At 66.7% G+C, this 57,260-nt stretch carries 49 protein-coding genes, 2 pseudogenes and 1 riboswitch (1 of these 52 running past the window's edge); of the genes and pseudogenes, 27 read left to right on the forward strand and 24 right to left on the reverse strand.

Going from position 1 to position 57,260, the window contains the following annotated elements; genetic code table 11:
* Nucleotides 1-263: 263 nt before the first annotated feature.
* Both ABIB25_RS25010 and ABIB25_RS25015 read left to right on the forward strand, forming a co-directional pair.
* Nucleotides 264-1,520 (forward strand): MFS transporter, encoded by a 1,257-nt coding sequence (locus ABIB25_RS25010; RefSeq protein WP_354531251.1) that lies wholly within the window; start codon nt 264-266, stop codon nt 1,518-1,520.
* The gene (locus tag ABIB25_RS25015) at nt 1,517-2,230 is read left to right on the forward strand and encodes a nucleoside/nucleotide kinase family protein (protein ID WP_354531252.1); all 714 of its coding nucleotides are present in this window, start codon (nt 1,517-1,519) and stop codon (nt 2,228-2,230) included. The genes ABIB25_RS25010 and ABIB25_RS25015 overlap by 4 nt, the downstream gene beginning before the upstream one ends.
* A gap of 116 nt (nt 2,231-2,346) precedes the next feature.
* Here the strand turns inward: ABIB25_RS25015 and ABIB25_RS25020 are convergent.
* A pseudogene (locus ABIB25_RS25020) lies at nt 2,347-3,510 on the reverse strand (5-aminoimidazole-4-carboxamide ribonucleotide transformylase).
* 1 nt (nt 3,511) lies between these two features.
* A riboswitch (ZMP/ZTP riboswitch) is annotated at nt 3,512-3,591 on the reverse strand.
* Nucleotides 3,592-3,705: 114 nt separating this feature from the next.
* Between ABIB25_RS25020 and ABIB25_RS25025 the strand changes: the two are divergent.
* From ABIB25_RS25025 to ABIB25_RS25035, 3 genes are all read left to right on the forward strand, one after another.
* Nucleotides 3,706-4,416, forward strand: a complete 711-nt coding sequence (locus tag ABIB25_RS25025) for an ASCH domain-containing protein (RefSeq protein WP_354531253.1) — start codon at nt 3,706-3,708, stop codon at nt 4,414-4,416.
* Between the two features lie 137 nt (nt 4,417-4,553).
* On the forward strand, nt 4,554-5,201 hold the full coding sequence (locus tag ABIB25_RS25030) for a DNA methyltransferase (protein ID WP_354531254.1): 648 nt from the start codon (nt 4,554-4,556) through the stop codon (nt 5,199-5,201).
* Between the two features lie 63 nt (nt 5,202-5,264).
* A complete protein-coding gene (locus ABIB25_RS25035; protein ID WP_354531255.1) occupies nt 5,265-5,888 on the forward strand; it encodes a GNAT family N-acetyltransferase in 624 nt (207 codons plus the stop codon).
* A 91-nt stretch (nt 5,889-5,979) separates the two neighbouring features.
* On the opposite strand, the gene ABIB25_RS25040 is transcribed toward ABIB25_RS25035, so the two are convergent.
* Nucleotides 5,980-6,951, reverse strand: coding sequence for a DUF2332 domain-containing protein (locus ABIB25_RS25040; protein ID WP_354531256.1), 972 nt, complete (start codon nt 6,949-6,951; stop codon nt 5,980-5,982).
* A 107-nt stretch (nt 6,952-7,058) separates the two neighbouring features.
* Between ABIB25_RS25040 and ABIB25_RS25045 the strand changes: the two genes are divergently transcribed.
* Together ABIB25_RS25045 and ABIB25_RS25050 are read left to right on the forward strand one after the other, a co-directional pair.
* Entirely contained in the window at nt 7,059-8,351 is a 1,293-nt protein-coding gene (locus ABIB25_RS25045) for a citrate synthase (protein WP_354531257.1), read from the forward strand.
* A gap of 522 nt (nt 8,352-8,873) precedes the next feature.
* A complete protein-coding gene (locus ABIB25_RS25050; RefSeq protein WP_354531258.1) occupies nt 8,874-9,200 on the forward strand; it encodes a class I SAM-dependent methyltransferase in 327 nt (108 codons plus the stop codon).
* A 451-nt stretch (nt 9,201-9,651) separates the two neighbouring features.
* Here ABIB25_RS25050 and ABIB25_RS25055 read toward each other — a convergent pair whose 3' ends face one another.
* From ABIB25_RS25055 to ABIB25_RS25065, 3 genes are all read right to left on the reverse strand, one after another.
* The gene (locus tag ABIB25_RS25055; protein WP_354531259.1) at nt 9,652-10,164 is read right to left on the reverse strand and encodes a GNAT family N-acetyltransferase; all 513 of its coding nucleotides are present in this window, start codon (nt 10,162-10,164) and stop codon (nt 9,652-9,654) included.
* Nucleotides 10,161-10,907 (reverse strand): class I SAM-dependent methyltransferase, encoded by a 747-nt coding sequence (locus ABIB25_RS25060; protein WP_354531260.1) that lies wholly within the window; start codon nt 10,905-10,907, stop codon nt 10,161-10,163. The genes ABIB25_RS25055 and ABIB25_RS25060 overlap by 4 nt, the downstream gene beginning before the upstream one ends.
* A gap of 530 nt (nt 10,908-11,437) precedes the next feature.
* Nucleotides 11,438-11,884 carry a MarR family winged helix-turn-helix transcriptional regulator gene (locus ABIB25_RS25065; RefSeq protein ID WP_354531261.1) on the reverse strand — a complete coding sequence of 149 codons (447 nt, stop codon included), beginning with the start codon at nt 11,882-11,884 and terminating at the stop codon, nt 11,438-11,440.
* A gap of 230 nt (nt 11,885-12,114) precedes the next feature.
* Between ABIB25_RS25065 and ABIB25_RS25070 the strand changes: the two genes are divergently transcribed.
* The 3 genes from ABIB25_RS25070 to ABIB25_RS25080 all read left to right on the forward strand — a co-directional run bounded on the left by ABIB25_RS25070 (nt 12,115) and on the right by ABIB25_RS25080 (nt 16,112).
* Nucleotides 12,115-13,968, forward strand: coding sequence for an ABC transporter ATP-binding protein (locus ABIB25_RS25070; protein WP_354531312.1), 1,854 nt, complete (start codon nt 12,115-12,117; stop codon nt 13,966-13,968).
* 4 nt (nt 13,969-13,972) lie between these two features.
* The gene (locus ABIB25_RS25075) at nt 13,973-14,512 is read left to right on the forward strand and encodes a P-loop nucleotide/nucleoside kinase family protein (protein WP_354531262.1); all 540 of its coding nucleotides are present in this window, start codon (nt 13,973-13,975) and stop codon (nt 14,510-14,512) included.
* A gap of 169 nt (nt 14,513-14,681) precedes the next feature.
* Nucleotides 14,682-16,112 (forward strand): M14 family zinc carboxypeptidase, encoded by a 1,431-nt coding sequence (locus ABIB25_RS25080; RefSeq protein ID WP_354531263.1) that lies wholly within the window; start codon nt 14,682-14,684, stop codon nt 16,110-16,112.
* 285 nt (nt 16,113-16,397) lie between these two features.
* Here the strand turns inward: ABIB25_RS25080 and ABIB25_RS25085 are convergent, their stop codons facing one another.
* Together ABIB25_RS25085 and ABIB25_RS25090 are read right to left on the reverse strand one after the other, a co-directional pair.
* Entirely contained in the window at nt 16,398-17,189 is a 792-nt protein-coding gene (locus tag ABIB25_RS25085; RefSeq protein ID WP_354531264.1) for a GNAT family N-acetyltransferase, read from the reverse strand.
* A 78-nt stretch (nt 17,190-17,267) separates the two neighbouring features.
* A complete protein-coding gene (locus tag ABIB25_RS25090) occupies nt 17,268-18,866 on the reverse strand; it encodes an amidohydrolase (protein WP_354531265.1) in 1,599 nt (532 codons plus the stop codon).
* A gap of 166 nt (nt 18,867-19,032) precedes the next feature.
* Between ABIB25_RS25090 and ABIB25_RS25095 the strand changes: the two genes are divergently transcribed.
* Nucleotides 19,033-21,270: an MMPL family transporter gene (locus ABIB25_RS25095; RefSeq protein WP_354531266.1), complete on the forward strand. Its 2,238-nt coding sequence runs from the start codon at nt 19,033-19,035 to the stop codon at nt 21,268-21,270.
* Nucleotides 21,271-21,683: 413 nt separating this feature from the next.
* Here ABIB25_RS25095 and ABIB25_RS25100 read toward each other — a convergent pair whose 3' ends face one another.
* Genes ABIB25_RS25100 through ABIB25_RS25110 form a run of 3 tightly spaced genes read right to left on the reverse strand, consistent with a single transcriptional unit; the run spans nt 21,684 to nt 25,281 of the window.
* Entirely contained in the window at nt 21,684-24,029 is a 2,346-nt protein-coding gene (locus tag ABIB25_RS25100; protein WP_354531267.1) for an FtsX-like permease family protein, read from the reverse strand.
* The gene (locus ABIB25_RS25105) at nt 24,029-24,751 is read right to left on the reverse strand and encodes an ABC transporter ATP-binding protein (RefSeq protein ID WP_354531268.1); all 723 of its coding nucleotides are present in this window, start codon (nt 24,749-24,751) and stop codon (nt 24,029-24,031) included. The genes ABIB25_RS25100 and ABIB25_RS25105 overlap by 1 nt, the downstream gene beginning before the upstream one ends.
* Complete coding sequence (locus ABIB25_RS25110) at nt 24,748-25,281, reverse strand: PadR family transcriptional regulator (RefSeq protein ID WP_354531269.1); 534 nt, start codon at nt 25,279-25,281, stop codon at nt 24,748-24,750. Before ABIB25_RS25110 ends, ABIB25_RS25105 begins: the two co-directional genes overlap by 4 nt.
* Before the next feature lie 99 nt (nt 25,282-25,380).
* On the opposite strand from ABIB25_RS25110, the pseudogene ABIB25_RS25115 reads away from it, so the two are divergent.
* A pseudogene (locus tag ABIB25_RS25115) lies at nt 25,381-26,238 on the forward strand (phosphatase PAP2 family protein); the annotation flags it as partial.
* A 44-nt stretch (nt 26,239-26,282) separates the two neighbouring features.
* Here the strand turns inward: ABIB25_RS25115 and ABIB25_RS25120 are convergent.
* Nucleotides 26,283-27,179 carry a Pr6Pr family membrane protein gene (locus ABIB25_RS25120; RefSeq protein ID WP_354531270.1) on the reverse strand — a complete coding sequence of 299 codons (897 nt, stop codon included), beginning with the start codon at nt 27,177-27,179 and terminating at the stop codon, nt 26,283-26,285.
* 42 nt (nt 27,180-27,221) lie between these two features.
* Here ABIB25_RS25120 and ABIB25_RS25125 point away from each other — a divergent pair, with 42 nt between their 5' ends.
* From ABIB25_RS25125 to ABIB25_RS25135, 3 genes are all read left to right on the forward strand, one after another.
* Nucleotides 27,222-27,953 carry an aspartate/glutamate racemase family protein gene (locus ABIB25_RS25125; RefSeq protein WP_354531271.1) on the forward strand — a complete coding sequence of 244 codons (732 nt, stop codon included), beginning with the start codon at nt 27,222-27,224 and terminating at the stop codon, nt 27,951-27,953.
* A 19-nt stretch (nt 27,954-27,972) separates the two neighbouring features.
* Complete coding sequence (locus tag ABIB25_RS25130; RefSeq protein ID WP_354531272.1) at nt 27,973-28,824, forward strand: SDR family NAD(P)-dependent oxidoreductase; 852 nt, start codon at nt 27,973-27,975, stop codon at nt 28,822-28,824.
* A gap of 71 nt (nt 28,825-28,895) precedes the next feature.
* The gene (locus ABIB25_RS25135; protein WP_354531273.1) at nt 28,896-29,717 is read left to right on the forward strand and encodes a MerR family transcriptional regulator; all 822 of its coding nucleotides are present in this window, start codon (nt 28,896-28,898) and stop codon (nt 29,715-29,717) included.
* Between the two features lie 126 nt (nt 29,718-29,843).
* Here the strand turns inward: ABIB25_RS25135 and ABIB25_RS25140 are convergent, their stop codons facing one another.
* Nucleotides 29,844-30,692: an MBL fold metallo-hydrolase gene (locus ABIB25_RS25140; RefSeq protein ID WP_354531274.1), complete on the reverse strand. Its 849-nt coding sequence runs from the start codon at nt 30,690-30,692 to the stop codon at nt 29,844-29,846.
* 53 nt (nt 30,693-30,745) lie between these two features.
* Nucleotides 30,746-31,264, reverse strand: coding sequence for a sulfite exporter TauE/SafE family protein (locus ABIB25_RS25145; RefSeq protein ID WP_354531275.1), 519 nt, complete (start codon nt 31,262-31,264; stop codon nt 30,746-30,748).
* Nucleotides 31,265-31,597: 333 nt separating this feature from the next.
* Between ABIB25_RS25145 and ABIB25_RS25150 the strand changes: the two genes are divergently transcribed.
* Entirely contained in the window at nt 31,598-31,735 is a 138-nt protein-coding gene (locus tag ABIB25_RS25150) for a hypothetical protein (RefSeq protein WP_354531276.1), read from the forward strand.
* A 25-nt stretch (nt 31,736-31,760) separates the two neighbouring features.
* Here ABIB25_RS25150 and ABIB25_RS25155 read toward each other — a convergent pair whose 3' ends face one another.
* The gene (locus ABIB25_RS25155; protein ID WP_354531277.1) at nt 31,761-32,144 is read right to left on the reverse strand and encodes a DUF3224 domain-containing protein; all 384 of its coding nucleotides are present in this window, start codon (nt 32,142-32,144) and stop codon (nt 31,761-31,763) included.
* Between the two features lie 162 nt (nt 32,145-32,306).
* On the opposite strand from ABIB25_RS25155, the gene ABIB25_RS25160 reads away from it, so the two are divergent.
* From ABIB25_RS25160 to ABIB25_RS25180, 5 genes are all read left to right on the forward strand, one after another.
* The gene (locus tag ABIB25_RS25160) at nt 32,307-33,611 is read left to right on the forward strand and encodes an aminotransferase-like domain-containing protein (RefSeq protein WP_354531278.1); all 1,305 of its coding nucleotides are present in this window, start codon (nt 32,307-32,309) and stop codon (nt 33,609-33,611) included.
* A gap of 37 nt (nt 33,612-33,648) precedes the next feature.
* Entirely contained in the window at nt 33,649-34,656 is a 1,008-nt protein-coding gene (locus ABIB25_RS25165) for a D-alanine--D-alanine ligase family protein (protein ID WP_354531279.1), read from the forward strand.
* Nucleotides 34,657-34,755: 99 nt separating this feature from the next.
* Complete coding sequence (locus ABIB25_RS25170; protein ID WP_354531280.1) at nt 34,756-34,887, forward strand: hypothetical protein; 132 nt, start codon at nt 34,756-34,758, stop codon at nt 34,885-34,887.
* Complete coding sequence (locus tag ABIB25_RS25175; RefSeq protein ID WP_354531281.1) at nt 34,884-35,477, forward strand: PRC-barrel domain-containing protein; 594 nt, start codon at nt 34,884-34,886, stop codon at nt 35,475-35,477. Before ABIB25_RS25170 ends, ABIB25_RS25175 begins: the two co-directional genes overlap by 4 nt.
* Nucleotides 35,477-35,908: a PRC-barrel domain-containing protein gene (locus tag ABIB25_RS25180; RefSeq protein ID WP_354531282.1), complete on the forward strand. Its 432-nt coding sequence runs from the start codon at nt 35,477-35,479 to the stop codon at nt 35,906-35,908. Before ABIB25_RS25175 ends, ABIB25_RS25180 begins: the two co-directional genes overlap by 1 nt.
* A 257-nt stretch (nt 35,909-36,165) precedes the next feature.
* Here the strand turns inward: ABIB25_RS25180 and speB are convergent, their stop codons facing one another.
* The 4 genes from speB to ABIB25_RS25200 form a co-directional block, all read right to left on the reverse strand.
* On the reverse strand, nt 36,166-37,344 hold the full coding sequence (speB, locus tag ABIB25_RS25185; protein WP_354531283.1) for an agmatinase: 1,179 nt from the start codon (nt 37,342-37,344) through the stop codon (nt 36,166-36,168).
* 14 nt (nt 37,345-37,358) lie between these two features.
* The gene (locus ABIB25_RS25190; protein ID WP_354531284.1) at nt 37,359-37,928 is read right to left on the reverse strand and encodes a TerD family protein; all 570 of its coding nucleotides are present in this window, start codon (nt 37,926-37,928) and stop codon (nt 37,359-37,361) included.
* 89 nt (nt 37,929-38,017) lie between these two features.
* On the reverse strand, nt 38,018-38,692 hold the full coding sequence (locus ABIB25_RS25195; RefSeq protein WP_354531313.1) for a TerD family protein: 675 nt from the start codon (nt 38,690-38,692) through the stop codon (nt 38,018-38,020).
* A 679-nt stretch (nt 38,693-39,371) separates the two neighbouring features.
* Nucleotides 39,372-39,947 carry a TerD family protein gene (locus ABIB25_RS25200; protein ID WP_354531285.1) on the reverse strand — a complete coding sequence of 192 codons (576 nt, stop codon included), beginning with the start codon at nt 39,945-39,947 and terminating at the stop codon, nt 39,372-39,374.
* Between the two features lie 345 nt (nt 39,948-40,292).
* Between ABIB25_RS25200 and ABIB25_RS25205 the strand changes: the two genes are divergently transcribed.
* Nucleotides 40,293-41,528, forward strand: coding sequence for a hypothetical protein (locus ABIB25_RS25205; RefSeq protein WP_354531286.1), 1,236 nt, complete (start codon nt 40,293-40,295; stop codon nt 41,526-41,528).
* Here the strand turns inward: ABIB25_RS25205 and ABIB25_RS25210 are convergent.
* The gene (locus ABIB25_RS25210) at nt 41,525-42,715 is read right to left on the reverse strand and encodes an ATP-grasp domain-containing protein (RefSeq protein WP_354531287.1); all 1,191 of its coding nucleotides are present in this window, start codon (nt 42,713-42,715) and stop codon (nt 41,525-41,527) included. The genes ABIB25_RS25205 and ABIB25_RS25210 overlap by 4 nt on opposite strands.
* A 408-nt stretch (nt 42,716-43,123) precedes the next feature.
* Between ABIB25_RS25210 and ABIB25_RS25215 the strand changes: the two genes are divergently transcribed.
* From ABIB25_RS25215 to ABIB25_RS25225, 3 genes are read left to right on the forward strand one after another with little or no spacing between them, the layout of a single operon-like run.
* A complete protein-coding gene (locus ABIB25_RS25215; RefSeq protein ID WP_502919901.1) occupies nt 43,124-44,287 on the forward strand; it encodes an HpcH/HpaI aldolase/citrate lyase family protein in 1,164 nt (387 codons plus the stop codon).
* Nucleotides 44,284-47,001: a phosphoribosyltransferase gene (locus tag ABIB25_RS25220; protein WP_354531289.1), complete on the forward strand. Its 2,718-nt coding sequence runs from the start codon at nt 44,284-44,286 to the stop codon at nt 46,999-47,001. Before ABIB25_RS25215 ends, ABIB25_RS25220 begins: the two co-directional genes overlap by 4 nt.
* 7 nt (nt 47,002-47,008) lie before the next feature.
* The gene (locus tag ABIB25_RS25225) at nt 47,009-47,923 is read left to right on the forward strand and encodes an HAD family hydrolase (RefSeq protein WP_354531290.1); all 915 of its coding nucleotides are present in this window, start codon (nt 47,009-47,011) and stop codon (nt 47,921-47,923) included.
* A 290-nt stretch (nt 47,924-48,213) separates the two neighbouring features.
* Here the strand turns inward: ABIB25_RS25225 and ABIB25_RS25230 are convergent, their stop codons facing one another.
* Both ABIB25_RS25230 and ABIB25_RS25235 read right to left on the reverse strand, forming a co-directional pair.
* The gene (locus ABIB25_RS25230) at nt 48,214-49,371 is read right to left on the reverse strand and encodes a ParB/RepB/Spo0J family partition protein (protein WP_354531291.1); all 1,158 of its coding nucleotides are present in this window, start codon (nt 49,369-49,371) and stop codon (nt 48,214-48,216) included.
* Complete coding sequence (locus tag ABIB25_RS25235) at nt 49,368-50,183, reverse strand: ParA family protein (RefSeq protein ID WP_354531314.1); 816 nt, start codon at nt 50,181-50,183, stop codon at nt 49,368-49,370. Before ABIB25_RS25235 ends, ABIB25_RS25230 begins: the two co-directional genes overlap by 4 nt.
* Before the next feature lie 1,384 nt (nt 50,184-51,567).
* Between ABIB25_RS25235 and ABIB25_RS25240 the strand changes: the two genes are divergently transcribed.
* Both ABIB25_RS25240 and ABIB25_RS25245 read left to right on the forward strand, forming a co-directional pair.
* On the forward strand, nt 51,568-51,708 hold the full coding sequence (locus tag ABIB25_RS25240; protein WP_354531292.1) for a hypothetical protein: 141 nt from the start codon (nt 51,568-51,570) through the stop codon (nt 51,706-51,708).
* Nucleotides 51,709-52,618: 910 nt separating this feature from the next.
* The gene (locus tag ABIB25_RS25245; RefSeq protein WP_354531293.1) at nt 52,619-52,753 is read left to right on the forward strand and encodes a hypothetical protein; all 135 of its coding nucleotides are present in this window, start codon (nt 52,619-52,621) and stop codon (nt 52,751-52,753) included.
* Between the two features lie 1,650 nt (nt 52,754-54,403).
* Here ABIB25_RS25245 and rsmG read toward each other — a convergent pair.
* The 3 genes from rsmG to yidC all read right to left on the reverse strand — a co-directional run.
* The gene (gene rsmG, locus ABIB25_RS25250) at nt 54,404-55,108 is read right to left on the reverse strand and encodes a 16S rRNA (guanine(527)-N(7))-methyltransferase RsmG (RefSeq protein WP_354531294.1); all 705 of its coding nucleotides are present in this window, start codon (nt 55,106-55,108) and stop codon (nt 54,404-54,406) included.
* Nucleotides 55,109-55,173: 65 nt separating this feature from the next.
* On the reverse strand, nt 55,174-55,848 hold the full coding sequence (locus ABIB25_RS25255; RefSeq protein WP_354531295.1) for a Jag family protein: 675 nt from the start codon (nt 55,846-55,848) through the stop codon (nt 55,174-55,176).
* A gap of 99 nt (nt 55,849-55,947) precedes the next feature.
* Nucleotides 55,948-57,260, reverse strand: partial view of a membrane protein insertase YidC gene (gene yidC / locus ABIB25_RS25260; RefSeq protein ID WP_354531296.1) — the 3' portion only. The gene runs 19 nt beyond the window's last position; 1,313 of the gene's 1,332 nt are visible here — the last part of the coding sequence; its start codon lies beyond the right edge, outside the window — the gene reads right to left on this strand; the stop codon is at nt 55,948-55,950.

A 57,260-nucleotide genomic window follows, 5' to 3' on the forward strand; every position in this document is an offset into this window, starting at 1 on the left:
GGTCAGGTCGGACCCATCACCAACCACCCCAGGTAGAACCACAGGACTCCGCGCCCAGGTGCGGCGGCGGGTCACCGAATCACCGCAAGACGAACCCTGCCCGGTCACCGATGGCTGACTGGAGACGTCGCGACAGCTCGGGGCCCCGGCTGAACGACCAGCGCTGCTAATGTCGTGTCACTTCGAAAACGTTCGTCTTTGTCAGCGCGGCCGGTGAGTGCGTGATGCCCCCGGCAGCTCCCCGCTGTCCTGGAGACGACCTCATGCCCTTCCGTATTCCCCGTCCAATTTCCCCCACCTTCACCCGCTTGCTCGGCGCCCAAGGGCTTTCCCAGCTGGGTGTCGGATTCCACCTGGCCGCGTTCCCACTGTTGGTGAGCACGTTGACCACCGATCCCCTGGTGGTGGCGACCACGGCACTGGCCTCGGTGGTCCCGGGCATCGTGCTGGCCCTACCCGTCGGGGCCTGGGTCGACCGGGCGCACCGCGGCCGACTGATGGTCGGCAGCGACCTGAGCTGCGCTGCGGTGCTGCTGGCGCTGACCGTCCTGGTGCTCACCAGACACATCCACCTGTGGATGCTGATCAGCGCCGCCGTCCTGCTCGGCTGCGCCGAGTTCGTTTTCGGCGTCAGCACCTACGCCCTGCTACCGAACCTGGTCACCCCCGATGAGTTACCCCGCGCGAACAGCCTGCTCTCCGTGGTGGGTCAAACCGGAGCCGGCATTGTGGGGCCGGCGTTGGGCGCAATCAGCTTCGGGCTGGCCAAATATTTGCCGTTCGCCGTGAATACGGCAACCTACCTGGGCTCAGCAGCCACCATCGCGACGTTCGTCGCCGGCTCCGACACCCGCGCCCAGCCGCCGATCGGACTGCGCCGAACCGGTCGACGCGAACTGCTCGCAGGCCTCACCTACCTCAAAAGTCACCGCCCGATCCGAGCCCTGGTTGTACTGCCCGCCGTTGCCGGCTTCTTCGGCTGGATGCCCGAAGCCACCTTCGTCCTGTTCGTCCGCGACCATCTCGGCATCGACGCCGCGGGATTCGGGGTGCTCTTGGGCGCCACCACCATCGGCGCCGTCGTGGGTGGGCTACTCACCGGCCCTCTGGCGAAAAAGGTGGGCACCGTCCGGACGTTGTGTGTCACCTACATCCTGTACGGCCTGCTGCTGATCCCGGTCGGGGTGGTGCGCAACCCGGTCGTTCTGGGTGTGCTGTTCTTCGTCCAAGGGCTACCTTTGATCGCCTGCAACGCGACGGTCCGTTCACTCCAGCAGCAGATGATTCCCAACGACCTCCTCGGCCGGGTCGGGGCGGTGAATCGGCTCGCCTACAGTGCCATCACACCCCTGGGCCTGGCCGCTGGAGGGTTCATCGCGACGTGGCTTGGCTACCCCGCGGTCTGGATCATCGCCGGCTGCGGTTTCCTGGCCGCATTTGTCTTCAACCTGCCCGCCATCCGCTCCCTGAACACCACCGAAGGTGACTCACGTGGCGCGGCAGTAGCCGGCGATGTGTGAGCCCCCGACACCAGTCAGCGGTCGTTCGCCCCGACTTCTGGGATAATTTCTTGGTGGGCGGAGATCTGGACTCGATCGTCGCGCGTATCGCGGCCGTTGAGGGAACTCGCGGCCGCCCGCTGGTCGCTATCGACGGAATCGGCGCGAGCGGCAAAAGTTTGTTCGCAGCCCAGATCGCCGCGCGCATTCAAGAACGGCCAGTCGTCGTGCTCCACGTAGACAACTTCTTCAACCCATCAGCAATCCGGCATGCCCGCGGCCGACAATCCCCCGACGGGTTTTGGCTCGACGCCTACAACTACGACGCACTGACCCACTGGGCTCTGAGGCCCGTGCAAGAGACGGGTGCCTACTGCGGAGGATCGCTGGATCACGCTCGTGACCGGACCGTCCGACCTCCGCAGTGCGAAGCGCCTGAACGGGCCGTTGTCCTGGTCGAAGGAACATTCCTGCACCGTGATGAGCTGTGGCGATTCTGGGACTACTCGGTGTTCCTGGATGTGCCGTTTGACGTCGCGGCCCAACGGATCGCCGACCGCGACGAACTCAACGGCACCCATTCCGCGGAATCCCTACCCCGCTACATCGGCGCACAGCAGCTCTACTTCCGGGAGGCCAGGCCGAGGGAACGTGCGTCCCTCGTCGTGGACAACGCGGACTTCAACCAGCCGCGAGTCATCGAAACCGCACGATCTGATACCGCACGCTGACGGATCCTCACCGCACCCGAGGTCGAACCGGAGTATTTAACGGGTAGTCCGCAAGACGATCGGCTACCGGCGCAGCGTTCGGTGGCTCCGGGAATGACGCTCCCACCGAGCCTCGGTCAATGGTTGAAAAGTCTCAGTCCGGTCCGGGTCAGCTCGATGCGATGCTCGCGGCAGGCCGCAGAGACGTCGCCGGATCGGGTGGATCCGCCGGGCTCGACGATGTGACGGACGCCGACCGCGGCCGCGTGGCCGATGCTGTCCCGGAACGGGAGGAACCCATCGGAGACCAGCGTGACCTGATCGAGCCGATCAATCCACTCCGCGCGGACCTGCCCATCCAGGTCGGGGTCGACACCGGGGAACAGCACAGCGAACTCGTCCCGCTGAGTCCTGGTCAACTCGCCCTCGGCCATCCTGATCTGCCAGTTCAGGTGCTCCTGCCGGCGCATCCCAGCCGGTTGAGGCAGATCCCGGATGTGCGGCTGACGCCGAAGCCACCACGTCCGGGCCTTCCCCGCGGCCAGCCGCACACAGTCCACCCGGTTCTGCTGGCCCGCACCGATACCGATCGCCGCCCCGTCCTTGACCAGGACCACAGAGTTGGACTGGGTGTGCCGCGCGGTGACCAGACCCAGCAACGCGTCCCGGACCGCATCGGCCGCCAAATCGCTGCCGCCCAACAGGTCCGCGGTAATCGGGACGTCATCACGGCGCTGCTCCAACACCAGACCGTGGCAGTCACGGCGCTCCCACGGCGGCGCCACAAAACCGGGGTCCGCTTCCAGCACCAGGAAAGCGCCCGCCTTCTTGCCGGCCAGAGTTGCGGCGACACCCGGCTCGTACCCCGGTGCGATCACCCCATCGGAAATGACCCTGGCCAGCACGTCGGCCAACTCCCGGTCCACCGGATGCGACAGCGCGATCATGTCGCCGAAGCTGGACTTCGGGTCGGCATCCCGTGCCCGGACCTACGCCGACGTCGCAGCGCCCGCCACCACATCGACACCCCAGATCGCGGCCGCAGCAGCATCGAGGATGCCGGCGGTCGCCGCCCCGGCCGGGGAGACGTGTTTGAACGAGGCGGCCACGACCTCGCCGGTCGCCGCCGCCGCCTCGCGGACGAGCTGCCAGGAAGTCAGCGCATCCAACACCTTGATGTACGACGGGTCGCCCGATACCACCTGAAATGGTTGTGGGCCCTGACCGTCGATAATGCGGGCCGGCTGGTGCGGATTGATGCCATAACGCAAATCCACGAGATCACTCCTCAGCGAAGACACTGAGGAGCACCCAGGCGGACGACACTCCAAGAACAGCGCTCCCCGGTGGTCACCCCACCCTCGCCAGTCGCGCTGTTCAGCCTATCGCTGAGCCGAGCGTCAGATGTTGATGACCGAGCATCGATCCCCACGGGCGCGCTGGGGCCCGTCCGATGGGCAAGGTTCGTTGCGGCCCGCCGATGTCACACTTGTCAGGTGCTTTTCCCACCAGAGCTTCGAGTGCTCGACGCTGCGATCCGGCAGGCGCAGGCGTTGGCCGGCGACCCCGACCACACAGTCGCGGCAGCGGCGATGGACACCACGGGCCGCATCCACACCGCGGTGAACAACTACCACTTCACCGGCGGACCCTGCGCCGAACTGGTGGTCCTGGGAGTCGCGGCGGCGGCGAACGCCGGGCCCCTTACCACCATGGTCGCGGTCGGCGACGGCGGGCGAGGCGTGCTTGCCCCCTGCGGGCGCTGCCGACAGGTGCTGCTGGAGCAGCATCCGGGATGCCATGTCATCGTCCCGACACCCGACTCGCTGGAACTGGTCAACGTTCGTCACCTGCTGCCCTACGCCTATGAGAGCCCTGATTCGAACCCTGGCCGTTTCATCCGGTTCAACCCCCGCTACTACGACAGCATCCGACACGGCCGAAAGACCGCGACCACCCGCCTGGACGACCCGTGCCGGATCGGTCCGGCCTGGCTCGTATTCGAGTTCGACGACCAGTACCGAAGGCTCCCCGGCGTCGTGGAGGTCATCCACACCAAGCGGTTCGAGGAGCTCACCGATGAGGACGCGCGACTTGAAGGCGGTCAGGTCGCTGAGGATCTCAAAACCGACCTGAGAATGCACTACCCGCACATCAGTGACGCCGACACCGTCGACATCGTGCATTTCAAAGTCGAACGCCCCTAAGCCCGGATTCACCGACCCGGGTCCTGCCTCTCCTTGTGCGCAGGCCTCGACAAGGGCTGCACGAACCCCACCCGCTGGACACGTCGGGTGCGCAGCGAAATCTGCCTGGCCCTGGTGTGTTACGAGATGCTGAGCGGGTGGAACCGATCCTGCACCTGGCCGCCGCCGACCTCGTCATCGAACGGCCCGCCGGGAGCGCTGAAGATGTGCACTTCCCGCAGGCGCTCGCCCGGGCGGTCATCGACAGCTACTCACTACCGGGCGAGACGGTGCTGGACCCGTTCGCCGGCTGGGGAACGTCCCTGGTCGTCGCCGAAAAGCTCGGCCGCCGCGCCGTCGGCATCGAACTGGTCCCGGAACGGGTCGCCGCCATCAACCGGCGGGTCAGTGCAGCCGCAGTCATCCACCAGGCCGACGCCCGGGACCTGGACACCCTCCGCCTCGGCCAGATCGATCTCTGTTTCACCTCACCGCCGTACATGACCGCCACCGACCACCCGCAGAACCCTCTCACCGCCTATTCGACGATGGACGGCGACTACGACACCTACCTCGCCGAACTGACCGGCGTGTTCCTGGCCGCGGCGTACCACCTACGGGTAGGCGGGTTCCTGGTGATCAACGCCGCCAACATACGCACCGGTGAGGTGGTCACCCCACTGGCCTGGGACATCACTCACGCCCTGACGCCACATCTGGCTTTTCGAGGTGAGACGTACCTGGCCTGGGACCGGCCGCCGCCGACGTTCAGCGGCGACTACTGCCTGACCTTCCAGAAGTCCTGACCGAGCAGGGCACGTCGGCAAATGCACTGGCGGAGCGGGACGGTGTTCGGCGACGATCGGTCGATGAGCGATTCAGCGGACGCGGACCTGGGTGTCGACACCGAACCGTTCCGGCACAAGCCCGAACTCCACGGCGACGCCGTCATCCTTCACCTGTTCACCGAAAACGACATCGCAGCAATGGGTCCCATCCTGGCCGACCCTGACGTTCTACGTCTCACCGGCTCGGTGCACACCAGCGCCGAAGCCCTGAACGCACCCTCAGAGCTCGACGAGTCCACGCTCGCCTGGTATCGCGGTCTGGCCGCACGCCCCGACCGGCTGGATCTCGCGATCATCGACCGCGCCTCTGGCCGCTGCGTCGGCGAGGTGGTCCTCAACGAACTGGACGCCGCCAACGGCTCCTGCAACTTGCGGATCCTCATCGGACCGCAGGGCCGCGACCGCGGGCTCGGCACCGAAACGGTGCAACTGATCACCGATCACGCCTTCGGCACCACCGGCCTCTGGCGCATCGGCCTGCAGGTCTACTCGTTCAACCCCAGAGCCCGGCGGGTGTACGAGCGGGCGGGATTCCGAGCGGAAGGAACTCTGCGAGGAGCACTGCGGTTCGACGACACCCACCTCGACGCGATCCCGATGTCGCTGCTACGCACCGACTGGAACGAAAAGCTGGGCGGCACATAGGGTATGACCGGCGGACACACCTCACGGCCGGCGCGACTGTCCTCCTCGTGCCTTGTCTTGTCTGCGGCCTCGCTCACCGCTGCACTGACATTCAGCGTTGCTGCAGCCAGTCGATGCGGCCTCCGTGGGGTGCGGTGCGGGCCAACGGCTTCCCGTCCAGAGCGAGCACCAGTTGCCCGGAGTCTGCGCCCTGGTGTGGAAGCTGGTCACGGATCGCGGGGAAGACGCCGAGTCCTTCCTGCGATATCCATCGGATCGGCAACTGTCGCACCAGGTCGGCGAATACGGCTCGCCGCGGGGCGTCGAGATAGGCCAATACCGCGGTGTGGAAGGCGACGACGGTACTACCCGGTGTGGCCCGGCTCACCGCTCCGGGCAGCTCGGCGATGAGGTCACCGGTCATCATCTCGGCCGGCGACCCGGCGGCCAGGTCAAGTGCGGCAGTCAACCGGCTGCGGCGCGGGTCCTCCCCCGGCCAGATCAGCGCCTGGAGCCAGGCGCGATCGTCCGCATCGCTGGGATCAAGGGGATTCAGGTCGATGCCGACCCGCTTGACGATCTGCGGCATCTCGGTGGGCATCGGGAACGGGCCGGTGGTCGTGCTCTGCAGCAGGACCGAGCTCCGCGGACCGAACCGCCTGCCGTCGTAGCTGTAGCTGTATCGGTCTGGGTACAGGCAGAGCCCAGCCGAGGCGCCCACCTCGATCAGGGTAATCGGACCCGGAATGAGGGCCAGCAGCGGCAGAATCGCTGCGCACCTCGCCGGTTCGTTGGTCTGCGTCGCCCGGGCCATCATCGTGGCCGCGACCTGATCCCAGTCGTCGATGATCCAGCTGCGCAGCTGGAGGTAGGTGTCCGCTGCGCCATGCCGGTATTGCACCGCGGCCAGCAGCAGATTGGGTTGCGCCTTGGCGGGGGGCAGGGTGGCCAACAGTTGCAGGACGGCCGGGTCGTCGGCGATCGACCGGGCGAAGATCTCATAGTTCACCGACAGGCCGGCCGCCTCGGCGCTGAAAAGCTGGTGGCGCGCTGCGATGTCGGTGATGGACTGCTCGTCGGCCATGGTCTCTCCTGGAAATCCGCGTGATGTTGTCGTGCAGCGTGCGGTGGCCGCCCTTCCCGCTGCAACGTTGACCCGATCAACGCATCGGGCCAGGGGACAATCAGTCGATGTCCTCGCCCACCGGTCGGCTGACCACCGACGCTGTCGCCGCACGGCTGGGCGTGGACCGCAAAACCGTCTACGCCTACGTCTCGCGTGGACTACTCACCCCGCATCGGCAGGGGCGACACAGCATCTTCGACCCGGCGCAGGTGGCCGGCCTGATGACCCGCGGTGTCAAAAGCCGCCGACCGCAGACCTCCACCGACGTGGTGCACACCCGCATCACCCGCATCGGCCACGATGACCTGTCCTACCGGGGTGTCAGCGCGACGGCCCTGGCCCGGCAGGAAACGTTCGAGTGCACCGCGACGTGGCTGTGGGAGGCAGCGCTGGACCGCGATGAGCATCTTCGCGGCGACACGGAATCCCTGGTGGCCGTCCAGCGATTAACCCGCCTATTGCCGCCGGCAACGTCGCCGCATCAGCGGGCCGCAGTCGGGGTGTCCATCGCCTCCTCGATGCATCCGGGTGGTGTCGATGCCCGGAGCGCGGAGGAGGTACTCACACTTGCCCCGACGATCGTGCGGGCCGTGGCCCTCGCCGCATCAGCGACGTCCAGCCTGCCCGCCGTGGACGGCGTCGGAGAAATGCCGTTGGCGCAGATACTGGGTCGCACCCGGGCAGGATCGCCGGTGGGCCCGGACGGATGCCGGATCATCGACAGCGCGCTGACCCTGTTGGCCGACCACGACCTGGCCGCGGCCACCCTGGGCGTGCGGATCGCGGCCTCGACGATGGCGCCCGTCGGGTCCGCGGTGATGGCCGGGCTGGCGGTGTTCGACGGTCCGCTGCACGGCAGCGCCGGACGTGCCGCCCTGGCGCTGCTGGATGATGCCCGCACCATCGGAGCCGATACAGCCATCCACGGCCGAATCGCAGCGGGCTCCGCGGTGCCCGGGTTCGGTCACTTCCTGTACGACCGTGACCCCCGAGCCCATTTCCTGCTCACCGACCTGCGGGACTGGGGCACCCCGGAGGACGGCACCTCCGAAGTCGTTGCGGCGCTGCTCGAGTCGGCGGCTCTGGCCGGTTTGCCCGCTCCGAATGTCGACCTGGCCCTGGCTGCGCTGACCCGCCTGCTGGACCTACCGGACAACACGCCGCAAGTGCTGCACGCCGTGGCCCGAACGGCCGGCTGGATCGCCCACTACCTCGAAGAAACGCAGGAACGAGGACTGCGGTTTCGGCCAACATCGGTCTACTTAGGCCCGCCCGAAACTCACCCGCGGCCGGAGCCATCCGGCCGCCCACCAGCAGACGCATCGACCAGGGCGCCGGGTGAAGGTGCGCGCGGATAGCGTTCACCGCGTCGTCATGCTCGGCGGCAGGCAGGTCCTCAGTGTCGGGAACGAGCATGCCGGGGCCGCCGGTCAAGGGGCCGCCGGCCCGATGTGGAGCCAGGTTGAAATGCAGGTGCGCGATTCGTTCGCAGAACACGTTGACGTAGATCAGCTCTGCCCCGGTGGACACCTTCAAGGCGCCGGTGACGGTGGCAAGAACCTGACCCAGGGTGGCGGCCTCCTTCCCGTCGAGCTGGGTGATGTCAGGAATGTGGCGCAGCGGTTCCAGGTGCGCGAACCCGGCGATCGGACATCACAGCCAATCTCCACAGTTGGTCTCGCCACACCTCGATCCGCCCCAGGACCTGGTCGGCCTAGGCCGGTCGGCACAACAGGCAGTCGGGCATCCCACGATGATGCCGCAATCGGGGCCTTGACGTGATGGCTCGGTTCGGCCGGTTCGGAGGGTCCAGCGAGCCGCGGTTCGTCTTACCGCGAACAACCCTTTGCTCCAGAGTCGTGGCGCGCCACGCTGGCGGGGTGCAACCCGACTTCGGTGGAACAACAGCGCAGCTCTACGCCAAATACCGGCGCGACCTTCCCGCCCTCCAAGCGGCAGCACTGGCGCAGGAGATCGGACTCCGGCCCGACGATATCGTCATCGATCTCGGCTGCGGCACCGGTCAACTGGCCGTACCGCTCCAGCCGTACTGCGCCGCAGTGATCGGCACCGACCCGGAACCAGCGATGCTCACCGAACTCAGCGCGCGGTCCTGCCCTGCACCAGCCCAGTCAAAAGCTGGATCAGTCGGCTTGGTTGGGACCAGTTCTCGCGCCGAGCAGAAGAGTTCGAAGCGCTTGCGGTGAGCGAACGATGTGTACGTCCGCACCGACGGCGTGCTCGTAGACCGCGCGCAGGACGGCGGGACGCGAACGATAGCGCCAACCGAGCAGCCACCACCAGAAGTCCCATCTCTCCCGTGAGCGCCGCACTGCACGCCAGGCGCAGCGCACCAACGAGAAGTCAAGGATCAGGACGGTGTCAGCTCGGGCGAGCCGAGTAGCCGGTGCGTCGTAGGGCCCAAGGTCCCCATCCATGATCCAGAGAGGTGCCGCCGCCAGCACCTGCTGTCTGCGCACCCAAACGTCCACGGAAAGGGGTACGAGATCCGACTCCCAGAAATGCTTGTCGAGCTCGACCACCGGAAGCCCGGTAATCTTTCCCAGCTCCACTGCGGCGGTCGACCTGCCCGCACCACCGCGACCCAAGACGACGACGCGTTCCACGCTGGTAAGAATCCCCCGAGAGGGATCGAGATCAACCGCTTCCGTGCGCCTGATGGACGATCCCGCTGCGGTGATAACGCGCCAGCCGGGACCGGCGTCGGATCCTGGCTTCGACGGGCAGATGCGGATGGGTCAGACTTCGGGTAGAGCTGCCTGACCCCTGCGGGCGCGGACGTGAAGCCGCAAGACTCGATGTGAACGATGTCAAGTGCGGTTCGAAGTCGACATGCAGGTATTCGCACCCGGCTTCGCGGGCCGCGTCCCGAGCTGAAGCCACCAGCTGCGTTCCGATCCCGCGCCGGCCTGCGGTCGCTGACACCATCGTGTCCTGGAGCCACGCGTGCACGAGGCCGTCCCACACGACGTTGACAAACCCGACGAGCTCGTCACCGTCTCTGGCCACGACCCAGCCAAGGCTGTGGCTTACCACCAGTGCGTTCCAATCCCATTCGTCATTGGTGAAGATCCTGGTCCCAAACGCCTGTGCATGCAGTGCGTTGATCTCGTCGTTGGGGAATGCACCACGCCACAGGTAGGTCGTCATGTCAGTGTCCACGGTTTTCTGGCCTGAAAGACGAGCGCCGGCGACTGGTCTGAAACGGGTTCGCCACGCCATCCCCCGCGCACCTGGATGTCGCCGAAACCGGCTCGTTCGAGGTCTGCGGTGATCGCCTCGGCGGTGCGGAAGAACAGGACGCTGGTGTAGATGGATTCGCGTCCATCCTGGAACACATTGTGCGCATCGAACACCACGCGCCCGCCGTCAGCCTCGGTAACCTCAAGCCACTCGCGGAGGTGGCCGGATGGGATTTCGCGCTCTGTGTAGGTTTCGGACCGGTTCCAATGCGCCCAAGCCCGGGCTGCGGGGTTGCGACTTTCGAAGCTGATGCCTCCGCCGGGTCTCAAGGCTCCGGCCAGTGACCTCAGCACCGACGGATAGGACTCCGGGCTCAGGTGCATCATGGTGTTTCCGCTACTGACCACCAGGTCCACATCACCGGCACCTTCGATCGCGGTGGCGTCACCGTCGATCCAGGTAATGGCTTCTGCCCCGGGTTGACGTCGCGCGTAGCCCAACATGGTCGCGCTGGGATCGACGCCGATGACCACCCGCCCGGGTGTTGCCAGGGCTCGAGTCAGGAGCCCGGTGCCGCACCCGAAGTCGAGGATCTTGGTGGCCCGGACCGTGTTGGCGAGGGTGAGGTAGTACTCGTGGTCGTCGCGGGTCGCATTGTCGCTGTCGTACAGCTCGACCAGCTGCTCATCGCGGTACGAGTCCTCATCCATGCCCGCAGGCTACGAACGCCGCCTGATGAAGGCAACTGTTTTCGGACAACGCATCGGCAGGCGCCCCAACAGCCGAACGGTGACTGGATGTCGATGACACCATGTCGATGACCACACGCCAGGTCCGATCAGCATTCGCCGTACCGCGACAACCGGCGCTCTGCCCGCCGATACCGTCAGTGCGCCCAACGCGGGCGAAATGGTCGGCCGGAGGTGCAGCACGAGCGGCGCGCTCCCCCGCCAGCGGCTGACGCAACTCTGGGAGGGCAGATCCGGCGGGGTCACCACCAGGACCGAGCACCGGACGACCGACGCTGGGAGCCACCACGACCTCGGAGAAGGCAACGTCGGCGCTCCGGTGACCCCCCGGCCCCTCCGTCACGTGACGTTCGGGCTGCTGAGGCCTCCGATGGCCCCGGATCACGTGTCTGACGCTCCACGCTTGCATAGCAGATAATGTTTGATTATTTGCCAAGCAGCCAGAGTTGCTGAGTACCCATCAACGGCCTTCTGGGACGACCGAAACCCGTTCAGGAAGTCTCGGGCGGGGCGACCTTGTCGAGGAGTTCGGCGAGAAGGGCGCGTTCACTGTCGTCCAACTGGGCGAACAGCTGCTCGCCGGCCTCGGCCCTGGCCTGACTCATCTCGCGCTGGACGTCCTTGCCCCGGTCGGTCAGCGTGACCAGGATGGATCGCCGGTTGTCCGGATCGATCGCTCGCAGGACCAGGCCGGTCTGCTCGAGCGCGTCGACCAGACTCGTGGCCGAGCGCGGCACGATGCCCATCCGCGCGGCCAACTCGCCCATCCGCCACGGCGCATCACCCCGGGACACCAGCCTGAGCATCCGCTCCTGCGCCGGCGTGAGCCCCAGGGGCGCAAGTGTTTTCATCGACGAGCGCCGGAGGCGGTGGGCCGACCTCATCAGCCGTTCCACCAGTTCGGCGTTGCTGACACCCGTCGCTGCCTCCTCTGCCACTGCCTGTCCTTCCTCTTTCGTGATTCCTGGATGACATCCAAGTCGAACCGCGGGAACATCCGCGCGACCCACCCCGTTGACCCTGTGATTCACTTATTGTGAGTCTACCTCAGTATGAGCTACACTCACCACATGCAGTGAACCCATAGGCATCAGAACAGAAAGGAGTGCCCGTGAACCCGGCCACTCAGCACACCCCATCCCTCTCGAAAAGCCCTACAAACCAGACCATCTCCCACAGGCCCGGCCGCGGACCGCGTGACGACCGCCCGGCACCGCCCGCCCAACCCGGCGACATCCGTCGAATTTTCAGCCTTTTCGCCCGCTTCCGGGCCCAGCTCGGGCTGGTCGCCCTCCTCATCGTCGCGTCGTCGTTGATCTCGCTGGCCTCGCCCTTCCTGCTGCGCGACATCCTCGACGTCACGCTGCCGAACCGCGACACCCGTGGCACCGTCCTGCTGGCTGCCGGCATGATCGCCGTCGCCATCAGCACCACCGTGCTCGGCGTCGTCCAGTCCCGGCAGTCCACCCTCGTCGGGCAGGGCGTGATGCACGGCCTTCGCACGTCCGTCTACTCCCACCTGCAGAAACTCTCGCTGAGCTTCTACACCCGCACCCGCACCGGCGAGGTGCAGTCCCGCATCGCGGGCGATATCGGGGCCATGCAGGCCACCGTCACCAGCACCGCGACCAGCATCGTCTCCTCCGGCACCACCGTCATCGCGACCTTCGTCGCCATGCTAGCGCTGGACTGGAAGCTGACCCTGGTCTCGCTGGTCCTGGTCCCACTCTTCGTCTGGATCTCCCGCCGCGTCGGCGGCATGCGCCGTCAGATCGCCACCACCCGCCAGGAGCGGATGGCCGACATGTCGTCCATGGTGGCCGAGTCGCTGTCGGTTTCCGGCATCCTGCTGACCAAGACCATGGGCCGCAGTGCCGAACTCTCCCAACGCTTCTCCGATACGTCAGCCGATCTGGCCGATCTCGAGGTCCGCTCGGCGATGACGGGCCGCTGGCGTCAGTCCAGCATCGGCATCATCATCTCGGTGCTGCCGGCCGCCATCTACCTGGCCGCCGCCTTCACCGTCTCCGGAACCACCGGGGTGGTCTCTGTCGGCACGCTCGTCGCGTTCACCACGCTGCAGGGCCAGCTGTTCCGCCCGATGATGCAACTGCTGTCCACCGGCGTCGACCTGCAGACCTCGCTCGCCATGTTCCGACGGGTCTTCGACTACCTCGACCTACCCATCGACATCAAGGAGCCGGAGCAACCGGCCAGGCTCGAGAACGTCAGCGGGGAACTGCGTTTCAACGACGTGACCTTCGCCTACCCGGGCACCGACACCAAAACCCTGCACCACATCGACCTGACGGTTGCCCCCGGCACCCATGTCGCCGTCGTCGGCGCCACCGGGTCGGGCAAGACCACCCTCGGCTACCTCGGAGCCAGGCTCTACGAACCGGACAGCGGCTCGGTCACCCTCGACGGTGTCCCGCTCGGCGAGCTGACCCAGGTCGACCTCGCCGGTGCAATCGGCATCGTCTCGCAGGAGACCTACCTGCTGCACGCCTCGATCGCCGACAACCTCCGTTTCGCCGCTCCGGACGCCACCCAGGACGACCTGGAGGAGGCGGCCAAGGCGGCCCAGATCCACGAGCTGATCGCCGGTCTGCCGGCCGGCTACCAGACCGTCGTCGGTGAACGCGGATACCGCTTCTCCGGTGGCGAGAAGCAGCGGCTGGCCATCGCGCGGATCATCCTGCGCAATCCGCAGGTGCTGATCCTGGACGAGGCCACCAGCGCGCTCGACACCCGCACCGAGGCCTCTGTCACGGCAGCGCTCGCGGAGCTCGCCGAAGGTCGCACCACCCTGACCATCGCCCACCGGCTCTCCACCGTGCGTGACGCGGACGAGATCGTCGTGATGGACCACGGTCTGATCGTCGAACGGGGCACCCATGACGAGCTCCTCGACGCCGACGGCCCCTACGCCCGCCTTGTCGCCCGGGACGCTCGGGATTCCCGAGATGCCCCGGAACGCTCGGCCGGTCGCGGCCTGAGCGACCGGATCGCAGTAGCGTAGGAAGATGCACCCACCACAGGTGATCGTCGCACTCTGCGGACTACCCGGGTCCGGGAAGAGTGCCCTGGCCGAAGATCTCGCGAGAAATTTGGGTGCACCGATTCTCTCGGTCGACCCGATCGAATCGGCGATGGTGCAGGTCGGGCTGCCACGAAGCGAGACCACCGGCATCGCGGCCTACGTGGTGGCCGAGACGCTCGCGGCCGAGCAACTCGCGATCGGGCTGTCCGTCGTCATCGACGCGGTCAACGATTCCCCACTGGCCCGGCAGCAGTGGGTGGGACTGGCCGAGAAGTCCTCCGTCTCAATGATCTTCGTCGAGGTCCGTTGCTCCGATCCCGCCGTCCACCGGGCCAGACTGGCGGGCCGGCAGCGCGACCTGACGGGCATTCCCGAGCCCGATTGGGCCTCGGTGCAGGCCCGCCGCGCCGGCCTGGAGCAGTGGACCGACCCGCGGTTGATCGTGGACTCGATGGACTCGAGGTCACACAACGTCACGCTGGCCCTGCGCCAGATCGGGCAAAGATCGACCGAACGCGACTGATACCCCGGTGGCACCAACGGGGGACGTCTGGCAATCTTCGGTCATGACTGCTCCGTACGCGAGTCACACCCCCGCTGCCGATTTCCGTCAGCGTGCCGGAAGGCACCGTCGTGCAATCTGTCCAGCGGGGGTCAGAGGCGCGGTCGCCGTCGTGCTGGTGGCAGCATTGATGTCCATCGTGTTGCCGTCGTTCTCCGAGGCAGCTTCCACAGCGCCGCAGCAGATCTCGGCCTCGACGGTGGCAGCGCCCGCCGCGATCAACGGTGTACGCAGCACGAAGGTCATCGGCTACAGCCGTCAGCATCGTCCGATCGTGGCCTACGAGATGGGCAACCCGGCGGCGCCGTTCCGGACCGTCGTGATGGGGTCGATGCATGGCTACTACGAGCGGGCCGGCGAACAGGTCACGGCCGCCATGCTGAAACTGCCCATCCCCTCGTCGATCCACCTCTGGGTGATACCGACGATGAACCCTGACGGCGATGCCCTCCACCAACGCGGTAATGCCAGCGGCGTCGACCTCAACCGGAATTTTCCGGTCGGATGGACGTACGTCCCGCCCAGCAGCGACAAGTTCGGCTCGCACTACTCCGGCCCCGCGGCGCTCTCCGAGCCCGAGACCCGCGCCATCTACAGCTTTCTCGGGACGATCAAGCCAAATCGGATGGTCTCGATGCATCAACCGCTCGACGGCGTGGACACCACCGACGGTGGTGCCCGCGACATCAGTTTCCGCAACGCGCTGTCGAGCGGACTCGGCCTGCCCCTCAAGGCCTTCACCTGTCTCTCGACCTGCCGCGGCACGATGACCCGGTGGCTCACCGCCGCCCAGACCGGCGCCGCGATCACCGTGGAGTTCCGCCAGGACGAGTCGTCGTCCTACCTCACCGGACAGGTTCCGCGGGCTATCCTGGCCGCTCTGGCCATCGGGGTGAAACTGCCCCCACTGCCGGTGATGTCGGGGCATTTGGACACCATCCGGGCCACGCCGGGCGCCGTCACGGTGATCGGCTGGGTGCTCGACCCACAGCGGACGTCGACGCCCGGGTCCGCTTCGGTGACGGTCGACGGTGTCTCGAAAGGCATTGTCAGCAGCAATGTGTCGCGGCCCGATGTGAACAGGTCCAAAGGTGTGACCGGTAGTCACGGCTTCTCGTTCTCGGTGAGAGCCACCCCTGGCAACCGGCGGATCTGCGTATACGCCCGTTCGGCCGGCAGTACCTCGGCCACCGCCCTGCTGGGCACCTGCCACGTGGTGACCGTCTGGCCGTTCACCTTCGACGGCAAGGTGGATCGCCTGACCGGTCAGGTGGGCGCCGTCCGGATCGTCGGCTGGGCGCTGGATCCCCTGTACCCGGCGAGGCGTGCGTGGGTGCGGATCTTCGTCGACGGCAGGGCTGCGTCGGACGTCAATACGTCACTGGTCCGGGCAGACGTCAACCGGGCCCGGAGCGCGACGGGCGCCCACGGGTTCGACGTCACGCTGCGCGTCAAGCCGGGGAATCACACCATCACCGCCGTGCCTCTGCAGATCGGTACCTCCACGCTGCCCGCTCGGCTGCGCGCGGTGACCGTGACGGTCGCGGTGCCGGCGAAATAGGGCCCTCCCGCACCACTCCCCGCGCTGCCGCCAGGGAGGCTCGCCGTCAGCGCCGCCCCGCCCTTCGCTGAGTACAACGGGACATCGGCCGCCCTGGTTCGCCAGCCGGGGCGCAACCCGCGGCCACGCCGCACGGACCTGCAGATCGCCGCGACTGCAGTCGGCCACGGCTTGATGTTGCTGACCAGAAACGGGAGAGACCTTGCCGGGCTGCGATCCGCGCCCGAGGTGGTCAACATGCCCAATCGACTTCCACCCGGCCAATACTCGTGACGCCGGTCCGTGTCAGACGAGGGCAGGCTGCGCGACCTTGGGTGCCGGGATGGTGATCACGGTGAAGAGTTTCTCGAGGGCCGACTCGACCTCGGCCTTCCACCCGATGCCGGCAGCGAGCTCGAAACGCAGCCGGGGGTAGCGACGGTGCGGCGCGATGTCGGCGAAGCCAACGGCCCTGGCGAACCCGGCGGGCAGCAGGCAGCGCGGAATCTCCTCGTCCGGACCACGCTGCTTGGCCCTGGTCATGCGGCCGGGCACATCGCTGTCAACGCCGTCCTCCAGCCCGAAGAGTTCGATCGCCCGCACTCCGCGGCTGGTGAGTGTCTTGACCACGCCGTTCATCAGGAAGCGGGCCAGGCCCTGCCCCTGGAACTCCGGCAGGATCCGGGCGGTGGTCAGCAGGACCGCGTCAGGGGAGACCGGGGCGGTCGGGAAGGCCGCCGCACCGGGGACGGCGGTCGGCGGGGCGTAGAGCGCGAAGCCGGCGGGCTGGTCGTCGACGGTGACGATCTGGCCGGCAGAGCCCCAGGTCAGCATGACTCCGGACAGCCAGACCTCCTTCTCGAATCCGGCATGGTCGGCATCGAGACCGATGGCCGCCGAGGACGGCAGTTCCCAGTTCACGCAGGAGCGGCACTGTTCGGGGATCTCGCCGATGCTCGACATCGACAGCGGGACCAGCGCTCTGCTCGTCTGCGGCCCCATCGCGTGTCGTGGTCCCTTCTGTTGCGTTGCCTGTGGCCGGGTCGCCTTGCCGGCCATCTTCAAATCCTCGCCGTGGTCGCGCAGCGCAACCTTCACAGAAGCAGCGCAACCTTCACAGAATAGGGCGGCCGGATGTCGACACCGTGCCCGGCGACCGAGGTGCGGCTTGCTGGGTCAGTGGACACGCCGACCGGCAAGCCACGTGCCGGACACCACTGCGGCCCGGAAATCGGCCGTGTCCGCGGTCCGCAGGTCCGTCCCCAACCAGACCAGATCAGCGACGGAACCGACCGCGAAGGTTCCAGCATCGTCGCGGAAAGCTTGCACCGCAACACCTCTGGTGTAGGCAGTGACGGCCGTCCGCAGGTCGATCCGCTCGGCCGGATACCAGCCAGCGGCCGGCTCTCCGTCCGGGGTCTGGCGGGTGACCGCGGTGGCGATGCCCTCCCGCGGTGATAGATCCGTCACCGGCCAGTCGCTGCCGAAACTGACCAGGCCGCCATCGGCGACCACGGACCTGATCGGGTACTGCAGCGCCGCCCGCGTCGGCCCGATCCGCGGGATGGTGAGCACCTCCTGCAGCGGGTCGGGCTGGGCCCACAACGGTTGGAAGCACGAGATGACGCCGAGTGCGGTGAGACGGCCGAGATCAGCGGGGTCGATCACCTGCAGGTGCGCGATCACCGGACGCAGGTCCTGCGCCCGGATCGTGTCGACGGAGTGCTCGATGGCGTCCAGCGAGTCCCGGATCGCGGCATCCCCGATGGCGTGCAGGTGCACCTGGAAGCCGGCGGCGGAGAACCCCGCTACCGCCTCCACCAACTCTCGACGCGTCCAGTTCGGCAGGCCGTGGCTGTGCGGGCAATCGTCATACGGTTCGAGCATCGATGCAGTCCCGGACTCGATGACACCGTCGACGAAGAACTTGATGGTGTGGGCGGTCAGCGTCGGGTACCCGGCGGCCTGCACCCGCGCCCTGATCCGGGTGAACTCGGCGATCTGCTCGCGCCAACCCGCCTGATCGGCGCGCAGCGCCATGTTGACGGCCACGCGCAGGACTCCGCCATCGGCGGCCGCCAGATAGGCCTCGACCTCGGCCGGCTCCACCCACGCGTCCTGGACCCAGGTGAGACCCGTTGCAGCACAGGCGGTGGTAGCGTCATCGATGGCGGCGAGCTGCATCGTCAGCGACGGACGTGGCATGGCGGCGAAGACGGGATCGGTGGCGCCCCACTCGCGCAGGGTGCCCACGGGCGTCCCGTCGGGGGTGCGGACGATGTCACCGTCCACCGGATCCGGAGTCTGCGCGGTGATGCCCGACCGCTTCAGGGCCTCGGTGTTGCACCACAGCGTGTGATAGTCGGTGCCGCGCAGCACCACCGGTCGATCCGGCAGGATGTCGTCCAGCCACGACGCCTGGAAGACGCCGTCCTCGATCAGCGCCAGATCGAAGCCGCCGCCGTAGACCCACTCCGCGTCCGGATGGTCGGCGGCCCAGCTCATCACCCCATCCAGGATCGCCGCGACGGAGTCGCCGCGCACCGGTGCGAAGCGACCCTCGAGGCCGGCCTGCAGGGGGTGGGCGTGCCCGTCACCGAAGGCCGGGAGCAGGGATCCGCCCTGCAGGTCGACCCTCTCGACGTCGGCCGGTGCCTCGAGATCGTCGTCCACGGCGGCGATCCGGCCATCGACGACCAGCATCTGCCCGGTACGTGGTGCCTCCCAATCGGCCGGGCTCCACAGCACTCCACCTGTGAACAACACGCTCGTCACATCGGCCCTCCGGTTTGCTTCTCCACCATCTGCCAGGACGCTACGCGACGCCCTCCTCCAAGACCGGGGATGTCCCGTAGGTGACATTTCGGGTTCCGCGGGTACTGGTGTGCGTGCACACTGACCACGCACAGAATTCACATCGCTGGTCTCCCAGGGAGTCACCATGACGCAGGTCGACCACACCAAGCCCGCCGAGCCGGCCGATGCGCCGAATCCGCGCCGAAGACTGCCGCGTGGCTTTCCGTTCTTCGCGATCATCGCCGTCGCCGTGCTGGCGTTGCTCGCGGGCGGGGCCGGTGGTTCCTACCAGGGCAAATTGTCCGAGGTGCAGAAGAACGACAACTCGTCCTACCTGCCGGCGTCGGCGGAGTCGACGAAGGTCAGCGCGGAGTCCGGTCAGTTCAACAAGTCCCAGTCGATCCCCGGATTCGTCGTGTTCCACCGCGACTCCGGGCTCACCGCCGTGGACAAGACGGCCATCACCACCGCCTTCGGCAACGTCTCGAAGCTCAAAGGTGTTGACCAGCAGGCAGTTGCCGAGCCGACGTACTCGAAGGACAACACCACCGCGTCGATCTACGCCCCGCTCATTGCGAATCAGAACGGCGTCGCCGTGAACGGCAGCACCCTGTCCGACAGCGAGAACGCAGTCATCGCAGCGGCTTCCGCCGGTCTTCCCGCCGGGCTGGCCGTCCATCCGGCCGGCGCCGGCGGACTGCTGGTGGCCTTCATCGGGGCCTTCGCCGGACTGGACGGGACCCTGCTGCTCGCCGCCGGCGGCATCGTCATCCTGATCCTGCTGCTGGTCTACCGCTCGCCGGTGCTCTGGTTCTTCCCGCTGTTCTCGGCCGTGCTGGCGCTCGGGCTGTCGTCGCTCATCATCTACTACCTCGCCAAGAACGGCGTCCTCACGCTCACCGGCCAGAGCCAGGGAATTCTGTCCGTCCTCGTGCTGGGAGCAGGTACCGACTACGCCCTGCTGCTCATCTCCCGCTATCGCGAGGAACTGCACAACTACGAGCATCGATTCGACGCGATGATCAAGGCCTGGAAAGAATCTGCGCCGGCGATCTTCGCCTCGGGCGCCACCGTGATCATCGGACTCCTGTGCCTGAGCTTCTCCGAACTCAACTCCAACAAGAGCCTCGGGCCGGTCTCGGCGATCGGCATCGGCTGCACCCTGCTGGTGATGATGACGTTCCTCCCGGTGTTCCTGGCCCTGGCCGGACGCTGGGTGTTCTGGCCCCGTCGGCCCACCACCGCCACCCCCGCCGCGGAGCCGGGCACGACCGGGATCTGGGGTCGGGTCGCTCGTTTCATCGGGTCGCACCATCGACGGGCGTGGATCGGGGCGGCGGTCCTGCTACTGCTCTGCCTGCTCGGGTTGAGCGGGTTGAAGACCGACGGACTGACCACCGCGCAGGGCTTCACGAACAAGCCCGACGCCGTCGTCGGTCAGGAGCTCTACGACTCCAAGTTCCCGGCGGGAACGGGTGCGCCCGCGGTCATCGCGGTGAACGCCGCTGCCGCGGACAAGGTGATCGCCGCGGTGGCAACGGTACCCGGGGTCGCCACCACTCGCGGATCCGTCTGCGTGCAGATCGACTACGCCAAGATCGCCGCGTTGGGCGGCGGACAGGGCCGTCCGGGGGCCGCGGCTGCCACGGGATGCCCGCCGGCGCAGTTGCAGATCTCGCCCATCAACGGGCGGACGATCGTCGATGCCACGTTGGCCGATTCCTACGACTCCCCGGCCGCCTACGCGACGATCGCGCGGATCCGGGACGTCGTGCACGCGGTACCCGACGCGAACGCGCTGGTCGGCGGACAGTCCGCAGCCACCCTGGACGTGCGTGACGCCTCGGTGCACGACCGGAACCTGATCATCCCGATCGTCCTGGTGGTGATCTTCCTCGTACTCGCGCTGCTGCTCCGCGCTTTGCTGGCTCCGGTCCTGCTGATCGCGACCGTGGTGTTCTCGTTCTTCGCGACCCTCGGCGTCTGCGGGTGGGCGTTCAACCACGTGTTCGGTTTCGCCGGCGCCGACCAGTCGTTCCCGTTGTTCGCCTTCGTCTTCCTCGTCGCACTCGGGATCGACTACAACATCTTCCTGATGACGAGGGTGCGCGAGGAGACCCTCGAGTTCGGTGCGCGGCAAGGGGTATTGCGGGGGTTGGCGGTGACCGGCGGGGTGATCACCAGCGCCGGGGTGGTGCTCGCCGCGACCTTTACGGTGCTCGGCGTCCTGCCGCTGGTGTTCCTGGCCGAACTCGGTTTCGCCGTCGCGTTCGGCGTGCTGCTGGACACCCTGATCGTCCGCACCGTCCTCGTCCCCGCCCTTGCCCACGACATCGGCCGCAAGATCTGGTGGCCCAGCAAACTCGCCTCCGGCCCCCAGTAGCCCGCGGATCCGTGTGGTGCGCACACGGATCCGTGTGGTGCGCACACGGATCCGTGTGGTGCGCATACGGATCCGTGTGGTGCGCATACAGAACTGCCCTGCGCATATGAATCTGCCATTTGGGGCCCGAAATCGCGGAATTCGGTCGCTCCTGTATGCGCGGTGGTGACGGCGCCGAGTACTTCGCTTCATCGCCGGCCGGCCCGGCTCGGAATGGCCCAACCACGGGGACGGGCCAGGCCGAGGACGGGCCGCGCATACAGGACCACCCATCTTCGGCCCGTAGCGGCTGGAATCAGTCATATCCATATGCGCCGGGCAGTCCTATATGCGCACACCAGGCGCGGCCACACCAGGCGGGGTCCGGCCGCGCACCAGCCCAGCCGGCGCGGGCAGAGGACACCGCGGCAATGTCACTCGGTGCGGAGGGCGGCGGGGCCGGTGGTGGAGCGGAGGCGGGCGGCCGACCCGAGAGCGATCAGCAACGCAATCACAAGCGCCGACGCCGTGCCAACCGCGATCCACCCACCGATCGGAGCCACGAAACCGTCGTGTCGCAGATACTGGACGACCTCGGCCAGCACGGTGCCCACCACCACCGCGACCACCACGCCGACCACCACCGGCATCAGCACGGCATGCAGCACCGAGCGAACCAGCACGCCCAGCGGGACGCCGGACGCCCGGGCTATCGCGAAGGCCCGCCGCCGCTCGCGGATCTGCTCCGACGCCATCAGCCATTGCCCGAGCGCACAGATCAGCAGCGTCAGCGCGCCGGCACCGAGTAGCCCGGCCCGCACCCAGGGAACCGCGGAGTTCGACGCCTGGCTCAGGGTGGACAAGCTGAACAAGGTGTAAGCCCGAGAACCGAGCCAGGACAACGCTTCCTGCGCCCTGCTCACCGACGACCCGGGAAGGTCGACCGACACCTGCACCGACTGGGACGACGCCATCTCGGCCGGGAACTCCCGAGCGGCGGCCTCCGGGGTCAGGAAGAAGTCCGCAGTCGAGAAGAACGGAAAGTTGCTTTCCAGTACGCCCCCAGTGGCCGTCGTCATGCTCCGAGGGGCCGTCGTCACCTGCAGCCCGGCCGGCGGAGTCCAGGACTGCTGCGCGCCGAGGTTGAACTGGATGAGATACGGCGCAGCCGGCAGCGGACCGGCGGCGGCATCGTCGACCCGGAAGACGTCGCCGTCGCGGCAGCCGCTGGCGACCGTCATCAGCCGAATCGCGTCGCAGTTGGCCACTGTGAGATTCGGCCGTTCCCCGGTGGCGCTGCCACCCAGGCCCGTCACCAGGGTCGCCGAACGAACGCCCGGGACACTGTGCAAGGAGGTGTCGACCCGGCTCCACTCGGCCGGAGTCAGCGACAGCAGCCACCCGCTCTGCACGGATGCGGCATTCTGGCGGGCCTGGACAGTGTCGAAGTTGGAGGCCGACAGCATCGTCATCAGCGTGACAAAACCGGCGAGCACCGTCGCGATGGCGGCTGCCGCTCTCGTCGTGGAAGCCCCGTCCTGCACAATTCGCTGCCGCGCCAGCAGGCCGGAAATGCTCCCGCGCGGCCACCAGCGGGCCAGCCTGTCGGTCAGCAGTCCGACCAGCGCGGCCACGCTGAACAGTGTCAGCGCCACCACGACGCACATCTCGACGGTGCGGTCGACGGTGTAGCCGTAGTCGGGGGTGCCACCTTCCCGCCAACCGGCCCACCCCGTGACGACGGCGGTCAGACCAAAGAGTGCCAGCCGCCAGCCGAGCCGCGGTCCGCGCCGTTCCCGCCCCAGCACGCCGAGCGGACCCACCGCGCTCTGCCGAAATCCGAACAGGGCCGCGGCGACCGCCAGCACCGGGACCCCGATCAAGATCACGATTCCCCACACCGCAGTCGGCCGGACGTCGGCGACCTGCATTCCGCGGCCGCCGATCCGCACGACGTCAACCAGCAACCGGGATGCCCCGTAGGCACCGACGGCCAGCGTCACCCCGACGACGGCCGCAATCAGCGCCTCACCCGCCACCAACAGGCGCAATCTGCTGATGGACGCGCCGAGCAACCGAAGCGTGGCGGATCGGCGATCCCGTCGGGCGGCCCCGATCCGACCGGCCATCGCGACGAACAACAACAGCGGCACCATGAGGACGGCGGCCCCGGTGATCAACAACGACCAGACCGACGGCAGAAGGGTGGCATCGCCTGCCGTCCCTCCCCAGCCGCTGATCGTCTGGGACTCGGTCAGTGGACCGCTGCCCTGGTAGAAGTACAGATCGTCGCGTCCGGGGAGGACGCCCGGATCGATGGTGCCGACCACCGTTCCAGTCAGTACCGCCCGGAAGGTGGGATCACTCATCCGCGCCTGCAGTGCTGGTGAGAGCAGCAGTTCACCCGGCGACGGCAGGCGCGAGATACCAGGCGGCACAGCCGTTGTCGCACCGGCGATGTGAACCAGTTCACCCGTGACTACTTGGCCGTCGATGGTCAGCGTGGTGTCGAGGAGCTGGATCGGTCCCGTCTGGCTGTACAGCGGAAGCGAAGGGGCCACCCGGACGTTCCTCGCATGCAACGACGGTTCGATGCTGGCCAGGGCCAGCAGGACGAACGCACACAGGGCGACGCCAAGGGCCATCGCCAGCATGCGGAACACGTTGCGTCGGTCGGCGACCGCCATCGACAACGCCCATCCAAGCGCCACCCCGGGGTGATCGCCCGCGGCTCTCACCGAGGTGGCCGGCACCTGCTCCAACGGTTGTCGGGTCGGCATCACCGGTCCCGTACCGACTCGCTGGTCAGACCGTCCCGAACGATCACCTCGCGGTCGGAATAGGCCGCAACCCGGGACTCGTGCGTGACCAGCACCAACGACGCCCCCGTCTCGCGTACCGCCCTGGTCAGCAGCCCCATCACCTTCTCGCCCTGGAGGGAGTCAAGCGCCCCGGTCGGTTCGTCGGCGAAGATCACCGACGGACCGCCGATCAGGGCCCGCGCCACGGCCACGCGTTGCGCCTGCCCGCCCGACACCTGACCCGGCAACTGGCGACCGACCGCCGCCACGTCGAGTCGCTCCAGCCACTGGTCGGCCACCAGCTCAGCTGCCTTGCGGCTCAACCCATCCAGCCGCAGAGGCATCGAAACGTTTTGCCGGCACGTCAGTTCCGGGATCAACTGCCCGAACTGGAAGACGAACCCAAACTCTTTACGGCGCAGTTCAGATCGCTCCCGATCGGACATGGCGCCCAGTTCCCGCCCGGCGTAGGTGACCGAACCCGAATCAGCGTGCAGGATTCCGGCCACGCAGTGCAGTAGCGTGGACTTGCCTGACCCGGAAGGGCCCATCACCGCGACGATCTCGCCCGCGCGGATGCTGAAGTCGGCTCCACGCAGGGCCGGCGTCGGACCGAACGACTTGACCAACCCGGTCGCGCTCAACAGCGCACCCGTTCGGCTGGTCGCGACGGCGCTGACGTTTCCACGCGCCGCGGTCATCGGTCCGCCAACCCGGGCTGTTCGGCCAGCTCGGCCAGGCGGGAAGCCGTGATGTCCAACCACTTCAAGTCTGCCTCCAGGTGGAAGAGTGCGTGATCGCAGATGAGCTGATCGGCGAGATCGCCGGTCTGCTTCCGCCGGGTGTACTCGCGCATGGCACCCAGGTGCTCGGCGCGCTGGGCATCCAGGATTTCTCCTGCGGATCGATGAGACATCAAGGCCACCAACACTTTCGTGTACAGCGTGTTCTGGAGGTACTCGGCGGGACGCTCTGGCGTCCGGAGCCAATCGTCGAGATCCGTGACTCCGGCGTCGGTGATGTTGTAGCGCTTGCGATCCGGGCCGTCCCCGGCCTCCGACCCCTCGACGGAGACCAGGCCGTTCTTGAGCAGCCGGGCGAGCGTGGCATAGACCTGGCCGTAGGCCAGTGGCCGTTCGGACCGGAAGAGCTCGTCATGCGCGCGCTTGAGGTCATAACCGTGCGTGGAGCCCGTCTCGAGGAGGCCCAGCAACGTGCGAGACACCGACATGCGGCAGACAGTATCAGGTGTCTACACGCGATGTATACCTGTCATGAATAGACCTGAAAGTGCATCGTGCCCACAGCGTCCGTCCCACTCGGGTCGACGATGGTCGCCACCGCTCGGATATCTGCCTGTCGGCTCGTTCACCTGTCTACTCGTTCACCGGTCTACTGGGTGACGAACGAACCAACACCTGACGGCGAAGAAGTTACAGTTCGGGTCGTGCCACATCCGCCGACCGCCGAGCTGAACTGGTGGCAGGCCGGACTGCTCGCCGTGGCGCTGTTCCTCCTGACCTTCGCACTCAACCGGTTCGACGTCGCATGGGTGCGAAAGGTGACGCCGTTCCTGAAGGAAGCCGGCATCGTCGCGCTGCTGTTCGCGCTCTGGCAGCGGGCCGGTCAGCTGTCGCAGACCAGTACGACCCAGGCCTTCGACCGCGGCCGCTGGATCGACGAGGCCGAGCGATTCCTGAACCTACCGTCAGAACGATCGCTGCAGGTCGAACTCGTCGATCATCCGATGCTCGGCCAATGGGCCAACCTCTACTACGCGGTGATGCACCTCAGCACCACCGGCGTCATGCTGTTCTGGCTGTTCTGGCGGCATCGCGACAAGTACCCGCGGGTGCGCACCGCTCTGGCCCTGTTCACCGCGCTGGCGCTGCTGGTCCAGCTGATCGCCGTCGCGCCGCCGCGCCTGATGCCGGAACTCGGCTTCATCGACATCGGAATGCGCTACGGGCAATCCGTGTACGGGACCGGCGGTTTCGGCGCCCAGGAGTTGCTGGCCATGCCGTCGGTGCACATCGGTTGGGCGGTGGTCGTCGCCGGCGCCGTGATCTACGCGAGCCCCAGCCGGTGGCGCTGGCTCATCCTGCTGCACCCGCTCGTCACGCTGTACGTCGTCACCGCGACCGGCAACCACTGGTGGTTCGACAGCATCGCGTCCGTGCTGCTGCTGGTCCTCGTCGTTGGCGCCCAGAACCTGTATTTCGGCCGCATCGGTCAGCGCGACCCTCCGGCGACCGGCGGCGGAGCCAACCGCATCGAGCGGTGGAGGCGGCCGATCCCCATCAGAAGCAGAGCCACCACCCAGATCCCGATCAGCGCTCCGATGACGAACGGGAAGAAGCCCGAATCCGAGGTGTCCAAGATCGAGTAGATCGGCGATCCGTCGGCATTGCCCTTCATCACCGCGAAGACCAGGTACGCCAGCGGCGCGGCCGGGGCCGCGATCACGTGCCACCACTTCACCGTCTCCTGGTTCCGGCCGACAGCGAACCAGTCGACGAGCAGTGCGAGCGGGGTGAAGATGTGCTCGAACTTCGACCAGGACTTGTCGAGCTGACCGGCCATCACCAGGTTGTAGACGCCGAGAGTGACCAGGACCAACAACAGCACCGACATCCTGACGAACGGATCCGGCTCGTCCAGGTGCCGACGTCGCGCCAACGGGATGATCGCCGCCAGCAGGAAGTAGACGCCGGCGATCAAGCTCCCGAGCTGCGACAACTCCTCGAGATGCCAGGAACCGAAGGCATCGTGCGCCAGGAACAGACCGGTGAAGGCGATCGCCGAGACGGCCAGCTTCCAGATCACCGTGAAGGCAACCTGGCCTGACGACGGCTGCGGGCCCGGCTGCGGGCCCGGCTGCGGCATCATCGGAGGCGCATAGCCGGCCCGGGACATGGGCGGCTGCTGCCAGCTGGCCGGCTGCGGCGCCCACCCCGGCACACCGGCCTGCTGCGGCGCCCACCCCGGCACACCGGCCGGCTGCGGCGGACCGGCCGGCCGTTGCGGATAGACGCCCTGCCCATACCCACCCTGCGGACGCCAACCCGGCGCAGTGGCCGGTGGGCCGTAGGGCCTCGGGGGGACAGGTCCGTGCGGGTGATCGGTCATCGGGCCAGTATCGCCGGGCGGCGATACTGCTAGCGTCGATTCGTGGAAATCCAGCGACAGCGGGTGATCGGGCTGCTCGGCGGCATGAGCTGGGAGAGCAGCGCGGAGTACTACCGGCTGGCCAACGAGCTGGTCCGAGAACGTCTGGGCGGGCTGCACTCCGCCAGATGTCTGCTGGCTTCGGTGGATTTCGCGGAGATCGAGCAGCTGCAGGTGGCCGGAAACTGGGACGAGGCCGGACGGACGCTGGCTACCGCGGCCAAGAGCCTCGAGGTGGGCGGCGCGGAGGTGCTGGTCCTGTGCACCAACACCATGCACAAGGTGGCCGATCAGATCCAGGCCGAGATCGGCATCCCGCTCCTGCATCTCGCGGACGCCACCGCAAAAGCGGTGCAGCAGGAAGGAGTCCGGATCGTCGGTCTTCTCGGCACCGCCTTCACCATGGAGCAGGATTTCTACCGGGACCGGCTGGCAGGTCACGGACTCGAGGTGCTGATCCCGCCGCCGGAGGATCGCGCCGAGGTCCACCGCATCATCTACGACGAATTGTGCCTGGGCGTCGTGTCCGCGGAGTCCCGGCAGGTGTACCGCGAGGTGATGGCAAGGTTGGTCACGCAGGGCGCGGACGGAATCATCCTGGGCTGCACGGAGATCGAACTGCTGGTCCAAGACGGCGACACCACCGTGCCGGTGTTCCCGACCACCGCCCTGCACGTCGAGGCAGCCGTCACCTGGTCACTGTCCGATGCCCAGGAGTCCCAGCCCACAGCCTGAAGCCAAAGGAGCGCAAAGGATGTCGTCATACAAGACGGTGCTGATCTCGGGGACGTCGACCGGGATCGGCGCCCAGACCGCAGTGGCCGCGGCCGCGGCCGCGGCCGGGTGGCACGTGGTCGCCACCATGCGCGACACCACACGCTCCGGCGCGCTGGCCGCGGCAGCCGAATCCGCCGGCGTCACCGACCGGGTCGAGATCAGGGCGATGGACATCACCGACCCCGCCTCGGTGGCCGCGTGTGTTGCCGGGATCGTGGCCGACCACCCCAGCCTGGACGCGGTGATCAACAACGCCGGATCCGGCCACGTCGGCACTCTGGAACAGGAGACGATCGCGGAGGTCAGGGCCGTCATGGAGGTGAATTTCTTCGGCACTCTCCATGTGACCCGTGAAGCGTTACCACACCTGCGCGCCAGCGGCGGCCGGGTCATCACCGTCACCAGTGTCGGCGGGGTCATCGGGCAGCCGTTCAACGAGGCGTACTGCGCGGCGAAGTTCGCGGTCGAGGGCTTCATGGAATCGCTCGCCCCGGTGGCTGCGATGCTCGGGGTGGCAGTGGTCGTCGTCGAGCCCGGTGCCGTGGCCAGCGAATTCGTCAGCAACGTCGCCATGGATCAGGCTGCGATGACGGAGGCGGCCGGTCCCTACGGCCCGGCCCTTGGCCGATATCTCGAGCGGACGGCCGGCGCCTTCGCCTCGGCTCAGAGCCCGGCGAGCGCGGCTGCGGTGGTGATCTCCGTCCTGACAGACACGAACCCACCCTTCCGGCTGCAGACCTCCGAGGGCGCACGGGCCCTCGTCGCAAACAAACTTGCCGATCTGGACGGCAGCCGGATCACCGGCCTCACTACCACCTGGGTGTCTTGATCACCGAGAGCACGTCGCGAAAATCGGGACTTGACCCTCACACCGTGTGAGGCCCCACCGTAGGAGGCGTCATGTTCACCATCGGAGATTTCGCCGGCCTCGGCAGGGTGTCGATCCGGATGCTGCGTCACTACGACAGCATCGGGGTTCTCAGTCCGGCCGCTGTCGATCCGGTCAACGGCTACCGGCTCTACCACGCCGACCAGCTGTCCCGTCTCAATCGTGTCGTCGCCCTCAAGGACCTCGGGTTCACCCTCGCGCAGGTGCACTCGATCCTCGCGGACGACCTCGGCCCGATCGAGTTGCGCGGCATGCTGCGGATGCGCCAGGCGCAGGTGCAGTCGCAACTCGAGGCCGACCAGGCCCGACTGACCGGAATCCAGGCGAGACTCCACATCATCGAGAGGGAAGGCACCATGAGCACACAGGAAGTGGTCCTCAAGAAGGTCGAGCCGGTCAGACTCGCCGAGATCGCAGCCACCGCCGACAGTTTCCGGACGAGCGACATCGGGCCGGTGATCCAGGGCCTGTATCCGCAGCTGATGCAACACCTCGCGGCCGATCACGTCGCACCCGCCGGATACGGAGTCGCCTACTACGAGGAATCGCCGGACGACACCGTCATCGTCCACGCCGGTGTGGTGGTGAAGGCCGAGCCCGTCGACGACAGGGCCTACCGCATCGGTGATCTCGTCGGTGCCGATGCTGCTGCGACGACCATCCACCACGGCTCCATGGATACCTGCGAGGTCAGCTACCAGGTCCTGGCGCAGTGGATCGACGCAAACGGATACCGCAGCAACGGCTTTGCCCGCGAGGTGTACCTGGACTATGACCCGAATCGCACTGCGGAGGGGATCACCGAGCTTCAGATCCCGGTCGAGAAGGTCTAATATCGAACACATCCCGCCGCCGGGTGGTCCACCGTCCGGCGGCGGGATTCTCCGTTTTCAGGGCTTGTCCGCGTCCCGGGCCTGTCGTCCAAGGGCCCAGTCATCCGAGCGTTCAGGGCCTGTCGTCTAGTGGTCACGGGCATTGCCAGGCTCGTCCGGGTCGCGGATCTCGTCACGGATCCAGCCGATGTAGCGCGCCGCCGACGCCCTCACCGCCTCGGCCGAGCCCATCGCGATCATGCTGCCGTGGAATGCGCCGTAGATCCGGTCGAACGTGAGAAGGCCAATGGTGGAAGCGATCTGGGTGACCAGACGTTCAGGCAGCGGGATCAGGTTCGGGTAGCTGCGCATGAAGGAGACGCTGGCCCGGTCGGCCGCGACCATCAACGTGTCGCCGACCAACAGCACCCCGGCCGCGGCCGCTCCGGCCGGCCAGTTCAGCACCGCACTGCCGGGGAAGTGTCCGCCGCATCTGATCAACTCGACACCGTCGACGATCTCCTGACGGTCGTCCCAGAGCCGGATGACGTCGTCCGGGCGGCGGATCCAGCGATGATCGGCGCGGTTGACGTACACCGGCACCCCGTCGAAGGCCTTGCTCCAGGTGATCGAGCTGCCCACCAGGTGCGGGTGACTGGCGGTGACCGCCGCCACGCCGCCGAGTGCGGTGGCCTCGTCGATCATCTGCTGATCCAGGTAGCCCGGAGGCTCCCAGAGGACGTTGCCGGCGGGGGTGCGGACCAGCAGGCCGCGCTGGCCGATGCCGAATGACGGCGACACCCGCACCGCGAACAGGTCGGGTTCGAGTTCGGTGAACGACCCGGTGAACCTGCCGGCCATCTCCTTCAGGGACGTCCACTGCTGACCACCGGGCGGCACGTAGTGCCGTTCGTCGGAACAGATCGCACACCGTGCCGGCGGTCGCGCCATGTTCGAATGCTCGATCCCGCAGGCCGAGCAGATCCACACCGTCATGGGCTCACCCTGCTGCCCCTGGCTGGGCAGCGCAACCGCATCCGGAATGGCCGTCAGCCGCGGATCGCTACCACCAGCAACCACGTCGCCAGAGCGAGCCCGGCAAGTGCGATCCAGATCTGCAGCTTGTCGGCAGGTACCCGGCGTGCCACCGATGGTCCGACCGCCCCACCGATCAGGAACCCGATCGCGAGCGGCACCACCGCTGCCCACTGTACGGATCCGAACACGATGAAGCCAGCAGCGACCACCACCTCGCCCGCAAGGAGCAGAACGTTCTTGAAGGCGTTGGCACGAGGCAGGTTCTCCTCGACGGTCAGCATCAGCAGAGCGAGCATCATGATCCCCGAACCCGCGCCGAAATAGCCGTTGTGGGCGGCGACCGCGAACAGTCCGACGGGAAGCGCCCTTCGAGGCTGCTCCTCCCGCCGGGTCCGACGCCGAGCTGAGTTTCTGGACCGCAGGAGGAGGACGGCAGAGCCAAGAGCGACGAGGAAGGGCACCACCCATTCGAAGGCCCTTGTCGGCGTGACCAGCAGTAGTGCTGCCCCGGCCGCCGCGCCGATCGCCACGACGACCGACCACCGCAGGAGACGTTGACCCGCCCCTGAAGTTCCGGCCGGGAGGCCGGAGCCGAGCCCACTCCGATGGCCACGGCGGCCACCGAGTTGGCGATGTTCGCCGGAATCGCGGGTATTCCTACGGCGAGCAGGGCCGGATAGGAGATCAGAGGAGCGATTGCACCCGCCGCCCAGGCCGTTCCGGCCAGGGTTCCCGCGCCAACCAGAACCGCGGCCTGTCCGACCTCGCTGAGCACCCGCCGACCCTATCCACCGGCGGCCCGCATCGACCCCGCTGCTTCGAGCCGACGTAGAAAGATGCCATCGCCGGCGACAGGCGGGACCATGGCAGGTCGGACGGTGATGGCGATCATCTGCCTCGACCTCGTCGACGGTCGCGCCGAGGTGGCGTCCGGATCGGCTCCAGTCACAGTGACGCTGCCGTTCCCGCTCACCATCACGCCGTCGGCGCTGATCAACTGACCCAACGCCAGCGCTCCAGCGCCGATCAGACCTCGTAGTCCAGGATCAGCATCCCGTGCTCGACGAGGCCTTGCCCGGCCAGGTCGACCAGAGCGCCGGTGCCCGAACCGTGCACCACCACGGCGTCCATCAGCGTGGGGAAACTGTCACCCATCGAGGCTCGATGCTCCAGCACGAAGGAGCCCTCCAGCCCATTCATCGTCCCGACGATCCGCTCCTGCGCGACGTAGGAGGCGCCGCGCTCCCCGCGGGTGGTCAACGCGTGGCCGGTGGCGCTTCCGACCAGGTCAGGGCCAGTGTAGGTCTTGGCCAGCAGCACGTGGCCGGCATCCGGGCCGCCCTCGACCGGCTCATCGGAGACGCCGTCCCACTTGTCCATCGTGAACGGCGCCTCGATGTGCTTCGTCATGCCCTCAGCATGTCCGCCCCCGGGCACCGCGGCAACCGCGAGGCAACCCGCCCACCGCCCGCGACGTCAACGGTAGGATCCACCCAACCCGCCCCGGCACTGACCTTCCCATCAGCACGCCCCGACCCAGCCCGGCGGCGGCCCAACGGCGAGGAAAGCCACATGACCGGGAACAGCCTGGACCGACACATGCCCTTGTATGCGCAGCGCACCGCTGGCATGCGAGCTTCGGCAGTCCGGTCGCTGTTCGCCGTGGCAAACCGCCCCGAGGTCGTCTCGCTGGCCGGCGGGATGCCGTACCTGCAGTCGCTCCCGCTGGAGAGCGTGGCCGCCGAGGCGTTGCAGCTGATCGCCGGCGACGGGCTGGTCGCGCTCCAGTACGGATCCGGCCAGGGCATCCTCGAACTGCGCGAGCAGATCTGCCAGGTGATGGCGCTCGAGGGCATCAGCGCCCACCCGGACGACGTCACCGTGACCGTCGGGTCCCAGATGGCGCTCGACCTCGTCACCCGCATCTTCTGCGATCCCGGTGACGTCATCCTGGCCGAGGCACCGTCCTACGTCGGCGCGCTGAGCACCTTCGCCTCCTACCAGGCAAGCGTCGTGCACATCGAGATGGACAGCGACGGTCTCATCCCGTCCGCCGTGTCGGCCGCCATCGAATCGGTGCGGGCGCAGGGACGCCGGATCAAGCTGCTCTATACGATCCCCAACTTCCACAACCCCGCCGGCGTGACGATGTCCGCCGAGCGACGGCTCGAACTGGCGGCCATCTGTCGCGACGCCGGGATCCCGATCCTGGAGGACAACCCCTACGGGCTCCTGGGTTTCGACGACAAGATCCGCCGGGCGATCCGCGCCGACGACCCGGACAACGTCATCTACCTCGGCTCGTTCTCCAAGACCTTCGCGCCGGGTCTGCGGGTCGGCTGGGTGCTGGCGCCGCATGCCGTACGGGAGAAGTTGGTGCTGGCCAACGAGAGTGCCACGCTCAACCCGCCGGTCTTCAACCAGATGCTGGTCTCCCGGTACCTTTCCAACTTCGACTGGCAGAGCCAGGTCAAGACCTACCGGCAGACCTACGCCGAGCGACGCGACGCAATGATCTCGGCGCTCGAGACGCACATGCCGCAGGGCACCACCTGGACGCAGCCGGAGGGCGGTTTCTACGTCTGGGTCACGCTTCCGGAGGGTTTCGACACGCAGGCGATGTTGCCGCGCGCCGTCACCGCCCGGGTCGCGTACGTACCCGGAACCGCCTTCTACGCAGACGGTCTCGGATCCCGCCAGATGCGTCTGTCCTTCTGCTTCCCGACCCCGGAGCGGATCACCGAGGGCATCAGGCGGCTGGCCTCGGTGCTGGACAGCGAACTGGACGTGATGCGCACCTTCGGCGCCACCAGCGCCGCGCTGCCCGCCCGCCGCACGAACCGCGGGCCGTCGTCGCCGTCCCCGGACATCTACTAGCGCCCGGACATCTACGAGAGAGATCGGTGTTTCCCCGATGACTGATCGCCATGTGGTGGTGCTGGCCGGCGGACTGACCCACGAGCGCGAGGTGTCGCTGCGTTCAGGTTCCCGGCTCACCGAGGCCCTGCGCCGGCAGGGTCTGGAGGTGACGGTGCGGGACGCCGATGCCGCGCTGCTGCCCTGGCTGCTCCGCGCCAAGCCCGATGCCGCGATCATCGCCCTCCACGGTGGACGCGGCGAGAACGGGGCCGTGCAAGGGGTTCTCGAACTAGCCGGCGTCCCGTACCTCGGCACGCGTTCGCACGACTGCCGCCTTTCCTGGGACAAGCCGACGGCCAAGACCCTCGTGCAGCGCGCCGGCTTCCTCACTCCGAATTGGATCACGTTGGCGCACAACACTTTCCGTGATCTGGGTGCCGCGGCATTGATCGGCGCACTGGTCGAGCACCTCGGCCTGCCGTTGATGCTCAAGCCGCACCAGGGCGGCTCGGCGCTGGGCGCTACCGTCGTCCGCGACGCGTCCGAGATCCCCGGGGCCCTGGTCCAGGCTTTCGCCTACGGCGAGGTCGTCCTGGTCGAGCAGTTCGTCGAGGGCATCGAACTGGCCATCACTGTGGTGGACCAGGGCGAGCGCAGCGACGGGCGAAGTGTCCAGGGCGATCGCAGCGACGGGGCCAGGGGCCGTGGTGACGGCCCACGGGCGCTGCCTGCCGTCGAGATCGTCCCGGAGAGCGGCGTTTTCGATTACGAGTCCCGCTACACCGCGGGCCTGACGACGTACTACACCCCGGCCCGACTCACCCCCGACGTCGCCCAACGTGCGGCCGAGCTGGCCATCGGTGCCCACAGAGCCCTTGGGCTGCAGGATATCTCCCGCACGGACGCCATCGTCGACGGGGGTGGTTTCGTGCAGTTCCTCGAGGTCAACGTCTCCCCCGGCCTGACCGAGACCTCGATGCTGCCGATGTCCGTCGAGGCGGCCGGCGAAGACCTCGGCAGCGTGTACGCCAACCTGGTGGAACGGGCCATCGCCCGAGGCTGACGGGCCTGTTTGTCACCACGTATCCTGGGTACATGCATCAGTGTTGATCCCCCGAACGCCCAGGGCCAAGCGTGCCCCAGTTGAAAAAAGAGGCAGCTCATGCAGTGGTGGGTGTGGTTGATCATCATCATCGTCATCATCCTGGTGATCCTGGGGGCCTTCATCGCCATCCAGGCAAAGCGGCGCAGCGGTGGAGTCATCATCAGCGATCGCAAGAGAGGCAAGAAATGAGCACCCTGGTCAGGGCCAGCGAGCTGGCCCAGCGGATCGTCGTCACCTACGCCGGCGAGGACGTCGCCCAGATCAAGGACGTCGTCTACGCGGCCAACGGCGGACAGATCGGTGCGTTCACGCTGGCCGGGCGCGGCCTGTTCGCCGGGCCACTCAAGGTCGGACTGCCCTGGGCCGCAGTGGTCGGAATCGGCCAGGACGCCGTCATCATCGAATCCGAAGACGTGCTGGTCCCGCTGGCCGAGTTGTTCGACGCCACCGACGGGCCTGTCAGCTCCGGCAAGGCCGACATCCTCAAGTCCGAGGTCCTCACCGACGCAGGCACCGCGCTCGGCCGGGTTTCTGACGTCATCATCGGCATCGGCGACACCCAGGGCGGCCAGGCGGATGTCGTCGGCTACCAGATCGATCCGGCCGAGACCCTCGGTCGCGGCAAGCTGCCGCTCCTGATCCCTTTGCCCGACACCCTGTCGGCCTCGGGTGAGCATCTGATGGTGCCCGCCGCCGCGGCCAACTACCTCTCGGACAACCTGGCCGGTTTCGGCTCGGCCATCGACGCCTTCCGTTCGCAGCTGGGAGGGGCGTCCTGATGTTGTTCTCCGAAGCAGTCGGTCGCAAGGTAGTCAGCACTGGCAATGCGTCCACGGTCGGCCACATCGGTTCGCTGGTCATCGATCCCGCTGTCGGTAAGGTGGTCGCTCTATCGCTCAAGAAGACTCCGGTCACCGGCACTCTGTTGCCCTGGTCGGATATCACGGCCTTCGGGGTGGACGCCGTGACGGTGGCCGGTGAGCACCTGATCGTCGCCGAGGAGGGTCACTTCGCCGAGCTCAACGGCAAGGCCCACACCATCCTGAAGAAGAGGATCCTCACCACCGCCGGCCTGCAGATCGGCATCGTCCGCGACGTCGACTTCGATCCGGCCGATGGCACCATCCTCGGCATCCTGACCGACGACCAGCCGGTCGACGGGCGCAGCCTGCTGGGAGTGGGGTCCTACGCGGTCGTCGTCAAGGTCTGAGTCACCGCGCGTGCCTCCTGGCGGCCATCTGGGAGCCGAGAGTGACGTGTTGGTCCATGCGGCGATCGGCGATCGTCCACAACGTGCGGATTTGTCCTCCATAGTCGGTGGGTAAATCCGCACGTACTGGCCAGTAGCTCGGTGGGGCGGCCGGGCACCCCGGGAGTTGGCGTGGACCATCTGTGCGCTGCGGTCTGTCCAGCGCCGCTGCGTCGATCTCAGCGCCTCGGCAATTGAGCCCCGGGCGAACCGTTGCATCAGCCGTCGGCCGGGTACCGCAGGCTGGCCGGGTCCGGGCGGTAGCCGGGGCGGGTGACGTCCCCACCAGCCCGCTCCCGTTTCTTGTGTGCCAGCCCCGCGAGGGCCTCGAGCACCACGCGGTGGGCGTTGTTCACCGTGGTGTCGGCGTGGTCGTACGGAGGCGAGACCTCCACGACATCCATTCCCACCAAGGGTGTCTCGAGCGCGATCGAGCGCACGGCACGGAGCAGGTCGGCCGGATTCATCCCTCCGGGTTCCGGCGTTCCCGTCCCGGGGGCGAAACCCGGGTCGAGCACGTCGATGTCGACGGACAGGTAGAGCGCGTCGCAGCCGTCGATCGCACGGGCGATGGCGTCCGCGATCACCGGCCGCACGCCCCGGTCCCAGAGTTCGTGCATGAGATGCCACGTCATCTCGTTCTCCTGCATCCAGTCGAACGTCTCCGGCGGCGGCCAGTAACCCCGCAACCCGACCTGGACGAAGTTCCTGCCGCGCACCGCACCCGACTCGATCAGCCGACGCATCGGCGTGCCGTGCGACGCGAGGTTGCCCTCGATGATGTCCGCGGTGTCGGCGTGCGCGTCGAAGTGCAGCAACCCGAGCTTCCCCCAGCCGTGCCTGCGGGCGACCGCCGTCGCCGACGGCCACGTGATCGAGTGGTCTCCCCCGATGACGATCGGCAGTGCGCCCGCGGCCAGCACACCGGCGACCTTCCGCTCGATGTTCCGCAGCGATGGTCCGGTCTGCCCGTGTGGACAGCAGGCATCGCCGTGATCGACGACGTCGAGCCAGTCGTAGAGCTCGATGCCGAGGTCCAGGTGATAGGTACCGGGGTCATAAGCGGTGGAGCGCAGGTACTTCGGGCCGAACCGGGCACCGGCGCGGAACGTGGTGTTGATGTCGAACGGCGCGCCCACGACCACCACGTCCGGTCGACGCGCAGCCAGCGCCGCGACCGTGCCGACCCAGTCCCGGTTCCCGAAGGTCGGCAGTCCGAGATTGTCGTTGATGTCGGCGGTCTCGGCAGGCCCAGCGGCCGGGGGCTGCAATGACCCGGCAGCCGGATGCACCATGCCCTCGAACGCCCAGTCAGGCAACCCGTAGGGCAGGTCGAGGGCCGGGTGGGTGTGATCGTGACCATCACCGCCCGAGAACAGACCATCACGGGGACTCATGATGTTTCGCCGCTCTAGAGGTACGCGTCGACGGCGGGCATCAGGTCGTGGAAGGTGGTGCCGGCGGCCGGGGCACCGATGGCCGTCATCGCCCATCCGCTGCCGGCCCGACCGACCTTTGCCATCACCAGCGCCGTGTGCGGCCCGGAACCGGCCAGGGTGTAGTTGGCCAACGGCTGGTTGGTGATCGAGTCGATCAAAACAGCCGTGGCGTTCTCGATCTGCGAGAAGCTTTCCCCGGAATAGGAATTCACCACGAACACCAGGCCGGTGACCTCTGCGGGCAGCCGCCCGAGGTCGACGGTGATGGTCTCGCCCGCACCGCCCGTACGGTCGTCTCCGGTGTGCACGATCGACCCGTCGCGGCTACCCAGCTGCTGGAACCACACCTGGTCCAGCAGGTGCTTGCCCGAGCCGAAGATCAGGCAGGACGCATCGAGGTCGATGGCCTTCGTCTTCGAGCCGCCGAAGAAGCCCTTCTTCGATGCGGCCGCCCAGCTCAGCGTCATGTGCACCTTGGACAGGCTTCCACCGTCCGACTTGGTCAGCGAAACACTCTGGCCCTTGCTGAGATTGATTGCCATCAGACACCCTTCATTTCCAGCGACAGCATCGGTCGCTGACGGAACCGTCCGGTCGGACCGGACGGTCCGAATACATCGTCGGAACGGGCCTACTTGCGGCCGGGGGTCCAGTTCATGCCCCAGTTGAAGGCCTTGTCGAGGACGGACTGGCCGCCGTTGATGTACTGCACCTCGCGCTGGACCACGAGATCGTTGCCGTGGTTGATCAATTGGGCAACCGCGCAGATCCGGGCGGCCTGGTCGGAGGCATCGAGCCGGACCTCGATCTGCGGTCCGTTGATCGGGCTGAGTGTCACCACCCCGTCGACTGCGGCCCAGTTCGGCGCACCCTCGTAGATCATCGCGAAGATCAGCACCCGCTTGAACCGTCCCGGCTGCTCGAGGTTGATCGACATGTTCTCGCCGCCGGTGACGGAGCCGGTCCGGTCGTCACCGTCGAGCTTGATCCAGGGCGGCTGGTCGAGCGAGCCGAAGGAGTTACCCAGCGCCTGGACCACACCCTTCGACCCGTCCGAGAGTTCGTACAGGCAGCCGAGATCCAGGTCGACCCCACGGGCTGCGGCAACCTGCGCCGCCATCCGCTTGAAGAATCCGCCGGCTTTCTGACCGGAGGGCGCGGCGGCCGCGCCGCCCTGGGACCAGTTGAGGTTGATGCGGATCGTGCCGGTCCCGCCCCCGGACTTGGTGAGCGACACCTGCGGTGAGGCCGCCGTCAGGGTGACCTTCTGCAGCGAGATCGCGCCCGGCTGACGACCCTGCGAGATCGTCGCGGTCGGCTGGTACGACGGAGCATCCGGGGGCGGGTACTGCCCGGCCGCCGGCGGCGGGTACTGACCCGCGGGGGGCGGGTATCCGGGAGCCGATGGGGCGGCCGGCGGCGGCGGGTACTGACCCGCGGGGGGCGGGTATCCGGGAGCCGGTGGGTAACCGGGTGCAGTCGGCGGCGGGTAACCGCCGCCGACTGGCGGGGGATAACTGGGCGCAGCAGGCGGCTGCAGATCGCCCGGCGGTTGATACACCTGCGCCGGAGGCGGCGGGTACGACGACGGCTGGAGGTCGGCGGGCGGCTGGTAGACCTGTGGCCCGGGAGCAACGAGTGGGGCAACAGGCGCAGTCGCCCGCGGCGGACGCTGGTAGACCGGCGCGGCAGGGGTGGGCGGCACAGCAGCGGCCGGCGGAGCAGCCTGTTCTTCCTGCTCCGGCGGCGTGTACCAGGAGGGCGCGCCAGAGCTCGGATTGGTGGCAGCAGCGGGCGGCGATGCCGCGGCCGGCTGCCGGCGTCGGGTGTAGTCGATCGGCATGATCAGCTCCTGTCAGTTGACGGCCGGCAGGACGGATGGATCAGCGGCCGGTGCCCGGAGCGCCCCGTTCTGCTGGCCGCGAGCCGAGGGGACTCGTCATCCAGCAGGGTGGAGCACCCCGGGTCGGGGATTGGATCTTGGGTCAGATGTTGACGCCGAAGTCGCGGGCGATGCCCGCGAGTCCGCTGGCGTAGCCCTGTCCGATGGCACGGAACTTCCACTCCGCACCATTGCGGTAGAGCTCGCCGAACACCATCGCGGTCTCGGTCGATGCGTCCTCGGTGAGGTCGTACCGGGCGAGTTCCACGCTGTCGGCCTGGTTCACCACGCGGATGAAGGCGTTGCGCACCTGGCCGAATGACTGCTGGCGGGCGTCGCCCTCGTAGATCGACACGGCGAAGACCACCGAGCCGATCTCCGGCGGAACGGCCACCAGGTTGACCTTGACCTGCTCGTCGTCGCCATCCCCACCACCGGTGAGGTTGTCACCGAGGTGCTCGATCGAACCGTCGGGCGAGCGCAGGTTGTTGAAGAACACGAAGTACTGATCGTTCTTGATCTTGTGATCTTCACCGAGCCCCAACGCACTGGCGTCAAGATCAAAATCGACACCCGTGGTGGCGCGGGCATCCCAGCCCAGACCGACTGTGACCGCGGTGAGGTTGGGGGCGGCTTTCGTCAGAGAGACGTTTCCACCCTTGGACAGGCTCACACCCATTGCTGACTCCTCCTACGTTCGCCCAGCAGCACACGATCGGCGCTGCCGGTGATGACTACTGCCCCTCGAACGCGCAATGGGCGGTCCGAAGTTCCCGACATGGCCAGGCAATCCGCTGCCTCGCCAGCACGGAACGCTACACGCGCGCCATCAGCGCGACCTGTCGACCAGTCAAAACTCTCGCCGTTGGCGAACCCGCTGTTCGGCGCCAGTTCATCGGCGGCCTCGACACCATCGACAAGACGTTGCCCTGGCACAGATCTCGAGCCCAGAGGCTTGGCCGGCCGGCACCGTCCCGCGGGCAACCCCGGCGTCACGAACGAGTCTCGCCGTAGGATCGGAGCCATGTCCAGGAGTTGGTCGGGACGCCTCTCGAGGCGACCACAGGATCAGGCCGCGCAAGCTGCGCAGGCCGCACAGGACGGTGCGGTGGCGGCCTTCCTCGATCTCGACCGTAGGCAGTCGTATTTGATGGACGCCATCGACGCCCTTGTCGAGACCAGCGCAGTGGCCACCTCCATGACCCGTGAGTGGGAGCCGGTGAAGCAGGAGAGCTTCGCCGCGTCGGCGAAATATCTGGCGGTCGCCGAGTCCCATTCCCTCCTCGATGCCGCCGACCGGCCGACCGGTGTCGATCCGGCTGCTGCGTCGGCTGCCTTCACCGACGCCCACCGAAAGCTTGCCGACGCCGCTGTGGCCGTCGACAAGTTCTACCGCAAGCACTCGAACGAACTGGAGCAGGCCAAGTCGCTCCGTGCCGCGACACCGAAGATCTCCGCCGAGGCGAAAGCTGCTGCGGTGACCGCCGAGGGCAGGCTCACCGCCGCCGAGAAGGACGGCTTCGCCTACCCGAGCGTGATGGATGCGGCCGGTGAATTGATCGACGCTCTTTCCTCCTTGAAGACGGCCGAGACGGTGGGTTCATCGCTCGAGGTCCGTCATGCGGCCGCCGCCGTGCATGCCGCCGCCGAGACGGTCGACTCGAAGATCGCCACCGCCCGCTCGCTCTCCTCGACCGTCCGCGGGTCCCTGAGCAGCGTGAAGACCAGAATCGAAGCCGTCACCACCCGGCTCGGATCGTTGCCCGCCACCCGGTCGGCGTTGCTCCGGGAGTTCTCGTCCGACTGCTCGAAGGACCTCAGCGGGGCTGACGAGCGAGCCCAGCGGGCGTTGGCCCAGGCCCAGGAGGAATGGGCCGCAGCGCGCAAGGCCATCGAAGCCGGCCAACCCGAACCAGCCGCCCACCACCTCACGACCGCTCGTGCCCGACTCACCGCCGCCGAGCATGACGGCGACTCGATGGGCGACCGCCTCCGGCTGCTGCGGCAGACCAAGGCCGATCCGGCCGCCGCTGCCAAGAGCACCCGGTTCAAGCTGCGCGACGGGCAGCTCCTGGTCGTCGACCGCGGGCTGGTGAAGCAGTGGGGCTCGGTGCTGGACGCCCAGTCCGCACGGATCGAGCGCGCCGCCGGCGAGCTCACCGGCACCCACCCCGACTACTGGTCGTACCTGCAAACCCTGGAGTCGGTTGACGTGTTCGTCAAGAACGTCATCGACCGGGTGCGCGGCGAGGCCCGCTAACCCGTGGCAGCTTCGGCGGCATCCGGAAACCCGAACCGGCCGGTTGCCGGACGCCGATCCCCGATCGTGCTTGACAGTGCTGCCACCAGCGGTTGCATGGTTCCACGAACCGGGAACGGGACCGTGCCCGATTCGTGCAGCGGCACCACCGACTCGTGCAACGGCACCACCGACTCGTGCAGCGGCACCACGGAGGACACGCCGACGTACTCAGCGCCCAAACGGGGACGGAGTGGCCCCGGGTCGTACCCGAGGGCCACCCGGACCGCAGCCCACGGCAGGTTCACATCGGCCAGAGCGGTCTGGTAGAGCCCACCCGACGGGCGTGAATTGATCTCGAGCAGGGCCGGCCTGCCCTCGTACGAACGGAACTGGACGTTCACCAGCCCGTCGAGCTCGAAGTGTTCGACCAACTCGGCGGCCAGCGACGGCAGCACCGGGTCGCCGCCAATGACCCGTTTGCGACCGGACTTGCTCCGCGGCACCGCGACCAGCGTCCGGCCGGCCGAGGCCAGCACGTCGACGCTGGTTTCCGGTCCGTCCAGATACGGCATGACGACCAGCGCCGGGATGTTCGCGGCATTGGCCAACGCCTGCCGGACGACCGACACCGCCGTCATCGGGTTGACCGGGCCGAGCAGTGACTCCAGGCTCGGTGCGCTGCGGGTCAGGAAACGGACGCCGTCCGCACCGACACCCGACGCCGGCTTCAGGATGAGCGGACGATGACTCGTCCACGTGTACTCGAGGTCGGCTACGGCCGCGTCGAATTCGGTCAGTGAATGCACCACGCGCCACGGTGGGACGAGTTCGTTGCCGCCGAGCGAGAGGTAGGTCTCCGCCTTGTCGGCGAGCGTGTCGATGGCCCAGGCCGGCGGACAGATCAGCGAGGTGCCGATGGCGTTGAATTCGTCGGCGCGGTGAGCGATCTGCGACTGCCCTGCCACGGGCAGCAACACGTCGATGTCGTGCAGGGCACAAAGATGCAGCATCTGGTCGACGAAGTCCGGATCGGTGACGAGCGGCTCACGCAAACGATGGTCACAACCACTGAGCATCGGTGACGAGAGGTCGGCGTGGGAGCCGTAGAGCTCAACCGGAATCCCATCGGGGTTGTGCCGCAACATGTTCAACACGTGAAGAGTCGTCGCGTAATTGCGGTTGAGCCAGATCCGGACTGATTCCACCTATGCTCCTGGCGCTGGCGTTGGGGGTGTGGTTCCTCCTAGCTTAACGGTAGATGAACTCTCCGCCAGACCCCTGTTCGGGCGCCCCCCGAGGCGTCATTCTTTGCAGCGGCATGACTCAGGCGTAATTCACCCGTTCGAGCGCGGCGGACTGTTGCAGGGCCGTTCCGCAGTCTTCGGAACCGCGAAAAATCTGCCCAGAGGTAGGGCACACTGTCTGCACAGGACACCGCCTCCGGCGAGGCGGGCACGACGCTGGTACGGCCGCGGAGTCGCAGGCTGATGTGTGGCCCGAAGCCCACGGAGCTCGCCCCGCCGTTGCACGAAACTTATTGTGATGCAATGTTTTTCATCGATTTGCAACCGCAACATGACCGGCTTCGCGCCGACGACGGGAAGGGTGCGTACGTGCGTCACTTCGATCACCTCACCCAGACCGTGCGCGACGAATTGTTCGCCGTGAGCCCCGGGGAGTTCGACAGGTCGAGTCCTCGCACCGTGCTCGCCAACGCACTTGGCGCCACCCTCTACGTCCCGGGAGTCCGCGACGATTTGGTGCGGGCCATCACCCGCCGCGCGGCCGAAGGTGTCCGGTCGGTGGTCATCGACCTGGAGGACGCGGTCGCGGACCGCTATGTCGACCAGGCCCTGGAGAACGTCGTCAAGGCTCTCGTCGATCTCAGCGGAGTTCCCCAGCAGACGATGTTGTTCGTGAGAGTCCGTACGCCCGAACACATCCGACAGATCATCGACGGGATCGGTGAGGTGAATTGCGCCCTCAACGGATTCGTACTACCGAAATTCACCGCCTCGACCGGTGCCAGATTCCTCGGTGAGATCCTGAGCGGATCCGAAAGGGTAGGGACGCGACTTTTTGCCATGCCGGTGATCGAGACTCCCGACGTGCTCTATCGGGAAACACGCGACGACGCGCTGTCCGCGGTGCGCGATCTTCTCGGTCAGTACCGAGACATCGTGCTGGCAGTTCGATTCGGTGCCACCGACCTCTGCGGGCTCTTCGGCATCCGACGTGATCGCGACCTGACGATCTATCACGTCGGCGTCGTCGCGGAATTGATTTCCGAAGTCGTCAATCATCTCGGCCGGGCCGACGGAACGGGATATACGATTACCGGTCCGGTGTGGGAATACTTCGCGGGCCACGAAAGGCTTTTCCGTCCCCAATTACGGTCGACACCCTTCGAGGACCGTGACGCGCGATCGTTCCGTCACGAGCTGGTCTCCAAGGACTTCGACGGTCTGATCAGGGAGATCGTGCTCGACCGCGCGAACGGGCTGACCGGAAAGACCGTCATCCACCCCTCGCACGTGGCTGCGGTGCACGCCCTGTCGGTGGTCCCGCACGAGGAGTTCAGCGACGCTGCGGACATCCTGGAAGTGGGGATATCCGGCGACGCGGGGGTCAGAGCGTCGGGCTACCGGAACAAGATGAACGAGATGCGCCCCCACCGCCGCTGGGCCGAGCGCGTGCAGGACCGCGCCCGGGTCTTCGGCGTGGCCAACCCGGAGGTCTCGCACGTCGACATCCTCACCGCGTTGCTGGACCGATGAGTGTGACGTCGCGGCGGGATCTGGGTGCCTGGGTCACCGAGCAGTTCGGCGTCGCCCTGCAGACGGTCTCGTCGCCCGTCGGTCTGCAGATCAGCGAGCTGGTCGGACTGGCGCTGCGACGCAATCCGCGACGCGCGCACCTGCTGGTGTCCACCGTCCTTGGCAAGCACGTCCCGGTCGATCCGAACCTCGTCATCGCCACCGGCCGGCTCCTCGGTGAGCTGGTCGACCGGACGCTGACCGACGTCGACAGGGGCGAATTGGATGGGCTCGACGGCGGTGGACGGCCCGCCGACGCTCGTGTCACCGTGCCACCGCAGCCGGACTGGGCCGATCTGGCGCAGCAGGCGATCAACGGGGGAGACAGCCTGCCGCTGATCGCCGGCCTCGACGGTGTGCTGATCGGCCGGGCGGTCACCCCGGTGGTCGTGCTCGGCTTCGCCGAGACCGCCACCAGCCTCGGGCATCTGGTCGCCGACCAGCTGCGGGCCAACTGCTACCTGCACTCCACGCGCCGGCCCGTGCCCGGCGTCGAGGTGGCCGGCACCTTCGAGGAAGGCCATTCCCACGCGACCAGTCACCTGCTCCTGCCGGTGCCGAGCTCGCTCCTTGACTCGGACGGAACCCTGGTCCTGGTCGACGACGAGCTGTCCACCGGCCGGACGGCCATGGGCACCATCACCGAGGCACACGGCCGTCGGCCCCGGGCTCGGTACGTGCTGGCCAGCCTGATCGATCTACGCAGCTCCGAGGACGAGGCGCTGATGCAGGCCCTGGCGACCGACCTCGGCTGCCGCATCGACGTGGTTTCCCTGGTCCGGGGGTCCGTCGATCTGCCGGAAGGCCTGATCGATGCGGTGACCCGCCGCCTTGCCGAGCTGGGTGCCAGCTCGGGGCCTGCCCTCGGGCTGCCGTCCGGAGGCCCGTCCGGAGTGTCGACTGTGCCCGGATCCGCCTCTTACGGCGTCAATGGCAACGGCCACTTCGCGCCCGTCGAGCGCGTGATCGTCCCATGGCCCGCCGAAGTGCCCGACGGTGGGCGTCATGGTTTCACCGCCGCCGACCAGGACGCTTTCGAAGCGGCCCTCACCGCAGCATCGGTGACCCTGGCTGCGGTGGTGCGCACCCGGCTCGCCGAGGCCGACGGCGGTCATCAGGTGGTGGTGGTCGGTACCGAGGAGCTGATGTATCTGCCGCTGCGTCTGGCCCAGCACCTGAGCCACGACGCCTCACTCCGGGTCGGCTTCCAGTCGACGACCCGGTCACCCGTGCTATCGGTTGACGATGCCGGATACCCGATCCGACGCCAGATCAGCTTCTCCGACGCCGAGGGCGAGCTGGATGTGCCTCGGTTCCTCTACAACACGCACGCCCGCGCGAACGTCGACGGCGAGATGACGGATCCGGACCTGGTAGTGGTGGTGTCCGACGCCGCCGCCGACACCGCGGAGTTGCGGGGCGCCGGTGGCCCGATCGCGGCTCTTCGCGCCGCCGGCCTGAGAGTCGAGTTGGTCATCCTCGGCCCGGTCGATCCGGTGCAGTTGGCAGCGGCCCGCGCCGCCCTGCCTCACCTGGACCTGCCACTGCCCGAGCCCTTGGTCGGACCGAGCTTCGGCTCCTACGCACCCGCGGAAGTCCGTTGGCTGCTGACGGACCTGTCCGACATCGACCTCGAGGGTGAGGTCGCCGACCGCGAGGCGGCCATCCAGGCCGGTACCGCGCACTACGCGGAATCCTTGCCGGTCGAATTCCAACCGGACGAACGGTACAAGGAATTATTCAATGACGTCCTTTCTCATTCTGCCGAACGGTTGGCCACCGCTGTCGGCCGGGTGACGGAGTTGGTGCTGCGAGAACGGGGACACGATGTCGTCCTGGCCTCGCTCGCGCGGGCGGGTACACCGATCGGGATATTAATGCGCCGGTGGGCCGCATTGCACTACGGAATTGATCTCCCGCACTACGCTCTCTCCATCGTCCGCGGGCACGGGATCGATCCGATTGCCCTCCAATATCTTGCGGCACACCATGACTCGCGCAAGGTTGTCTTCGTCGACGGATGGACCGGAAAGGGTGCCATCACCAAGGAACTGACCGCAGCGCTCGACGACGTCAGGATCAGCGAGGGTCTGAATTTCAACGACGACCTGGCGGTCCTCGCCGACCCAGGCTATTGCGTGCGCACTTTCGGCACTCGAGATGACTTTCTCATTGCCTCGGCCTGCCTTAATTCAACCGTTTCCGGATTGGTTTCCAGGACGGTCCTGAACGACGCGTATCTTGGACCCGGACAATTCCATGGCGCGAAGTTCTACTCGGAACTGGCGAACGGCGATGTCTCGAACGTGCTGCTCGACACGGTCGCCGCGGCGTTCCCCGCGGTGGTCGACGAGGTGATGGCCGGAATCGACGAGTTGGCCCATTCCGATCGCGCGCCCACCTTCGCCGGCTGGGCCGCCATCGAGTCGATTCGTGCCGAGTACAACATCGAGTCGGTCAATTTCGTGAAACCAGGTGTGGGTGAGACCACTCGGGTGCTGCTCCGGCGGGTTCCGTGGCGGATCCTGGTGAGAGAGGCCGATCATCCTGACCACGCACACCTGCGATTGCTCGCCGAGCAGCGTGATGTGCCGGTCGATGTGCGCCCGGACCTGCCCTATTCATGTGTCGGACTGATCCGGCGCATGTCCGAAGCTGAACCAGGAGAAGGCTGACCGCCCAATGACATCTGCTCGAACAGACGGAGCGACCGAGAACGCCGCACCAGGGGGAACGTCAGGTTCGGTCTCCGGCGCGACGATGGTGGCCAGTGACCTGGACCGGACGCTGATCTACTCGCCGTCTGCCCTGCAGTTGCCGATGGAAGACGAGTTGGTGCCCAACCTGGTGTCCGTCGAGGTGCTCGAGGGACGCCCCCACTCATTCATGACCATGGCCGCGAGTCGCCGGCTCGCTGAACTGGCTCGCCAGGTGATATTTGTACCGACCACCACGCGAACCATGGCGCAGTACCTGCGCGTCCGTTTTCCGGGGGTCGCGCCACGCTACGCCATCACCAGCAACGGCGGGAACATTCTGGTCGACGGGGTGCCGGACACCAACTGGCACCGGGCCACGGAGTCGGCAATTGCCGAGTGCGGCGCTACGCTGGCCCAGGTCCGGCACGAGTTGAAGGCCCGGAGCCAGGATGACTGGGCGATCAAGCGCCGGGTCGGTGACGACCTGTTCTGCTACATCGTCGTCGAGCCGTCGAAACTTCCCGATGATTTCGTCGAGTCCTGGACGCAGTGGTGCGAGGACCGCGGGTGGCGAGTGTCGGTTCAGGGACGCAAGATCTATTCCATCCCGCTTCCGCTCACCAAGGAACGGGCAATGCTGGCCGTCGCCCGTCGTGCCGGAGCCGGGCGGGTGTTTGCTGCGGGCGACGGAGCGCTCGACGCCGGTTTCCTCGCAGCCGCCGATGCCGGGATCCGGCCACCGCACGGTGAGCTCGCTGCCGTCAACTGGCATCACCCGACGGTGGAGATCGCTCCCCGTCCCGGTGTGCTCGCCGGCGACGACATGCTGGCCTGGTTCGGTGCACGGGCCGGCTTGGCTGTTCCCTCGGACCGCGTCCTGCTCAGCGCCACGAGCTAGCGGTTCAGCCTTCGTGGTGTGGGTGGCCGGTGAGTCGGGGTGGGTGACCTGTGCCCGACCAGGGCAATTCGTCGTAGCGGGTAGTTGTAGCCTCAAGGCGAGAATCGTTGTGCTGCAGCGTTTTCGGTCGCCTTGTTCAACACGGATGGCCCCGTCGTCACCCGATACGTCACCGTGACAGATCGCCGGTGGGGACCCCGCTACCGTTTTCGGAGATCGGTTTCGAAGATCTTCGCTCCTGGACCCGCGGTGGACTGACGACCGGCCCCTTCGCGGGCGAATGGCATTCGTCAGCCGTCTTCCGAATCTCTCGGGTGTCCGCCATTCCGGCGCTTTTCCAGGGCTGCTGGAGCCATGATTCCGATGATTCTTTCCAGATCTGCGACGGTGGCGAATTCGACGATCACTCGCCCCTTCTGACGGCCCAACTCCACCCGGACCCGCGTGTCGAAGGTGTCCGACAGGCTCGACGCCAGTGCGGTAAGGCTCGGCATCACCAGCTTCTTGGGAGTCGCTCGCTTCGGCTTGGTGGTGCGGCCGGCCATCAGGACGACCGCCTCCTCGGTGCCGCGGACGGACAGGCCCGCGGCGACGACCCGCGTCGCCAACTCCTCCTGCTCCTCTGGAAGTTCGAGAGACAGGAGGGCACGAGCGTGGCCGGCTGACAGCACACCGGCAGCGACCCGTCGCTGTACCGGAACCGGCAGGCGCAGCAGTCGGATCGTGTTGGAGATGACGGGACGGCTCCTCCCGATCCGCTTGGCCAGTTCTTCCTGAGTGACGTCGAATTCCTCGAGCAGCTGCTGGTACGCGGCGGCTTCTTCGAGTGGGTTGAGGTTGGCCCGGTGAATGTTCTCCAACAGTGCGTCGCGAAGCAGGTCCGCATCCTCTGTGCGACGGATGATCGCCGGGATGGTGCTGAGACCGGCTCGTTGCGCCGCGCGCCACCGCCGCTCCCCCATCACCAATTCGTACCCGTCGGCTACCTGACGAACGACGATCGGCTGCAGCAGACCGAACTCGCGGATAGAGTACTCCAGCTCGGCAAGAGCGTCCTCGTCGAAGACCGTCCGCGGGTTCCTCGGGTTCGGCCGGATCCGGTCGATCGGTACCTCCTCGTACCGCGGACCATCGGGATCCGTCGTCGGCTCGGCGGGCACCGGTGCCTGCTGAGCAGCCGGGCCCACCGACAACTCGTCACTGGTGGTGGACGACCGATCCTTCTCGGTGCCGGCCATCGTGGAGTCGGTCGCCGTCGAGGTGCTGGGAGATTCGGCGCTGTCAGCACCAGCAGCGGGCTGCTCCGGCTCCGCGTCGTCTCCCGGTCGCGGTGGGTGATCCACCCGGCCCGATCCCCCGAGGAAAACGTCGGACACCACGTTGGTCTGCGGTCCCGTCGGGATCAAGGCAGCCAGCCCGCGACCTAGTCCACCCTTGGGTTTGCTCATGATGACTCCTTCGCGCCGCGTGCGGCGATTTCTCGTGCGGCATCCAAGTAGCTCATCGCTCCGCGTGAGCCGGGGTCGTACGTCATCACCGACTGACTGAACCCGGGTGCTTCAGAGACCTTCACCGACCGGGGAATCACGGAGGCGAGCACCTTCGGGCCGAAGTGCTTGCGCACCTCGTTGGCGACCTGGTCGGCCAGCTTGGTGCGGCCGTCGTACATCGTCAGCAGAATCGTCGAGACGTCCAGCGTTGGATTCAGATGCTGTTTGACGAGATCGATGTTGCGCAGCAACTGACCCAGCCCTTCCAGCGCGTAGTACTCGCACTGGATCGGGATCAGTACCTCGCGGGTAGCGACCATGGCGTTGACGGTCAGCAAACCGAGCGACGGCGGGCAGTCGATGAAGACGTAATCGAACTCGGCCTCGACTCCGTCGATCGCCTTCTTCAGTCGAGTTTCGCGTTCTGCCATCGTGACGAGTTCGATCTCCGCGCCGGCCAGGTCGATTGTTGCCGGGATGACACCCAAGCGGGGTGCGTCCGGGCACGTCTGGATTGCCTCGGCGGCGGTGTACTCACCGAGCAGTACCTCGTAGATGGAGGGTGTCCCCGCAGTGCGATCAACAGCGAGAGCTGTACTCGCGTTGCCCTGAGGATCGAGATCGATGACCAGCACGTGCAGGCCGGCCAGCGCCAGCGCGACGGCGATGTTGACGGTGGTGGTGGTCTTCCCGACGCCGCCTTTCTGGTTCGCCACGCTGAATACACGGCGTTTACGGGGCCGCGGCATGGTCAGTTCACCGCTGCGCATCTCGACCGCCTGCCTGGCGGCGCGCCCGATGGGGGTGTCGTCGATGTCCTCTGTTTCACGTGAAACATCGGTCTCGAAGCCCACTCGACCTCCTGGGATCGTGTCCGTTCGCGAGTTGCTCGCAACAGATCTGAAGGACGACTCAGGCCGAGCCGATCCGTGATGAGGGTACGGGAGTCAGTATGGAACGACGGACCGACGATCCCAGGGACCTGTCCACATGACCGCACGATGGTCGGCGCGTTGTCCACAGTGGCCGCGTGCGTCTGAGCCCGCGATGCGAACAGGAACGAGCCTCTGCCTGACACGGTGCGTCGGCGTGCAACCAACCCCCGCGATGTGAATCGGAACGAGCCACCGTCCGGCCGGACGCGCCAGGGTGCACCCAAGTGCACAAGTCGACGAGAAGATATCCACCCTCCAGCCTGGCGCCGGTGATCACCGAAATGCACGATGCCAACAATGCGAGCCACCCCCCCCAACCCCGACGCGCGGGCATGCACCCAAACGCAGGGTGTGAATCGGAGCGGGCCACCGCCTGGCCAGACGCGCCAGGGTGCACCCAAGTGCACGATGCGAACAGAAGCAAGCTGCCTCCGGCCTGGGGCGCCGGCGTGACCACCGAAGTGCATGATGTGAACAGAAGCGAGCCACTCTCCGCCCGGACTCGCCGACCAGGACACGGCCGACTAGGCACATCACTGGGGGGCCAACCTCGGGACCGACTCGCGCGCGCGATTCCCTACTGCCGGCTCTTGCCTATCCGCGACGATGAGCCGGTCGGCGACGCGTTTGATTGCGGCCACCGATCGGCGACGGGCCCTCTCTCTGCTGACGTGGAAAACGGGCTGTAGTCCGCTGGAGGCCGAAACCGTTCGGCGCCTTCGTTCGTACCGAACCGTGAAACTCATACGCTCATCGATCAAGGTTTGTGCAGCTGCCTCGTCTCGACTCCTCTGATGGCGCCTCCTCTCGAAGGCTTTTGGCTCCGGAACCGCGGCCCGGGGCTCTCGCATCAAACTCAGCCTCGACGACTAGCCCCGCATTGTGACGGGATATGTGGTGGGTGATGGGACCTTCTCTTGATCGCCCCCCGGAACCCACCCTCCGCCCATGCTTGGCTGTTGCCCACTCGTCGCCAACGCAAACCCAGCCGGTCGTACCACTTGGCCTCCGCCGCAGCAGCGCGTCAGTGGACCACAAGGACCAACCTTCGGGCTCGTTCAACTGGCTCTGGATCACGCCTCCTGGCAAGCCTAACAACAACAGCCTCCGACCCAGATGTTTCACGTGAAACATCTGGCCGGCTACCTTGTCCCCGTGATCGTTGCCAGCTCTCGGTGTCAGGGACATCGAACGCGCTTGCGCATCTCTCGCAGCGGGCATGCTCATCCTGCTCGGCGGTGGTGCGGCGATCCCCTCGATCGTCTCGATCCGTCAGGAGCGTTGCGGTCCCTTCCGCCACTTCGATCCCTCCGACCACTTCCAGCCCTGCGGCGGCATCCACATCTCTAGACGAACATGAACGTCACAGCGGATTGAACCTCGTCGTCGACGCTCGTCCCGGCTGCCTCGGAGGTCGGGTTTGAGAAGGCTTGCTCGCCGGCCCCTTGACCCCTCCTGGTGGTGAGGTGCGTCTTCATATCAGACGGCCGCCACGAGAAGGGCACGGTCGTCGAACGATACTGATGACGGCTGGGGCTTCTCCATCGATACGCGACGTCATCCGCCAAGAGCGTGGCGAAGCAAGCCGCAATTGCCGCCACCGACCCGACAGTTGATCCTTCGTAGCGTGCAGTCCTAGCCAAGGTTGATGAGCGTGGACATCGTTCCCTCGTCCGCTCGCAAACCTGCGCCGGCCGACCGAACCTCATGAACGGATGAATCAGCCCTCAGCCGCGTGACTTCAGTACCCAGGCCCCATGGCAGCAGACGCGACATTCAGGCCACAGTCGGTTCGATTTTGGAGTACCTGTCAGACCGCTTGAATCATTGGGGTAGACGGTGTGGACCTGGACGACAGTCCAGTCGTGATCGTATGGGCAGGTGCTTCCGCCAGCCCGCGTCTGCGGTCCGAATGTCACTGCTGTCGGTTGCAGCCGTTCACGAGAGAGGTGTCGCCAACAACCCGTGGCGGCCGAGCGGCTCCGCCGCACGGTCGAGCAACCAAGGATTTGGCGATGTTTCACGTGAAACATCGCTCAGCTGGGTCCCGGGATCTTCCACCGGGATAAGCGATCGCTGCATGCTCTCCACTGTGAACAGGACGCCTGGCCTACGGGCGTGCGATGGCGCTACCCTCAGTCGCGCATATGAGCAGACCTGCGAACTGGACTGCCAGCCGCAGTTCCCAACGAGTTTTCCCCCAGCATCGGGTTGGCTGTGGCCTGCGACAACCGCCGGCTTGAGGGCAACCCCAGTCCCGGCTGGGCCTGATGAACCGAGAACTGGACACCGAGACTCCTGACAAGACCCTGGCACGCCAGGACGAGGCTGCAAAGGTCATCGCCGGCGGCGGTAGGGGGACGGCCGCGTCATTGCCGAACACCTCTCCCCCATCGGCCGAATGATCACCATCGGTTGATCTGCTGACCGAGGGTCGAATCACCCGACTATGGTCTCCGAGGCGGCACCGCACTCCTCGCGATCGTAAAGAAATGATCCGCCAGCAGCGGTCCGATACCTATCCGTTGGCCGCCGCCACGGCCGAACTGGCGGATCGGACGAGTCTTCATCAGGTCGCGATCTCGGCCCTTGCCCTCCAGTTCGACGTCGGGGTCGGGATTGGGTTCGGCTCCCACCTGAGCACGCGCAGGCCAGGCGATCAGCACTATGCCCTCTGCCTCGCGAGACGGGCCGAGCCCAGGATCTTGGGTTCGCTGGACGGGCGCGACGCCATGCGTCCATTGCACCGGCGAACCTCTATCACCCAGCTGCCCCGGCACACCGCACTGCGACGACCTGCTACTCCCCCATGAATGGCACCCATGTTCCGAAACCCCACCAGCACTTCGGCCGAGCTTTGCCCAGATCGCCTCCATCGGACAGGGACACTTCAGTGGGGCTTGGACTCCTCAGTAGGCCTGTGGCCCACCACCGCAATAGAGGACTGACAAGGCACCGTCGAGGTGCGCGGATGGCAATGTTTCACGTGAAACATTGCGCAGTCGCCTCGGTGGTCCTACCTGCCGCGCAGCTGAATGGATTCCCATAGATGCCAGCACCACGATTCGGAATGCTGGCGTTAGCCTGGCCAGGAAAAAGCGATTCCAATTCATCATCAGCGCTTTCGAATTCACATTTCCGCAGCCCTCACCCCCAACCGAGACAACCCGTATGCATCGAAGCAAGCGACTCAGACGGTTGTGATTCGATGGGAAACGAAACCGAAGCGAAACCGGTTCGATCGTTGAACGGCCTGTAGGAGACCGCTCGTTCATCAACTCCGGCGGTAACCACCAGCGTGCAGATTGCAGCCGATGACCACCGGGATTTGGTCGTGGCCCTCCCGCGGCGAGTCGCGGCCACCGTGACGACAGCCCCACACTTGGTCTCTGGGATGCAACCCCTGCCGGCTGTTCGCCACGCCTTGTCGGCACCCGCGAGCAGGTCGCCAATGGCGACCACGCCTTCAGAAGCACAAATCATTCGCACCCGAAGGGCGGGACGGACGCGGTCGACGACGAGAGTCCGCATTCCTGTACCTCACCCCGATATCGCTCCCTCGTAGTAACCTTTGGTGCCGACCAGGACGCCTTTCCGGACTATCACGCCAACCGGGGAAGAAACGTCACGGTGACAGTTGGGCTCAGCCCCTGCCGCGACCGAAGGCGTCCCTCGGGTCCAGCCTTTCGGCCCGGACCTCGATCGTCTCGGGTCCAGAACGGAGCCGCGTCGCGCAAGCAGCCGCCGGAAAGAATGCGTCCGGATCCAGACTCGTGACAATCGACGGGCCAAGCGATTCGCCGAAGCGATTGGCTGGCTGCATGGCCGGCCGCGTGGCGCTCTCCTCGAGATTGCCGAAGGGTCGGCCCGCCGTGCGGGTACTCCGGCAGCGTCGAACACGAGGCAACGAAGCACGACCCAAGAATGCCGTCGATGTCAGCAGCCGGTCAATAGCGTGCGTCCGACCGCTACTGTGCGGCAGTTTCCACCTGAGTGATCCAGGAAGACGAACATCTCGAGCCGAACTCGGGAGACAGGAGAGTCGAGAGATTCAATCATGCCCGGCGCGACGGTTTGGCCTTTTTCGGTCGCCCGGCCGGGGCTGTCGCAATTCGTCGCCCGGAAATAACAACCGTCTCCGGATCGAGGGCTCCGGCACCCACGGTGAGGACCGCGAGGTCAACCAGTCCCGTCGCCTGCACGGCCAGACGGTCACGCTCGATCTCCTCTGCCGCGCTGGAACCCTTGAGCGCCAGTAACTTTCCACCAACTCGTAGGAGCGGCGCCGACCAGGCGGCGAGCTTGGCCAGTGGTGCCACAGCACGGGAGGTGACGACATCCGCGCCACCGCATTCAGCCAGAACTTGTTCGGCGCGACCACGGATCACCCGGCAGTTCACGAGTCCGAGTTGATCCACCATTTCCTGGAGGAATATGCAGCGACGCTCCAGCGGCTCGACCAGATCGATCGAGCAATCGGGCCGCGCAATGGCCAGGGGAATTCCAGGCAAACCCGCCCCGGACCCGATATCGACCACCCGCTGGCCATTCGACAACAGCGAACCGACGACCGCCGAATTCAAGATGTGCCGGGTCCACAATCGGCCGGCTTCACGCGGTCCGATCAAACCTCGAACAACGCCATCGGTGCCGAGCGCCAGCGCGTATCGCCGCGCAAGTCCGATACGGTCTCCGAACACGGCGAGGGCAACTGCCGGCTCGATCTCGACTCCACCAGCATCACCCTGGTCGCCGGTCATCAATCTGCAGCCGGGAGCCGGGGGTCAGCAACCATCAAGACGACCACCACGGGAGCAAGCGTCCGTCAGGCAGCGGGGCTGATCACAACACGACGGCGCGGCTCTTCGCCCTCGCTGGAAGACTCGACCCCGTCGACGGTGGCGACGGCGTCATGCACGATCTTGCGCTCGAACGGATTCATCGCGGGGAGCTTGAACGCCTCGCCGCTGTCCGCCACCTGCTCCGCAGTCGTGACTCCGAGCTCCGTCAGTTCCGTGCGGCGACGGGCACGGTAGCCCGCGACATCGAGCATCAGCCGGGACCGCTGGCCGGTCTCGGCTGTGGCTGCCAGACGGGTCAGCTCCTGCAGAGCGTCGAGGACTTCACCGCGCTCACCGACGAGCTTGTCGACATCACCGTCACCGATGATGGACACCACGGCGCGCTCACCCTCGACATCCAGGTCGATGTCGCCGTCGAAGTCGAGGATGTCGAGAAGACGCTCGAGGTAGTCGCCGGCCGCATCACCTTCGGCGACGAGCAGCGCGTGCTTGTCGACCCGTCGGCTGGTCGTCGACGTTCCACTCGCCTCGGTGCCGTCCGACTCACCACCATCCGACTCACCACCATCCGACTCGGGTGCGTTGAATTCACCTTCACCCTGATCGCCGTTCAGCTCTGTTTCGGACTGATCGACGGCAGCGGAGTTGGTCTCGACGTCCAGATCGTCGTCGGCGATGGTGGTCGTGTTCTCGCTCATGGATCTACCTCTTCTGTTCGCGTGCAGGTTCGAAATTTCAGGAGGAAGCCGCCGCGACGTCACCTTCGCGCGGCACTGGTCCATCTCTGGGTGGACCGATCAGCGCTGACCCGGCTTCTTCTTCTTGGCGGTGGTCTGCCTGGTTCCGGTCTTGGGCTTGGCTCCGTTCGACCCGTTCGTCGGAGCCGGGGCTGAAGTAGTCGACGTCGCGCCGGTCGCGGTCGCAGCAGTCTTGTTCAGCGATGGCCCGGACCCGTTGGGCGAACCGTTGCCGTTGGACGACCCGTTTGACGAGCCGTTGCGGTTCGCGCCGGAAGTCGCAGACCCACCATTCGCGACCGGCCCAGCCTTCGGTGACGGCTGCACCACACGACGCTTGGATCCACTGCCGCGCGGCTGACCGTTGTACGGCTCGCCACTAGTTGCCGGACGGCCACCCGGCGTCAACGGGCGCGACGGAGTACCGGTCCGTGCGCCGGTCGGCTTCGCACCCGGTGCGGGCTTGGCCCCTGGGGCAGGTCGGCTCGCGGGTCTCGCTCCGGGCAACGGCTTGGTATACGTTCCCGCGGCCTTGGCTTCTTCGACGACCATCGATTCCGCGGCGATCTTCTTGTCCTGGATCCGGTGGGCGACGTACAGCTGGCCGAAGGTCCAGCTGTTGTTGGACAGCCAGTAGAACAGGATCGCGAGCGGGAAGAACGGACCACCGATGATGACGAACAGCGGGAACACGTACTTCATCAGCTTGTTCATCAGGGCGGCCTGCGGCATGGCGTCATTGCCCGGACCCTGCATCTGCTGCTGACGCGCCACCGAGCGACGGCTGGTCAGGAACGTGGCAATACCGGCCAGGATGGTCAGCGGGATGCCGACGGCGATCACGGTCGACCGCACACCCTCCAGAGCGATGAGACCGACCTGATTCGGAGTAGAAACCGATGGCATCGTCATGAAGGCGGACAACGGAGCTCCGCCGAACAGCTTGGAATCCACGAACGAGGCGACATCCGACGCGCCGAAGAAGTAGTTCTCGCCCTGGTTGGGTCTGAACATCTTGAGGACGTGGAACAGCCCGATGAACACCGGAGCCTGGACCAACGCGGGCAGACAGCCGCCCAGCGGGTTGACCCCGGCCTCCTTGTTGAACTTCTGCATCTCCTCGGCGAGCCGCGTCTTGTCGTCCTTGTACTTCTCGCGGATCTTCTTGAGCTCAGGAGCGACGGCCTGCATCTTCATCTGCGAGTTCATCTGCTTCATGAACGGCTTGAACAGCAGACTCCGCAGGGTGAAGACGAGGAAGACGACAGAAAGCACCCAGGCCCACGCGTTGTTCGCGCCGAGCACCGAGCCGAAAACCTTGTGCCACACCCACATGATCCCGGAGACCGGGTAGTAGATGTAGTCGAGGGAGA

Origin of the sequence: Nakamurella sp. UYEF19, assembly GCF_040546275.1 — a bacterium.
Lineage (GTDB): Bacteria > Actinomycetota > Actinomycetes > Mycobacteriales > Nakamurellaceae > Nakamurella.

What these genes read in the sequence shown, in the direction of transcription:
- ABIB25_RS25095 (WP_354531266.1), top strand. Translation starts at nt 19,033, where the DNA reads ATGACGCAGGTCGACCACACCAAGCCCGCCGAGCCGGCCGATGCGCCG.
- ABIB25_RS25200 (WP_354531285.1), bottom strand. Translation starts at nt 39,947, where the DNA reads ATGGGTGTGAGCCTGTCCAAGGGTGGAAACGTCTCTCTGACGAAAGCC.
- ABIB25_RS25160 (WP_354531278.1), top strand. Translation starts at nt 32,307, where the DNA reads ATGACCGGGAACAGCCTGGACCGACACATGCCCTTGTATGCGCAGCGC.
- ABIB25_RS25255 (WP_354531295.1), bottom strand. Translation starts at nt 55,848, where the DNA reads ATGAGCGAGAACACGACCACCATCGCCGACGACGATCTGGACGTCGAG.
- ABIB25_RS25130 (WP_354531272.1), top strand. Translation starts at nt 27,973, where the DNA reads ATGTCGTCATACAAGACGGTGCTGATCTCGGGGACGTCGACCGGGATC.
- speB (WP_354531283.1), bottom strand. Translation starts at nt 37,344, where the DNA reads ATGAGTCCCCGTGATGGTCTGTTCTCGGGCGGTGATGGTCACGATCAC.
- ABIB25_RS25225 (WP_354531290.1), top strand. Translation starts at nt 47,009, where the DNA reads ATGACATCTGCTCGAACAGACGGAGCGACCGAGAACGCCGCACCAGGG.
- ABIB25_RS25100 (WP_354531267.1), bottom strand. Translation starts at nt 24,029, where the DNA reads ATGCCGACCCGACAACCGTTGGAGCAGGTGCCGGCCACCTCGGTGAGA.
- ABIB25_RS25190 (WP_354531284.1), bottom strand. Translation starts at nt 37,928, where the DNA reads ATGGCAATCAATCTCAGCAAGGGCCAGAGTGTTTCGCTGACCAAGTCG.
- rsmG (WP_354531294.1), bottom strand. Translation starts at nt 55,108, where the DNA reads ATGACCGGCGACCAGGGTGATGCTGGTGGAGTCGAGATCGAGCCGGCA.
- ABIB25_RS25035 (WP_354531255.1), top strand. Translation starts at nt 5,265, where the DNA reads ATGAGCGATTCAGCGGACGCGGACCTGGGTGTCGACACCGAACCGTTC.
- ABIB25_RS25055 (WP_354531259.1), bottom strand. Translation starts at nt 10,164, where the DNA reads ATGACGACCTACCTGTGGCGTGGTGCATTCCCCAACGACGAGATCAAC.
- ABIB25_RS25075 (WP_354531262.1), top strand. Translation starts at nt 13,973, where the DNA reads ATGCACCCACCACAGGTGATCGTCGCACTCTGCGGACTACCCGGGTCC.
- ABIB25_RS25205 (WP_354531286.1), top strand. Translation starts at nt 40,293, where the DNA reads ATGTCCAGGAGTTGGTCGGGACGCCTCTCGAGGCGACCACAGGATCAG.
- ABIB25_RS25220 (WP_354531289.1), top strand. Translation starts at nt 44,284, where the DNA reads ATGAGTGTGACGTCGCGGCGGGATCTGGGTGCCTGGGTCACCGAGCAG.
- ABIB25_RS25180 (WP_354531282.1), top strand. Translation starts at nt 35,477, where the DNA reads ATGTTGTTCTCCGAAGCAGTCGGTCGCAAGGTAGTCAGCACTGGCAAT.
- ABIB25_RS25140 (WP_354531274.1), bottom strand. Translation starts at nt 30,692, where the DNA reads ATGACGGTGTGGATCTGCTCGGCCTGCGGGATCGAGCATTCGAACATG.
- ABIB25_RS25230 (WP_354531291.1), bottom strand. Translation starts at nt 49,371, where the DNA reads ATGAGCAAACCCAAGGGTGGACTAGGTCGCGGGCTGGCTGCCTTGATC.
- ABIB25_RS25235 (WP_354531314.1), bottom strand. Translation starts at nt 50,183, where the DNA reads ATGCGCAGCGGTGAACTGACCATGCCGCGGCCCCGTAAACGCCGTGTA.
- ABIB25_RS25040 (WP_354531256.1), bottom strand. Translation starts at nt 6,951, where the DNA reads ATGGCCGACGAGCAGTCCATCACCGACATCGCAGCGCGCCACCAGCTT.
- ABIB25_RS25010 (WP_354531251.1), top strand. Translation starts at nt 264, where the DNA reads ATGCCCTTCCGTATTCCCCGTCCAATTTCCCCCACCTTCACCCGCTTG.
- ABIB25_RS25080 (WP_354531263.1), top strand. Translation starts at nt 14,682, where the DNA reads ATGTCCATCGTGTTGCCGTCGTTCTCCGAGGCAGCTTCCACAGCGCCG.
- ABIB25_RS25135 (WP_354531273.1), top strand. Translation starts at nt 28,896, where the DNA reads ATGTTCACCATCGGAGATTTCGCCGGCCTCGGCAGGGTGTCGATCCGG.
- ABIB25_RS25120 (WP_354531270.1), bottom strand. Translation starts at nt 27,179, where the DNA reads ATGACCGATCACCCGCACGGACCTGTCCCCCCGAGGCCCTACGGCCCA.
- ABIB25_RS25045 (WP_354531257.1), top strand. Translation starts at nt 7,059, where the DNA reads ATGTCCTCGCCCACCGGTCGGCTGACCACCGACGCTGTCGCCGCACGG.
- ABIB25_RS25105 (WP_354531268.1), bottom strand. Translation starts at nt 24,751, where the DNA reads ATGACCGCGGCGCGTGGAAACGTCAGCGCCGTCGCGACCAGCCGAACG.
- ABIB25_RS25240 (WP_354531292.1), top strand. Translation starts at nt 51,568, where the DNA reads ATGCTCATCCTGCTCGGCGGTGGTGCGGCGATCCCCTCGATCGTCTCG.
- ABIB25_RS25165 (WP_354531279.1), top strand. Translation starts at nt 33,649, where the DNA reads ATGACTGATCGCCATGTGGTGGTGCTGGCCGGCGGACTGACCCACGAG.
- ABIB25_RS25150 (WP_354531276.1), top strand. Translation starts at nt 31,598, where the DNA reads ATGGCAGGTCGGACGGTGATGGCGATCATCTGCCTCGACCTCGTCGAC.
- ABIB25_RS25170 (WP_354531280.1), top strand. Translation starts at nt 34,756, where the DNA reads ATGCAGTGGTGGGTGTGGTTGATCATCATCATCGTCATCATCCTGGTG.
- ABIB25_RS25155 (WP_354531277.1), bottom strand. Translation starts at nt 32,144, where the DNA reads ATGACGAAGCACATCGAGGCGCCGTTCACGATGGACAAGTGGGACGGC.
- ABIB25_RS25175 (WP_354531281.1), top strand. Translation starts at nt 34,884, where the DNA reads ATGAGCACCCTGGTCAGGGCCAGCGAGCTGGCCCAGCGGATCGTCGTC.
- ABIB25_RS25110 (WP_354531269.1), bottom strand. Translation starts at nt 25,281, where the DNA reads ATGTCGGTGTCTCGCACGTTGCTGGGCCTCCTCGAGACGGGCTCCACG.
- ABIB25_RS25245 (WP_354531293.1), top strand. Translation starts at nt 52,619, where the DNA reads ATGAACCGAGAACTGGACACCGAGACTCCTGACAAGACCCTGGCACGC.
- ABIB25_RS25060 (WP_354531260.1), bottom strand. Translation starts at nt 10,907, where the DNA reads ATGGATGAGGACTCGTACCGCGATGAGCAGCTGGTCGAGCTGTACGAC.